Below are 57536 nucleotides of genomic sequence, written 5' to 3'. Positions count from 1 at the left end.
CATCCCCACAACCAAACTCCACAATTGTGTCAGTATCATCACAGTGATTAAAAACGAGTCGCTCTAAACAATGGGAATAGAAATGGGATTCTTCGGGACAGAAGAATACTTCTTTTTCAGAAACCGATTTCTTTGTGGAGTGCGATCGCAACAAAATTCCAGTCAAGGTAATACCCTCACTTTTTATAGAGTGTGTTAAAAAGAAAAATTAAGGGTGGACAAATTGCCCAACCCATTGATTCATTCGGCTATTTGATTGAGATGACGGGTAAAGGTTGAGTATATTCACCTTGGCGAATGACTCGGACAACCGCTTCACTGGCGCGATCGCCCATCAGTTTTTCCTGGTCGTAACCCAAGATCATTTGCCACGCTTCAGCCGCATACATCTCGGTCAAAGGTAGCGTCACGTTCTGCACCATCCACCGCCCATGTCGCTCGTCTTCTTTCACATGCAAATCCCAATAGCCCATCGCCGCATCTGAGAGTTGGAGCCGTTGGGCTGCCGCAAGATAGGTGCGGTAAGCCGCAGGACCCGCGACCTCAAAGTAAGCCAAACCGCCGTTGTAGCGCAGAAAATAGCGCTTACATTCGGTGAGTAAGAAGTTGTGATTGATGCTTGCCAGCACTTCCCAGGGCACCAAGTCGAAGTATGCTTCTGGTTGGGTGCTGAGTCCCAGCTCGCTTAGCATTTGGGCAAAGAATGTAGAGTGCTTGCGAGAAAGACGACCATTACCGTATTCTTCCAGCAACACTTTGGTTAGGGTGGCTTGAACTTCGTTTGCAGCACCGCCCAAAATACGAGAGAGACGACTCGCTTCGATCAACCCATCAAAGGAGGCGATCGCCAGCAAATACCGATAGCCCTCCAAAGACATTTGCTCCCGCATGTAGTGGGCATCCGACGACAGAGGCGGTTCGAGATCAGCCGCGAAGCGATCTAAAAGTGCTTGTTTTACATCCAATCTTTTATAAGCTTCAATGTCAAAATTGTCGAGTTCCCACTGCTGCCAAACTGTTTCGATCTGGTCGCGAATTTTGTGTAGATAGGGCGATCGCTCATTGGCATAATTCCGCAAATCGTCATACCAAAAAAGATTGAGACGATTGATGCGATACAAAATGCGCTGAATAAAGCGGTGGTCTACCTCCGTACCTTCGCCATGAGTGTAAGCGGCTGTTAGAGCAGAAGACAGGGCAGTTTCAAAGGTATTGACTGCTGAGGAATAACTCTGGAGGTTTCTGTCCAAGTCTTCAGCTTCAATCAGTTTGCTAAATGCTTGTTCGGCTTTATAGTAGGAGTCGTTTCTTAGTTGAGCTTCCAGAGGCTCGGGAATGACTCGCTCTGTTTTCAAAAGTGTAACTAAGCTGCCCTGCATGTATTTCTCTACGGTTTTGTATTTTCCCTTACATCTTGATTAATTTCCCCGTCAAAATCCATCTACTCAAGAGGGAGATCGCTCAATCTAAAGAAGTAGTTTGAGGTACTTGCTCCTTACGACATTATAGCGGTTTTCTGTCGGATGAGGTACGGGCAGAATAATAGAGAGCAAGGGTTTGAGCCTTTAGTTTGTACCTCACAGGAGCCGGAAACGCTATAGAGCGCGTTTGATGTGTTCCGCTTTTCATGGGTAAAAAGTCACTAGGGGCAAGTGGCATGTAATCTGCCGCCCTTTGAATCTTGTCTGCAAGACTCAGAAATGAGGGTTTAATATTTTTGTCTCCAAAAATCAATGTGGGTGTTTGCTGCATGACTTCGTTTTCAGCACAATTTCCAGATATTCAAACGCACTGGGCGCGATCGTTTGTGCAAGCGTTGGCGCAGCGGGGAATTGTGCGAGGCTTCCCAGATGGCAGCTTTCGACCAGAGCAAGCGGTCAGTCGGGCAGAGTTCGCGATCGTGTTGCAAACGGCTTTTCCGCGATCGCCGATTCGTCCCTACAGCCCCTTTAAAGATGTGCCAGCAAACTACTGGGCGGCGGGTGCCATTCGTTGGGCCTATGAAACGGGGTTTATGAGTGGATATCCCGGACAACTGTTTCGCCCAACCGAACCCATTGCCCGATCGCAGACTTTAGCGGCGTTGATCGGTGGTTTAAAGCTATCGACAACTATTTCAGTGCCACTGACGGAGTTATATGAAGATGCAGCCCAAATTCCTGGCTATGCTACCAACGCGATCGCTACGGCAACGGTGAATAGCATTGTGGTGAACTATCCGTCTCTGCGGCGGTTGCGCCCGACTCAACCCACCACTCGCGCTGAAATGGCAGCTTTTGTTTATCAATGTTTGGTGGCAATGCAACAGGCTCCCGCGATCGCTTCCAATGCGATTGTGCGCTGGCAGCCTGGTCAAACGGTGCGGGTTAGCCATCCCCGCGAGTTTCGGGCTGCCTGGGTCACTTCCGTCTGGAACAAGGATTTTCCATCTCAGTCGGGGCTGACCCCACAACAGCAGCAAGCCGAATTCATTGCCCTCGTCGATCGCCTCCAGGCAATGAATTTTAACGCCTTAATTCTTCAGATTCGTCCAGAGGGTGATGCCCTCTATCGATCGCCCTTGGAACCTTGGAGCCATTGGTTAACCGGAACCCAAGGCAAAGCGCCAAATCCCATGTATGACCCGTTGGAATTTGCGATCGCCCAGTGCCATCAACGCAACATCGAACTCCATGCTTGGTTCAATCCCTATCGTGCCCGCACCTCTCAGCACGTCAATGCGGCTCCCCATCTTGCCGTGACTAACCCAGAGGTAGTGTATGTTTGGGGCAACCAACTTTGGATGGACCCAGGCGCTAAGGTGGTGCAAGACCGCACCTACAACGTCATTTTAGATGTGGTGAAGCGCTATGACGTGGATGGCATTCACCTGGATGATTATTTTTATCCCTATCCGATTGCAGGGCAAACCTTTCCCGATGACAAAACCTATCAAGCCTATCGTCGAGTAGGGGGCACCTTAGCCCTAGCAGATTGGCGCAGAGACAATGTAAATCGGTTAATCCAGCGATTGGCAACTGGCATTCGGGCCGTCAAGCCTACTGTCAAATTTGGCATTAGTCCCTTTGGCATTTATCGTCCGGGACAACCGCCATCCATTCGGGGATTAGATGCTTACGAACAGCTTTATGCCGATGCGCTCAAGTGGTTGCAGCAGGGCTGGATTGATTATTTATCGCCTCAGCTCTATTGGCGAATTGATGCGCCCAATCAAAGCTACCCGGTGCTGTTGAACTGGTGGGCAGAGAACAACCCCAAGCAGCGGCACCTCTACCCCGGCAATAATTTGGCACAACTGGATGGCAAAGCCTGGGAACTGGCAGAAATTGAACGCCAAATTGAACTCACTCGGCAGCTAACGCCAAAACTTGTATTAGGTAATATCTTTTTCAGCATGGATGCCATTACCCGAAATCGCCAAGGCGTGGGCGATCGCTTCCGCACAGCCACCTACCGAACTCCCGCCCTTGTCCCCACCATACCTTGGCTGACCGCCGCATCTCCTGCCTTACCCACCGGACTCAAAGCTGCTGCTGGCAAACTCACCTGGAATCCTGCGACCTCAGACGTGCGATCGTGGACGCTCTATCAAAAAACTGGCGACCAATGGATACTCAAACAGATTTTGCCTGCCGCAGTGAAAGAAGCGATCGCCCCACCCGGAACTTATGCTCTCAGTGCCGTTAACAGGCTTGCAGTAGAGAGTGCCGCCGTAGTTATTGCAATGACCTAAGAGTGCGAAGTGCAGAGTACGGAGAAGTTTTGAGTTTTGAGTTGTGGTTTTTGAACTGTGAACTCCGAACCCCGAACCCCCGAACCCCAAAACCCCAAAACCTAAAACCTGCTAAGGAATTGCTACAGAGTTCAGCAGGCGATCGACGATCGCCCTCGCTCTGCGTCCTCCCGCTGGAATCATCCGATGCGCCAGCACATGAGGAGCCAGATATTTGACATCATCGGGAATGGCATATTCGCGATCGTCCAAAAAAGCGAATGCCTGAGCCGCTCGTTGTAGAGTAATCGTGCCTCTTGGACTAACCCCTAAAGTAATCTCCTCATCTTCACGGGTTGCCCGTACCAAGTTCAAAATGTATTGCTGCAAAGAAGCTTCCACCTTCACTTGGGCACTCAATCGTTGCAGTTCTTTCACCTCATCCAGTGAAATGCAGGGCTGTAAATCTTTTGAAGCAGTTCCTAGCTGAAGCCGCTCTAGCATTTGCAGTTCTTCTGTCTCCGAGGGATAGCCCAACGACAACGACAGGGCGAACCGATCCATTTGCGCTTCAGGTAACGGAAAAGTGCCCTGATATTCCACCGGGTTTTGGGTCGCAATGACAAAGAATGGGGCGGGAACCAAGCGCGAGTTACCATCCACAGTAACCTGTTGCTCTTCCATCACCTCCAATAACGCCGACTGGGTGCGAGGAGTGGCTCGGTTGATTTCATCGGCAAGCACCACATTGGCAAATACCGGACCCGGCAAAAACTCAAACTCGCCTGTCCGAGGATTCCAAATGTTAGTTCCAGTGATGTCTGTAGGTAGCAAGTCAGGAGTACATTGAATGCGCTGAAACTTCCCATCAATCGAGCGGGCAAGGGATTTTGCTAACAGCGTTTTACCCACTCCAGGAACGTCTTCTAGCAATGTATGACCGCCAGACAGCAGCGCGACTAGCACTAACCGAATTGCATCGGATTTTCCAACAATCGCTTGACCCAGGTTTTCGGTTAATCGCTCGATCCGATCTCTCATGCCATCTCCGCTCATTACAGGAAGTAAATCTCTTTTCTAGTGTGCCCTTCGTTGCGACGAAATGGCTGAATTTGCATGAGCTAACTGAGCTGTGCAAAAGCGGAATGGATGCCGGGTTAACAAAGATGCTCAGTGCATTCTTAAAAAACTTGCGAATTGACACAAGGATACGAGAAGAATGCGTCCTAATGAAATAGGGCTAAACGATGAAATCTGGCGTGGTTGGGAAGCCACCTGAGCCTCAAGCAGTCTTGAGTCTGGTTCGGCAGCCTTTGCAATCAGTGATGTCCAGCCCGGAAGTAAACACCTGTCAATGTTGGGAGAAGTAGAAACGGTCAGTTGCCCCTTCTAATTCTTCCAAAGGGTTACAGTAGGAAAGAAATTTCTCCACATCATCCTGCTGGCTTGCATAATGACTGCTCCAATTCAACCTAAGGATTCTACCTATCGCGCGAAACGGGAAACTGATTGGCGACTTTTGAAGAGCCTGATTCCTTACGGCTTACAAAATAGCCGCACGCTCGTGTTTTCGCTGGTGCTGCTTGTGCCTGCATCTATTGCCGGAGCGATTCAGCCGATTTTAGTAGGAGATGCCATTTCACTGGTTCGGCAGGAGCCGACCTGGCTGAAGTTTTTGCAAACAGTGCCGCTGACAACGGGCATCAATATTTTGACAGGGTTACTGTTAGCGACGTTGGTGGCACGCGCGATTTTGGATGCGTGGCAGGGCTATTTAGTGCAACAGGTTGGGCAAGGCATTACAGCAAATATTCGGACTGATTTGTTTCTGCATGTCACGTCGCTGGCAATGCGCTTTTTTGACCGCACTCCTGTCGGGCGGCTGATTACCCGATTGACGAGTGATGTGGAGTCATTGGGGGATGTGTTTTCTACAGGGGCGATCGGCATTATTGGCGATCTGTTTTCTATTCTGGTGATTGCTGTTCTGATGTTTTTGTTGCAGTGGCAATTAGCATTTCTGTTAGTAGTAATGCTGATTCCAGTAACGGCATTGATTATTTATTTTCAGCAGCAGTTTCGCAAAGCCAACTATCGCGCCCGTGAAGAAATCTCTGCGCTTAACTCCATGCTGCAAGAAAATATTGTGGGTATTGGAGTGGTGCAGCTATTTCGCCGCGAAGGATTCAACGCCCAACTCTTTCGCCAGATAAACCTGCGGTATATCAAAGAAGTTGATAAGACAATTTTTCACGATTCGGCGATTTCGGCAACGCTGGAATGGATTTCGCTGGTGGCGATCGCTGCGGTGCTTTGGGTCGGCAGTTTGCTGATTATGGATGACCAATTGAAGTTGGGCACTCTGTCGGCATTTGTTTTGTATGCCCAACGGTTGTTTGATCCATTGCGTCAGTTTGCTGAAAAATTCACGGCGATTCAAGCAGGGCTAACGGCGATCGAACGGGTCAATGACATCATGAGCGAACCGATCGAGATTCGTGACGTTACCAACCCTAAAACGTTATATGCCCATCCCGATAGCGAAACAGGCAAGATTCAGTTTGATCATGTGTGGTTTGGCTACAAGCCAGAGGACCCTGTTCTAAAAGACCTCGATTTCACGATTCATCCCGGTGAGAAAGTGGCATTAGTGGGTCCTACAGGTGCCGGGAAAAGCTCCATTATTCGCTTGCTGACCCGCCTTTATGAAGCAACTGAAGGCAAGATTTTGATTGATGGAATTGATGTGCGTGAGTTGCCTCAAACAGAGCTACGTCGTCATATGGGCGTAATTTTGCAAGATGGATTTATCTTTGCTGGTGATGTGAAAAGCAACATTACACTGGGTGAAACCTACTCTTTTCAAGCTATTCAGGAAGCGGCGCAAAATACCAATGTCGATCGCTTGATCGAACAGCTTCCCCAGGGATACGATACGCCACTGCGGGAACGGGGTACAAACCTATCCGCAGGGCAAAAACAACTGCTGGCATTTGCCCGGGCTGCCATTCGCGATCCCAAAATTTTGGTGCTAGACGAAGCGACCGCCAGCCTAGATGTGGGCACAGAGTCTTTGGTGCAAGAAGCATTAGAAAGATTGTTAAAAGGGCGAACGGCAATTATCATCGCTCACCGCCTCAGTACCATTCGCAAGTGCGATCGCATTCTGGTTCTCAAACGTGGGCAACTCGTTGAGGTGGGTAGCCACGACGAACTCCTCGCCCAAAACGGACTCTACGCCAGCCTTTACCACCTACAAATGCTAGAAACGTAAGCCAGTTCGGGGTTCGGTTTTTGGGGTTCAGAGTTCGGGGTTCGCAAGTCAAAACTCAAAACTTCTCCGCACTTCGCACTCTGTACCCCGCACTCCCCTTCCTCAATCATGCACTGTTCCATCGGGTAAAATCGCTTCTCTCAAACACGCTCCAGTCAAATTAGCACTCTCTAACTTCGCTCCCTTTAAATTAGCGCGGTGCAGGTTTGCCTCTGACAAATTGGCTAAGCTTAAATTAGCGCCTTGCAAATTAATATCTCGGAGGTTTGCCCGACTGAGATTTGCCGAATGGAGATTTGCATCAGTCAAATTTGCCAAACTTAACGTGGCTTCTCGGAGATCGGCTTTCCGGAGATTTGCCTCCACTAAACTGGCTTTGTAGAGGTTCGCTCCAATCAGGGTGGCGCTGACTAACGTTGCCCGATGCAAACTTGCCCCCAAAAGATTAGCCATACAGAGGTTTGCCAAATTTAGGTTGGCTCCGCACAAATTAGCAGCATACAGGGCGGCTCCGACCAAGTTCGCCATGCAAAGATTTGCCATACCCAGGTTAGCCAAACTAAGATTCGCCTCGCGCAAATTTGACATGCTGAAGTCTGCTTCGCGTAGGTCAGCTTTATAGAGACTGGCTTCCCATAAATTAGCTTTGTGCAAAATTGCGGTGTAAAGCGTTGCCCCTTCTAGTAAGGCTGTACATAGATTTGCCTCCCGTAGATTTGCCATGCTGAGATCCACTTGGCTGAGATCGGCTTCTCTGAGATCGGCTTTGTAGAGATTGGCTTCCCGCAGGTTGGCTTTATACAAAACGGCTGTATAAAGTGTTGCTCTTTCCAACACGGCAATCCCCAGATTGGCTCCCTCTAGGTTTGCCATGCTGAGATCGCCCTGACTAAAACTGACCTCGCGCAGATCGGCTTTGTAGAGGTTGATTTCTCTCAAATTCGTTGATTTAAGATTGGCTCCTTCAAGATTAGGGGTGATTTTTGGATTGTCTTGCGACCACTCGTTCCACGCTTCCACTCCCTGTTTAACTATTGCAAGGTGCCCCTCGTTTGCCATCTGGTTCACCCCTCATTGCTGTGTGGAACAGTCATAGTTCTTGCAGAAGCTACTTAGATTCAGTGTTCCCAGTGGTTATAAAATCTAAACCAGTCATTTTGCTTATTCGTGACTTCTCTTCGGATGGCACGCCACTAAATGGGGGCTATCGTGATAAGTCTGTAATGGGCGTTTTTAGAGTGACAATCAGTCATGTATGTATTATAGCGTTTCCGGCTCCTGTGAGGTACAAACTAAAGGCTCAAACCCTTGCTCTCTATTATTCTGCCCGTACCTCATCCGACAGAAAACCGCTATAATTGGTGGAGCCGGAATGCTGGGACTGGGATTAACACAGCAGTTATTAAACCTGGGTCATACGATCGCCATTATTGACGCAGATCCGCTCGCCTGTCGCTTTGCGCGTGAAAAAATTGGCGTGATGGCATTTGAGGGCAGCGCAGTCAGCACAACGGTTCTGCTGGAAGCGGGAATTAAACAGGCCAATGCAGTGATTGCTGCACTGAGGGATGATGCATTGAATTTGGCATTGATTACCCTGTCTAGAAGCTATGGCATTTCCCATCTTGTGGTGAGGATGCGCGATCGCGAATTCCTAGAAGCTTATCGTCTTGCTGGAGCCAGCCACATCATTAGCACGATTGATTTGGCCGTCACCACCATGGCGAATGCGATCGAATATCCTCAAGTCGAATCGATGATGCATTTTGAGCAAGGACAAGTGGAAGTCTTAAAGCTACCTGTTCCAGGCGATTGTTATGTGGCAGGTCGTACGGTTGCCCACATTGCTCAAGACCCGCGCTTTCCAACAGGTTCGCTGATCATTGGGTATCAATGCCATGCCTGCGCCAATTTAGAGATTCCCAACGGCAATACTGTTCTTGAAGCAGGCTCTACGATCTTGGTTGTTACTCGTCCTGAGCTAGTTCACTCCATGATTGATTACCTCGGCATTGACGCTAGTCATCTTCCAACGTTAGAAGTTTCTCATTCAAGTCCTTGATGTAAGGCTGAACTTGGTCTTCTGGAACGATGCGTTTGCGGAGTGCATCACTAACGGCGACCTTTTCGGCTAAAAGCAATCGCCGCCGAATCGCATCTAGCCCACTGCGATCGCCCTCCAAGTGACCTGCCCGATGTTGATTGTAACGATCTCGCAGTACTCGCTCAGACTGGGCAACTCGCGCTTGATAAGATGCCCACAACTCCTCATAAACCGCCTTCGGCAACACACCTGATTTCAGCAAACTATCCAGTTCATCTTGAGCCGCTTTAGACCCAATTAACTGAATCTGTAACTGCCCAACTTCCTGCATGACATCAGAAACACGGCTGATTTTTAGCCGCTTGACCAGCCAAGGTAGGCTTAATCCTTGTCCAACCAGAGAAAACAGAACGGCACCGAAAACCAGCGCAATGATGTTATCCCGTCCTGGCATTGTCAGCGGAATACTAAGCGCCAGCGCCATTGAGAGAGAGCCTTTAATGTTTCCCAAAAACAGAACATGCTGCCAGCGCAGAGGAATCGGACGATCCAACCAGCGTAGTCCTGCTAACAACGGATAGACCGAGAGAATCCGTCCCAGTTGATACGCCAAAATGACGAATAGAATGGATGGCAGAATACTCCATAGGGTCGCTGGGTTAATTTCGATGCCAATCAGCAGGAAATAAAGGTGTTGACGCTAAACCCAGCATATTCCCAAAAGCTGAGTGAGGTGATTTGATCGGAGGCAGACGAACTGCGAGATAGCCCAAAATTGCCAAAAATGAGCCCCGCGATCACAACAGCTACCGCACCCGATACTCCAAAAAATTGCCCAAACTGGAACGTTCCTAACGCTAAGGCGACGGTCAGCAAGAGACTACTCAACGGATCATTTAATCGAGCAAATATTGGCAGGCTCAAGTAGCCTAGGATGATACCCACGAGTCCTCCACCCAAAGCAACCACGAGCAGTTCCTTTACGCCTTCAAAAACGGTGAGAGACCCTGTAGCATAAACGACTAAAACTAAATTGAACAAAACGAGGGCAGCCGCATCATTGAATAGGGTTTCTCCCTCAACAATGGTGGTCAAACGGGAAGGCACTCGGATCTCCTTAAAAACCGCGATCATTGAGACAGTATCTGTATTTGCCAAAATGACGCCGATCAGCAAATCAGGAATCCACGGTAGCCCCAGCCCAAATTTAACCAGAACTGCGATAATTGCTGAGGAAAAGATAGAGCCTGGACCCGCCAAAAGCGCGATCGGCTTAACGGTGCTGCGGAGGCGGCTGATATCCGTATTGATCGCGGCTTCAAAAATCAGAATAGGTAGGAAAAGATTTAAAACTAAGGATGGGTCTAACCCAATTCGACGCGACAAAACATCCGTAATGGGTAGCCCTGCCAGAACCAATCCTGTGACATAGGGAATTTGCAGTCTTTGCGTGATCAGTGCGGCCGCTGTGGCAATTAGCAGCAGAATGATCAATATGATGACCAGTTCAGGAATGTTTCCTGCCGCTGGGCTTTCTGTAGCAGGATTGCTACCTAAAGGGGGCTGTTGCGCTATGATCCAGTCCATTTCCGATCGCCTTTCATACAAACGCTTTTCTTCTTTTGAGGCGATACAAGCCATTCGATATTTTCTGTCATCGCCAGCATGATGCCCAGTTTTTTTACAGGTTTTGATGAAGATATTGCAATGATTTAGAAGACTGCATGATTACGGGTGAAGAAGCAACTGTGACTGCGCTCCCACTCTTTCATTTTTGCGTTGAGCAGCTTAAAGGCATGTTGTTTATATTAAAACTTGTATGAAAGAATCAACTCAGACTTTGGCGCTTATTGGGCTAGCGATCGCGGCGCAAGCTGCCATCATTGGTGCAGTTGTGTATGTCAAATTCACTAGCCGTACGGCAATGGCAAGCCAAACAGCAATGGAAAACCAGACAGGTTTTGTAAAGGCAGCGATGCCGGATGGCGCGATCGCAAACGAAGTATTAATTGTGGGTCCCGACTGCGATCGTCCTGAAGGAATTCGGAAGAAAGCACTCGCTGCTGGCTTGGCTAAGCTGAACGTTCCCCATCACCAAACTAGCTCAATTTCGATGAATTCTGAGTCAACCGATGACATTTTTACAGCGATGACTCAGATGGATAGCTTGATGAAAGCAGATTCTCCAGTTGTGTTTGTTAACGCTAAAGGCAAGGCAAACCCAACCCTTGATGAAGTGGTTGCAGAATATCGTTTAGCAGTTCCTCAGTAAGGCTCAACTCAAATCACTACCTGTGAACTAAAAGACCAAGATCCGGCGCAAACCTCCAACCTTTTAGAACCTTGTCGGTTCCTCTAAATATGAAATGCTATGCTTTAAGCCATCAACGCTAGGGGTGCCTGAGATTTCAGGCTGAGAATACACCCTGAGAACCTGAGACCGGATTATACCGGCGGAGGGAAGCTGTTATTTAGAGGAATTAAACTATGCGGACAGAGTGGATCGCTAAACGTCGCGGACACAGCAATGTGTCTCAAATGCACTATGCGCGTCAGGGCGTGATTACAGAAGAAATGAACTACGTGGCACAGCGGGAAAAATTGCCTGCTGAATTGATTCGGGCAGAAGTCGCACGGGGACGGATGATTATTCCCGCCAACATCAATCATCCCAATTTGGAACCGATGGCGATCGGCATTGCGTCCAAATGTAAGGTGAATGCCAACTTGGGCGCGTCTCCCAACTCTTCAAATATGGATGAAGAAGTGGCAAAACTGCATCTTGCCATCAAGTATGGTGCCGACACGGTGATGGATTTGTCTACGGGCGGCGGCAACCTGGATGAAATTCGCACAACGATTATCAAGGCCTCTTCGGTGCCCATTGGCACGGTGCCCATTTATCAGGCATTGGAAAGCGTTCATGGCAATATTGAAACCCTGACCGCTGATGACTTTCTGCACATCATCGAAAAACATGCCCAGCAAGGCGTGGATTATCAGACGATTCATGCTGGGATTTTGATTGAGCATTTGCCCTTAGTCCGCAGCCGGATTACGGGGATTGTCTCTCGTGGTGGAGGCATTCTGGCGCGTTGGATGCTGCATCACCATAAGCAAAACCCGCTATATACCCACTTTAATGACATTATCGAAATCTTCAAGAAGTATGATGTCTCGTTCAGCTTGGGCGATTCGCTACGTCCTGGCTGTCAGCATGATGCTTCAGATGAGGCGCAGCTTGCGGAACTAAAAACCTTGGGGCAGTTGACTCGCAAAGCCTGGGAGCAGGATGTGCAGGTGATGGTAGAAGGTCCGGGGCATGTGCCAATGGATCAAATTGAGTTCAATGTGCGGAAGCAGATGGAGGAATGCTCGGAAGCACCGTTCTATGTGCTGGGTCCTTTGGTGACGGACATTGCGCCGGGATACGACCACATCACCAGCGCGATCGGGGCAGCGATGGCGGGTTGGTATGGTACGGCGATGCTGTGCTATGTCACCCCTAAAGAGCATTTAGGTCTGCCGAACGCGGAAGATGTGCGGAATGGGTTGATTGCTTACAAAATTGCGGCTCATGCGGCAGATATTGCGCGTCATCGACCAGGCGCACGCGATCGCGATGATCAACTGTCTGCGGCTCGATACAATTTCGACTGGAATCGCCAGTTTGAGCTATCCCTTGACCCAGAACGGGCAAAGGAATATCACGATGAAACGCTGCCAGCCGATATTTACAAGACTGCGGAGTTTTGTTCGATGTGTGGACCAAAGTTCTGCCCAATGCAGACTAAAGTCGATGCAGATGCGTTGACGGAGTTGGAGAAGTTCTTAGCAAAAGAGCCTGTAACTCAGGTTTAAGGTAAACCGTGGCGATCGCTTTTTGATGGGGGCGATCGCCGTGCCATCAACGCTATTTGTTGAATTACTTTGCAAGTATTGCCTGAGAACCAGGTGGGCAGGGAATGGGTTCAGAAATATTTTGAGGTGCACTAGGCATCGCCGGAGGCGTGGGAGATGGCTGCTCTGTTTCGCATATCTGCCCAACAGAAGTAGCTGCTTCACCAGTCCCATTTACAAACACAACTCCGGTATAACTTTTTAGTCCAGGTTTCTTGGGTACGGCAGTAATCATCACTGGCTGAGGACTACCATCTTGCAGCATTAAGGCATACCGATAGTTGGTTGATTCTGACCCATAGTTGGTTGATTCTGACGGAATATCAACTTGTAACTCATTCAGGGAAAGGGTAAATTTTCCATACTCAAGAAAATACGCCTGCTCTAACCGCACCATCGCTCCAACATACACCTTAGCTTCTGCATGTTTATTTTTTTCGCTTGACCCCGAAAACTGGGAAGGACGATCGCAGCAATGATCATTAGCGCTCCAGTGGCGATTAGTATCCGAACAATTACGGGTAGCCCTTTTTTTCTATTAGATGATGGGATCATTTTTCCATGTCTTTTAGTTTTGCTGGTTATTGATCTCTTCAGAACTTGAACCAAAATTACGCAAGATACAGGAGTACGATACAGTGGAAAAAACGCTTGAATTGCCTATGGACAGCACGGTTGCCCTACGTTGCATTTCTGTTCAAGATTATCACCGGATGACAGAAGCCGGGATTTTCACCCTGAAGAGCGCGTTGAATAACTAGAGGGAAGCATAATCAAAATGGCAATCAAAGGAACCGCTCGCTGCAATACGAGCAGCGTTGTTGCAGGTGTGAAATGTTTAAGAGGAAGTCGAATATGTTAGTACAATGCAACTTATGTGTTATTTTTTATCAGCTAATTTGCTGGATAGGAGATAATTCACTCAAATTAAGCAATGGTGCGCTGTTACTACGGTTCTTGTCACAGTCCAATCCTGGATTTTACCCGTGCGGGTGAGTGTGTTGGATAGGGGTTGTAGTGCAAACTCTATAACGAGGGTAACTTAGAGCCGAAGGACAGCAACGTTATGATGTTAGCTGACGAAATGACACTCGCTGAAGAAATTCTAGATACATGGCGATCGCGATTAGAGACAGAGTTGCCAGAACAAAACTCTACCAATCGTGACAGCATTGCCTACTGGTTAATTGGAGAAAACCCCTCTCGCCTAAATGACTTTACTCCAACCCAACGGCACATCTTAGAGCAAGCCATGGACTACCGCTATCGCATTTTACGGCAGCGGTATCTAGAGGTTTCACCGGTGAGAGCGTACAAAGGACTGATTCAACGCCTCAGCAACCTCTTTTTGGTTCGCAACAAAATTCGTACCTGGATTGCCCTTTCTCGCGATCGCCAGCGTAGCGTGGTAGACGTGTTAGAGGAAGTCATCCAAGAACTGCTGCAAGGCGATCGCTACATGCAGCAGCAAGCCACTTGGATTGCCCAATGTACCCAAGACTCTCGGCTTAGAAATGCCTTACTGCTAGCAAGTGTAGAAGAATACTGTCTTCGCCCCATTCGCAATCAACCGTTACTTTGCTACCGCTTTGTTAACTATCTGCGACGCACCCAAAAAGGTGGGATGACTCAAGTTCCAGCGAATGATTTTATTCGGCTGGTTTCTCACGAGATTGCTCCAGATGAAGCAGAAGGGTCGGTGAGTCTGCTTGATTCTCGTGCCGTTGCAGAATATCAAGAAGCTCAAGCCCTGCAAGAGCAACAAGAAATCCGTAATGCTGTTCAATGCCGATTTGAGGCTTATTTGTTAGAGAAGCAGGTAGACTCCAACGCGATCGCGTGGCTACGGCTTTATTTACAAGGACAATCTCAAGAAGCGATCGCGAAAGCCCTAGACCTGAATGTGAAACAAATCTATCGCCTACGGGAAAAAATTAGTTATCACGCCACTAAAGTCTTTGCTGTAAAGACCCAGTCTGATCTGGTGTCGTCTTGGCTTGGTAATCAAGAGATCCCATAAAGACCGCCTTTAAAGGTTATTCAACGCCAAGATATTCAGTTCACTTACCTTCCTAGCTAAGCGCTGTTCAATAAATCCATAACTTTTAATGAAGATTTTGCTGTAGATAGTACGAAATTTTGATTTTATATTTCGCTAAAATTCATCAGCAGATTAGGATAGTGTCATTAGATTCACCCGATGCATTGATTTCCTATGGTGTCCTCAAGTGGTGATCCATCGGAGCCTCAAAACTCCTTAGCCGGCAAGCAAAGCGATGCCGCTAGGTTTAAAACTGATTGGATGGCTCAGATCGATACTGAGCAAGCCTTTCGCCTGGTCGATAGTATTTTGCCTTTTGAAGCTTGCCTGTATCATCAGATTTTGCCGCTTTCTCTTGAAGGAAGTCGGCTCAAGCTTGGCATGGTGGATATTGATGATACGACCGCTCTCGATTACGTTCGTCGGATTTTGGCGTACATGAATTGCTCGTTAGTGCCCCAACCGATCGCTTCCGATATTCACTACGCAGCGCTATCTGCTTATCTCCAGTATGCAGATGCTCAAAAAAAGGCGGCCAGTACAGTTCCTCAGCCTTTTGCCAGACGCATAGCCAAGAAACTGGCTGAGCAATCTGTCAAACGATTTGCGGAAGGTAAAACTTTGGGGGAGACAGAGGAAAATACGTCTCAAGAATCCTCCAAATCTGCTTATGAATATTCCACGCTGGTGGTAGACAGCCCATCGATGTTACCGCCATTGGCGATCGCAGATAGTTTGCCAACGCAAACAACCATGGATGCGACCCAGGTGGTCAATGAATTTACTGAAACTATGGTTCAGAAGGCTGTTTCTGCTCCAATATCTACTCAAACCCTGACCCGGCTAGAGATTTATCCCAATCATCTGTCTGAGCCACCAGAAGTATTAGCAACGCTTTCTCCAAAGGAATTGCTCCAGGAATTGCTGGCTCGAATTTTAGATTGGGGAATTGGACGGCTCTATTTAGAACGTCAATCTCAACAGGGAAGAATTTTGTGGAGCCAGAATGGGGCTGTGCAAGCAGTAATCAATGGGCTGGAATTAAGCAAGTTCGATGGTGTAATTTATGAATTAAAGACTTTAACTAAATCACCGATGGATCCTGTTCAAAAAACTAGACAGGTAGAAGTAGAACGTCTTTATCAAAACCAGAGACTGTTGTTACGCTTGCGGCTGACCCCTGGAAAGCATGGGGAAGAGGCAACTCTACAAGTATTGCGGGGGGCAGCACTCCGGTTTTATAAACAGCAACAGTTGGTGAGTATGGGGCAAGAAGCAATGGGATTTGCTCAACAGTTGCAGAGCAAAATTAATGAGCTATATGTTCACAGCCATTCTCAATCGATTTTATTGCCTGAAAATCTAAACACACTGCCAGAACTAATGCGATCGCTCAAGCGGATGGAATATCAATTGCATGAATTACAATCGCTTAAGTTTGATGAGCTAACAGAAGAGGAGTAAGAAAAAATTCAGAAAAAGTCCCAGCAGAAGGGAGGAGTTGCCTGCCATGCTGCATCTAGCTTTGGTAACAAAGTAGAGTCACCCTCAATTTCTATTGCTCCTAACCATTGCAATTCTGAGGCTGATCGCATTCCACAAAATAGCTGAGTTAAATGTTCTACAGAAATCGTGATGCTGGTAGCGGCAGGCTGTTGCGTGGGGCACATTTTTTGTTCAACAAAGTCCACAGAAATCTGCTGCTCGCCAAACACTGGGTCGATAATATTGAAGGCGATCGCAAACGGCACTCCAGGATTAATTGGACGCAGTTCCAATGCTTTCATCACGTCCACCAACCGCCACATAAATCCGCCTCCAGTGGCTCCAAATCGGTGGGTTAAACCAAATTCAAACGGTAAAGTGGGTATCGCTGGGTCACACCGTTGCTCACTTATCAAATGGGGGAAAGGATCTTTCGGGTCAGTATTCCAAACAATCGTGGTGACTTGATCTCGTAATGATGCTAAAAAACCAATCAGTCCGCGATAAGCAGCGGCGGTTAAAGCAACCCACTCTTGCACTACAATCGCCCATTGAGTTTTGGTCGGCTCTAAATGGGTAAACTCAATCACCATATAGCCCAGCAAGGTTCCAGCTTCAGCGTAGACGTAGATTTCTTGTCCGGCTTCAGGTTCAAAGTATCCTTTCCAGCGGTTAGGTTCGCGCTGCAACCAGCCGTTGTGTTGCTGTGCGGCTTCCTGATACACCGCTTTGATGGATGCTTGCAAGTCATCCCGATAGGTCATGACATTTACTCGTTCAGAGTAGAGCGGGATGTGTCGGGCAGACACTCGATACTGGCGCGTATCTCCGACCCAAGCCCAGCCCAACTTGCGATAAAAGCCGTGCTGAAATGGATACAGCATCGATAAGGGGATTTGCTGCTCGTGAAACCGTTGCAAAGTGTGTTCGATCAGTCCTTGAGCAATTTTTTGTCCTCGCCGCTCTGGGGCAACTGCGACTCCTGCAACTCCCGCCATTGAAAACTGCACTCCTTGGAAAAACAAGGCTAGCTCTAGGTGGCGATAGCGCCCTGCTAAATTGCCTGCCTGATCTGCCAATACCCATCCTTGCCCTCCGGGTGGATTGAGCGGCTCGGCTTGCATCTCTTTTTCTACATCAGCCTGCGATCGCGTTGGCATAAACGCAAGCCGAGCCAAGTTGATGAATTGGGCGCGATCGCTCTCTTCAGCGGCACGAATTGTGAATCCCGGCAGAGCAGTCATGCTAAATCTCGCCTTAGTCATAGGATTAAAGAATTTTATGACATAAATTATTTACTCACAAAAATAGGGGCATTTCACGAAATGCCCCTACTACAAATATCACCGTTTTTTGGTTTACTGCCTAAACTGCCGCCAATACAGGCTGCTCAATCCAACGACCCATCGCTTTACCCACAACCGAAAGCTCTTGCATTAACTGGTCAAACCGCTCTGGAGTCAGAGATTGCGGACCATCAGACATGGCTTTTTTGGGATTGGGGTGAACTTCAATCATCAAAGAATCAGTACCCGCGGCAATGGAAGCCGCCGCCATAGAAGGTACATACTCCCACTTGCCTGTGCCATGACTAGGATCAATCATGATCGGCAAATGAGTCAGCGATCGCAAAACTGGAATACAAGATAAATCCAATGTATTGCGGGTGTACTTACTGTCGAAAGTGCGAATCCCCCGCTCACAGAGAATTACATTAGGATTGCCTGCTGCCAGAATGTATTCTGCCGCCATCAACCAATCTTCAATAGTTGCCGCCATGCCACGCTTTAACAGAATGGGTTTTTCTTGCGCGCCCACCTTTTTCAACAGAGAAAAGTTTTGCATATTACGGGCACCAATCTGGATGATGTCTGCCACCTCTGCTAGCGGCTCTAAGTCTGCTGCATCCATTAGTTCGGTAATAATGCCTAGTCCAGTCTCTTCACGAGCCTGTGCCAACAGTCCTAAGGCACTTTCTCCATGTCCTTGAAACGCATACGGAGACGTGCGTGGCTTGTAGGCTCCGCCTCGAAGAAACTGTGCGCCAGCCGCTTTCACGCGCCGTGCCGTTTCCACAATCATTTCTTCATTTTCAACAGAGCAAGGACCTGCTACCACTACTAGGGGGTAACGCTCGCCAAACGTGACGGCTCCATTGGGTGTCGAAACAGTGATTTGACTAGGGTCTCCTTGCCGATACTCTCGACTGGCACGCTTGTAAGGTTTTTCTACTCGCAATACCTCTTCAATCCAAGGGCTTGACTCTTGAATCTGCCGGGGGTCCATATCTACCGTTTCGCCTACTAACCCAATTACAACCTTATGGGTGCCAATAATTTTTTCGGGGCTGAGTCCCCAGGTTATAAATTCCTCAGTAAGGCGGGTAACTTCAGCTTCTGGAGAGCCAGTTTTCATGATCACGATCATGGGTTTCTATCCTTGGTACGTTGTGAATGGTATGCAAAATGGCGAGCCAAAGCTCAAGTTATGAGAGGTTATGACTCTTTTTGTCGGGCTTCTCGCCACGATGCGATCATTCGTCCAAAATTGGTTTTAAATTCACTCCAGCCAAACCAATTTCCAATCCGATCTTCATCCCAAGACGCAGAAAGGGCACCATAGCTAAGACCTAAAACGCCCAATCCAAAGAAGCCAAGACTAATCAAAAAAACTACTACTGGTGGAAGCTTAAAATAGTGTTGGCTAACGACTATATAACTAATTATAAATGTCAACATTCCAAGGCTAGATGGAATGCCAGAAAAAAACAGAATCCGCCTAACCATGCGTTTACTAACTGCTTCCGGCACAGCAGCAGAACGGTTAGGAACCGAAGCTATATTTTGATTAGCCTGTTTTTTCACTTGCTCTGTCTTCTCCAGAGATACCCCCTTAGAAGGTATGTCCAGTTTGGACTTAGAGGCTTGAGCGCCACCTCTTAGAGCTTTTTTACTGCTCTGTGGCTCAAACGGTAAACGCGAAGAGCCAGCCAGGTCACTATCCTGGGATGCTCCTGTAGTCTCTTCACGTTTATCTTTGTTTTTCGATGGCTTCCAAGACTTTGATGACATGACCGCTTTTCCTTGGATTAGCCGCGAATGCCCAGCTTAGTGATTAATGCACGGTAGCGAGCATTGTCTCCAGTCTGAATATAAGCCAACAGACTTTTTCTTTGACCAATCATTTTTAGCAAACCTCTGCGGGAGGAGTGGTCTTTCTTATTGGTTTTCAAGTGTCCACTCAAGCGATTGATCCGTTCAGTTAGCATTGCTACTTGAACATCCGCAGAACCCGTGTCGGTTTCGTGAACTTGATAGGAGGAAATAATTTCTTGTTTTTGCTGTTGCAGCAGAGCCATGGGTCGTCCGAATTCCTATTTACACAAAGTCAGCAGTTCTCAATAATAGCATGGGGTTTAAGGATAGCTAAAGAGAAAGAAAGTAACAATCAACAAAATTGCCAATAGTCATTCTTTAAAGAAGAGTAAAAATACTCATGGAGAAATAGAGGATGTAACAAGGGGACAGGCTGTTCCTACATCGCCCGGTGGCGGGATCAAGCCAACTACGTGGGGGACAGCACGGGGTTCATACCCTACTAAGGACTTGCCTTTATAAGCCAAAGAGGTGCTGGCACCTGAATCTAACATGACCGCATCTCGAAATCCTGCTTTGGCAAGAGCTATGCCTAAATCCACAGAGCCAATTGGTTCAGTAGAAACTCCGATTTGAGGTTGACCCTGCTGGTTAATGCCCCAAAATGCGCGATGTCTCAATTCATTGACGCTATACAGGCGACCAAATCGCTCTAAAGGCTGAGGTTTGCCATTGTCAACGAGCCAACCAGCGGCAACAAAAGCGTCGGTCACAGTGGGAAGTTCTGCTTGGATGGCTGCTAAGGTGTTGTGCTTTTTGAAGTTAAAAGGAACAAATTTGACTGCTTCAGTTCCGATCAAAACAAGAGGACGGTTTTCTAAAAATGGAATTTCTCCCCGCTTACCAGGGATAAACCTGCCATGGCTTTGGCTATAAATTGGTCCTAACATTTCGTTGGAATCCAACATTTCTAATGAGAAGAAGGTGCCATCTACGGCTGCTATCACAGGAGTATTCGCAACAATCTGAGGGATTTGCCCACGCGTGTTGTAGTGGATGGTAACGGGTTTGCCGCCAGCAATAAAAATAAATGGAGTTTGATTAATCGTCGCATCCAGCCGACGTACAGGGGCGGTAAAGTTGAATCCCATGCTAATGGATGTCATTGGGGAGCCACCCCAAGCAATATCCACCATTTCTTGAATCCGGGATTGTCCAATTCGCCCGATCGCTAGTAAACTCTGTGACTGACCTGCCAGCTGCTCGTCAGCATCATTCATCGTCAGTGCTGCTGAGTATCCTGCTGCTTGCACAGATTCTAGAGCAGCTTTGTCAAACTTACCTTCTGGATAAGTGAAGTAGCGCATGGGGATGCCTAGCTCTGTCTCTAGAATCCGCTTAGACTCTTGAGTTTCGATCAGCAGTTGAGCTGGGGGTAGCCCATCCATTACCTTGTGGTTGACGCTGTGAGAGGCGATCGTCACGAGCGGGTCTTTTGCCATTTCTCGCAGTTGTTCCCAGTTGAGGCTGGAGCGTCCCATTTGTTTACCGACTTTAGCGGTATAGATTGAGAAGAGCGCTGGATATCTATATTTCTTTAGCAGGGGATATATATAGTCGTAATGACCTTTATAGCCATCGTCGAAGGTGAGCAAAATCGGTTTGGTTGGCAGTGAAACTCCTGTGCGGAGGTGTGTCACAAGCTGATCCATGCTGATGGGCGTTAGCCCTTTTTGCTTGATTAGCTGTAGGTGCTGCTCAAACTCTTGCGGTGTGACATCAAAGAACACGAGTTTCTCCGGCAGAATGTCGTGGTACATCATGACGGGTACCTTGGCTTGGCGTGCCAAAGAGTTAATTTCAGGGAAAGGGCTGGGATTAAGATACGCCATCACTTGCGGGGCGATCTGACCGACGATCGCTCCCATGCCAAAGGCAGGCTGCTCAACCCAGTTGGCAGTTTGAGAAATATTGCTCACAAGTTGAGTGATGCCATTGGTGGCTTGAGTCGCTTGGGCAGGCGAGCAGTCGGGATTTGTGGTAGGAGCGGATGGCTCTAAAATATTTGGCTGCTCAGGTGTTGGCTGTTCGAGGGTGTCACTGGAATCAAATGATTGGGCGATAGTGATGGTTGCTGATAGGGCAGGATGCGATCGCCCCATTCCGCAAAACAGTAGTGGTGTAATCACTGCGATCGCCAATCGCGATCTTTGTTTAAAGAAACTCAAATTAAAAGGACTCAAAGGACTCATTTGATTCAATTTGATAAAAAACTTACCCACGCTGCCCATAGTTCACCAAGCTTCATAAGTTCCCTAGACATATCTACTCTATAACGGTATCTTTGTCAGTCTTTTTGACGTTTTTTCGTGGATAGATCACGCTTTTTTTGTCTAAGTCTTTATCAGCAGTGATTGTGTTGAATCTAAACTGCCAAAAAAATCACTGGAACGGATTTTACAGAGTGTCATTTGAAGCTTTTTTATACGTCGGCAAGGCGATTACCCATTAGTAAGAGAAAATGGCAGGTCGTCTAACGCTTAGCAGCTACGTAGTTCATATAGATGTCAAACTTTTAGCCTTCGAAAAAGAGAATAATTTTTGTATAAAAGATTACAGAATAACCGGGTCGAAAAAGATGGAATTCATTAAGGGTTATTTTTGTTCTTTTCTTTAGACATCCCTGAAAGGTGGGATGACATCCAGCAATCTATGCGTTAGGCATCTGAGTGTTTGCTTCAAAAAGCTTGAGGCCTTGCGATCGCTCAGGGTTGCGCTGATTTCTGAGGTTTCTCATACTCCTATCAATTAGGATGCTGTTCGTCAAAGTGCCACTCATTAACTCCAGTGAGGAATTCCTACTAATGATCACAAAACTTCCGTCTAAGCCTTCTGCCCGGAGGAGGCAGCGTTTAGCGCCAACCCAAACAAACCAATGGCGATCGCTAGATTGGTACTCTAGAAAGCTATCCCCCAGCGCTCAGGCATGCATTCCCCTTGCCTTGATCATTGTATTAATTTGGGGATATGAAGCCTTTGCCCAAGCTGCGCCGACGCTGGCAGATGTCGCAAAAACCACTGAAACCCTAAAAGTGGGTCTCGATACCATGTGGGTGCTGGTGGCTGGCATGTTGGTCTTCTTTATGAACGCTGGTTTTTGCATGTTGGAAACTGGCTTCTGCCGTCAGAAGAATGCTGTGAATGTGCTATCCAAAAATCTAATTGTGTTTGCGCTCTCCACGATCGCATTTTGGGCGATCGGCTTTGGGCTGATGTTTAGCACTACTGGCGGTGGTTTCATTGGTGGCGGCGGCGGCTTTTTCTTGGCAGGCGCAGATAATAGCCCAGCCACAGGAGACGCTTATCAAGGAATCTTTAGCGCTCTTAATTGGGCAGGTGTTCCCCTACTGGCAAAATTTTTCTTTCAGCTTGTCTTTGCCGGAACAGCCGCCACAATCGTATCTGGAGCGGTGGCAGAACGCATCAAGTTTATGAGCTTTTTAATATTTAGCTTTTTGCTCGTAGGGATTGCTTATCCCATCACCGGGCACTGGATTTGGGGCGGCGGCTGGCTACAAACGTTGGGCTTCTGGGATTTTGCAGGTACAACTGTGGTTCACTCGGTAGGCGGTTGGGCTGCCCTAATGGGTGCCGCAATTCTTGGTCCTCGGCTAGGCAAATATGGGGCAGATGGTCACTCAAACGCACTGCCTGCACACAACATGAGCATTGCCACCTTAGGCACTCTAATTCTGTGGTTAGGCTGGTTTGGCTTTAACCCTGGTTCTACCATGGCAGTAGGCGATGGTTCCCTCATTTCTCATATTGCAATTACTACCAACACCGCTGGGGCATTTGGTGGACTTGCCGCAACTATCACTGCATGGCTGTATTTAGGCAAACCTGACCTTTCCATGATTATCAACGGCATTCTGGCAGGTTTGGTATCAGTTACCGCCGCTTGCGCCTTTGTTACAGTTCCAGCCGCTGCCGTCATTGGTACGATTGGGGGAGTTTTGGTGGTATTCGCAGTCGGGTTCTTCGACAAAATTAAGGTTGACGATCCGGTTGGGGCTACATCGGTTCACTTGGTTTGTGGAGTCTGGGGAACTTTAGCAGTAGGCTTGTTTGCAGTGGGACCCAGCGACGTAGCGGGTGCGTTGTATTCAGCAGGTCCTAAGGCTGGCTTGTTTTTGGGTGGCGGAATTGAGCAGCTTTGGCATCAATTCGTAGGCGTTATGACAGTTGGCGGCTTTACCGTGCTTGTTTCTACTATCTTTTGGTTCATCCTAAAGTCAACTTTAGGTATCCGAGTGACTGAAGAAGAAGAGTTTATTGGGCTGGATATTGGCGAACATGGCATGGAAGCCTATGCAGGGTTCGTTAAAGACAGCACCAGTTCTAATTCTGACCTATCCGGTGGGATGGGTAACCCTGGAGTTGCAAGTCAGAATTATTAAGCAAACGATAAAACTAAGTAGCTACGTGCTTAGAAAAATTAGATTGACTTAATAGAGGCTTGTATTTAGGTCAGTTATTAAAGTAAGTGGAATCTTAATTCATTCAGAATTTTAAGATTCCACTTTTTTATGCAATGCAAAGTTTTGATGCAATCTGAAAAGATATCAAACGTTTTTCTTTCAATCTTAATCTCAAAAATTTAAGTGCTAATGGGTTTGATGGGCTTTCTATCCCCGCCATCCCCAACTGCTTTTGTTACTTACAATACAACTCACGTTAACTGATGGAATCACAATCAACTCCATTAGATTCTATCCATAGAAAGATTGCTATTTTCGCATAGTGTGCATGCTGAAGGCAGCTTTCCTTATTGGTAGAGATATTGGAGCCGGTCCTTCTGCAACCGTCGCGTTTGTGGCAACCACTGTGGCTGCATCAGCCGGTGGGCTGGCTTGGGCACTGGCAGAGTGGTTTGGTAAAGGCAAACCCACAGCCGTGGGAATTGGTAGCGGCTTTGTGTCTGGATTGGTCGGCATTACGCCAGCAGCAGGCTTTGTCACTCCAGTTTCGTCAATTATTATTGGTGCGATCGTTTCCCTATGCTGCTTTTTTGCGGTCAGCTTGAAAGCGAGAATCCAATTTGACGATGCCCTTGATACGTTTCCAATCCATGGCGTTGGTGGAACCGTTGGCGCAATCTTAACAGGGATTTTTGCAACCAAAGCGGTGAATGGATTGGGTGCAGATGGGTTGCTGTATGGCAACTTTAATCAGTTGGTGATTCAGATTGTGGCCGTGTTAATTGCTTATGTCATTGCGGGTATTGGCACCTTTGTCATCTTTAAGGTGATTGCAGTATTTATGCCACTGCGAGTTAAACCTGAAGTGGAAGACGAAGGGCTAGATATACACGAGCATGGTGAAGAAGCCTATGGCGAAAGCATTGCTGCTGAACTCAGTTTTGCTACTAGAACTTCTGACACAACCAGGACATCTGAGATTTAATAGGTGCTTCATTGAGTTCTTACTTCACTGTTAAAGTCTAGAAATAAGGGCTATCTTGGTGGCTGCAAACAGTTTTTGAGCTGATTTGTAACCGTTTCCAAGATAGCCTTTACAATCTGATCCAACGTGTCTGATTTGAGTAAGTGTTTAGACGTTTTAGCGCTTTACCAACCTGGGCTGTATCCTTGAGTTTAGTCAGTGGGATGTTACTCCCAATTGCACTGTTTAGCTTTCATCGAGATAGCTTGCGGAGTTCTTCTCAGGTGCGTGCGTCTACGGTTGACCAACCCTCTCCTTACCCATCGCCACCCAGTTCTACGACTCTCAACACCAAAGTTGGAGTGCGGCGGCAGTTGAATTACGAGCAATGGGTGCAAATGCTTAGTCGAGAGGCATCGGCGATCGCGGATCAGTCGCCTAGCCAGTTAAAAGTCTTAGCGGGTGATTCCTTGAGTTTATGGTTTCCTAGCAATCTGCTGCCCGCAGAAGCCACTTGGCTCAATCAAGGCATTTCGGGTGAAACATCCTATGGGCTGCTCAAGCGAGTTAAGTTTTTTGATCAAACCAAGCCCCAAACTATTTTTGTCATGGTGGGCATTAATGACTTAATTAAAGGGGTAAGAGGCGAAACAGTGGTTGCCAATCAGCGAGAGATTGTGCGCCATCTCAAAGCCGCACACCCGCAAGCCACCATTGTGATTCAATCGATTTTGCCCCACGGTGGCGATCGCGCAAGTCGGCGATATCTTGACTCTATCAAAGGAGATCCTGCTCCGAAAGAGCGTCAGCAGCCCTTATGGGTTGATCGACTGCCAACCATTTCAAGCCGCTGGATTCGCACAATTAACAAAAAACTAGAGCGTATTGCCCAAGATGAAGGCGTAGAGTATTTGGATTTGTACAGCGATTTTGCGGATACACAGGGTTACATCAGAGAAGAATTGACAACCGATGGCTTACATTTAAGCGTTGCCGGGTATGCCCTTTGGAGATCGAAATTGCAGCAAGTCAACAAGGCGGTTTCAAAGCCCTCTGCTTCGCGTTCAGTGACTTCTCCCTAAAGAGTGGCGCTTTTCTCGACGAGAGTGGCAAGATTGGTTTAGGAGATAAGCAAACGCCGAATTCCTCTATGCCCGAACCGACTGCCTCAATCGCTCAGCACTATCACGAACGAACCAAATACGATCCCAGAACGATTAACGCCAAAAGTAAATCGCCTGATTGGAATCAGCAACCGATCCCGTTTAAAGAATACAAAATTGGCAGTTCGTTTGAACTGAAGCCATTTCTAACGGAGAATCCCGAAGAATTTGCGGATAACCCCACAGGCAAGTGGTGGCAACGAATTTCACAGCTTTTATTTTGCAGCTATGGTTTAACGGGCATGGTCCCCACCATTGGCGAACCTCATTATCTGCGAGCGGCTCCCTCTGCGGGCGGGCTTTATCCTGCCGAACTCTATCTGGTTTCGCGAGGCACTCCTTTATTACCCGCAGGACTGTTTAACTATCAGGCTCGTACCCATTCATTAATGCATTTTTGGGAGAATGACCTGTGGACCAAGCTACAGGCGGCTTGTTTTTGGCATCCTGTCTTAGAAAACACCCAATTGGCATTGATTGTCACCACAGTGTTTTTGCGATCGCAATGGCGGTATCAAGATCGCGCCTATCGCCGAATGTGTCTGGATACTGGGCATTTGCTAGGCAACATCGATTTAACCTGTGCCATGAATGATTATCGCCCTCATCTAATTGGTAGTTTTATGGATGAAGGGGTAAACCAGGTACTGTATTTGGATTCTGCGCAAGAAGGCGCGATCGCGGTGATTCCACTTGCTGATCTATTAGAAGTTCGCCAAAATCTTCCCCTTGCCAAGACAATCATTCCAACCCGAGCGCAGGTAGAATATCCCCTTCTTGCGGATGGTGAGCTGCTGTCTTACTTTCATCAGGCAACCCAAATTGACCTAAATGAAACCATGAAGGTCAATTGGAAACTGTCTCCCACAGAAAAGCAACGCACGGATAAATACAACTTTCCGTTTTGTACGAAAGTGCCAACCGCAACCAATGCGATTAGCTGGGGAAAAGACCTGGAGAGCCTAGAAACTACCCTTCTCAAACGTCGCTCAACTCGTGCCTACACCGGAGAGGCGCTCACCATTGACGAACTGAAGCAACTACTAGACTTCACCTACCAACCCCAACACTATGTTGAGCAAGGACTAGATGGGACTCCTGACTGTTTTGATCTCAGTTTGGTAGAAACCTTTATGGTGGTGTCTTCTGTAGATGGCTTGGAAGAAGGTTGCTACTATTACGCTCCCAACTCTCAGGAACTCCGCCAAATTCGCTTCAAAAATTTTCGCCAGGAGCTCCATTTTTTGTGTTTAGGGCAAGATTTAGGTCGGGATGCAGCGGTCGTGCTCTTTCACACTGCTGATTTAAAAGCCGCTGTTGCGACCTACGGCGATCGCGTCTATCGCTATTTGCATATGGATGCCGGACGGCTAGGTCAACGCCTCAATCTGGCGTCCATTCATCTGGGTTTAGGAGTGAGTGGGATTGCTGGCTTCTTTGACGATCAGGTCAACGAAGTGTTAGGCATTCCGATTGACGAAGCCGTCCTGTACATCACAACCTTCGGTCGTCCTCAACCCTTTTTCTAAAGGCACGTCTCGCAATTAAGCCTTGCATATATTCACGGCGTGTTTTTGCAAAACTTGAATTCGTTGCCAGACTTGCTCCACTAAATCAGGGGCATCCGCATCGAACCATTCAATTTCAGGGTAGGCGCGAAACCAAGTACGCTGACGTTTAGCAAATTGGCGCGTGTGAAGAATGGTGGCTGAGATCGCATCCGTTTGAGACATCTGACCTGCGAGAAATTGCTTGAACTCGGCGTAGCCCAACGTATTCAGCAATGGTAGGTCGACCCCGTACTTTTGACATAAGTCTTCTACTTCTGCCACAAAGCCATGGGCGACCATCTGTTTCGTGCGCTGGGTAATCCGATGGTGCAGCTGAGCGAGATCACCGCAATCTAGTCCAATATGCAAGATTGGGTAGGCGGGCGGCTGTTCTCCCTGTTGGGCTGAAATCGGTTGCCCAGTCACATAGAACACTTCCAGCGATCGCAGGGTTCGCACTTGGTCATTAGAATGAATTTTGGTCGCCGCGTCCGGATCGACCTGTTGCAGCATGGCATAACATTGGGGTTGCCCTAAGTTTTGTAACTGCGATCGCAGGTCTGGTTGGGGTGACACCCTAGGAATTTTAAGTCCTCGTGTAATTGAACGGATGTAAAGCCCTGTTCCACCCACCAGCAAAGGCGTGATGGGTTGCGTCGCTGAGGGTGGCAGATGCACAGACTCAATCAAACTCTGCGCCTGCATTTGATATTCTGCCAAGGTCAGCGTTTCCGTTGGTTCACAAATATCAATTAAATAATGAGGAACGATTTGCTGCTCGGTGAGCGTGGGTTTCGCCGTACCAATGTTAAATTCTCGATACACTTGGCGCGAATCGGCGCTAAGAATGACACAATTCATACGCTTTGCAAGCGCGATCGCCAAGCGCGATTTACCCGTTGCCGTTGCGCCACAAATTACAATCACTACTGGCACAAAAGTACTATTATCTGCCGGATTTTTCATTGAAACTACTGTTGAATACTATGTGATGGTTTAACCCCACCGCAAACGGTTCAGGAAACCTATCTAAAAGCGGTTATAAGCCTTTTGTGCTAAAATTTTAGATAGTTTTGGTCTTCTTAAGCTTAAGTGCAGTTTTAGACCACGTTATTTCGGCTGGAGCGCTAATTGCATGTCAGATAACTACGGTGCGGAGCAAATTCAAGTCCTTGAGGGAATTGAACATGTTCGTAAACGTCCGGGGATGTATATCGGTAGTACGGGTCCCCGTGGGCTGCACCATATAGTGTACGAGGTTGTTGATAACTCTGTAGATGAAGCACTCGCAGGGCATTGCAAAAATATTGAAGTAACGCTAAATGCGGATGGCTCAGCGACTATCACGGATGATGGTCGCGGCATCCCCACTGATATCGTGGCTCGTACTGGGAAATCCGCAGTGGAAACGGTGCTAACCGTATTGGGGGCAGGCGGTAAATTTGGTGGCGGTGGTTATAAAGTCAGCGGCGGTCTCCATGGGGTAGGAGTATCGGTCGTGAACGCTCTATCTGAATGGTTAGAAATCACCGTTTGGCGTAATCAAAACACTCACACCCAGCGATTTGAAAAAGGTGTTCCCATTGGCTCATTAGCGGCTCAACCGGGAGCAGGCGATCGCACGGGCACTTCCGTAACCTTTCTGCCCGACAACACAATTTTCACCACTGAGACGGCGTTTGATTATGTGACCGTGGCAGGTCGCCTGCGAGAGTTAGCGTTCCTTAATGGTGGAGTTCGCATCACCTTCACCGATGATCGATTGGAACTGCTAAAAGCCTCAGAGCCTCACGTCGAAGTGTATTTTTATGAGGGCGGCATTCGAGAGTATGTCACCTATATGAATCGCGAGAAGCAGCCGCTTCACGATGAGGTGGTTTATGTGCAAGGTGAGCGCAACAACGTCCAGGTAGAAGTGGCGCTCCAATGGTGCGCGGATGCTTACAGTGACAACTTGCTGGGCTTTGCCAACAACATCCGTACGGTAGATGGCGGCACCCATTTAGAAGGATTGAAAACGGTTTTAACCCGCACGCTGAATTCTCTTGCCCGCAAACGCAACAAGATTAAGGAAAATGAGTCTAATCTAGCGGGAGAAAATATTCGTGAGGGCTTAACGGGTGTCATTTCTGTGAAAGTGCCCGAACCCGAATTTGAGGGTCAAACCAAAACGAAGCTGGGCAACACTGAAGTGCGCGGCATTGTGGATTCGTTGGTCGGCGAAGTGCTGATCGAATATCTAGAGTTTCGCCCCGGTGTAGCAGATGCCATTATCGAAAAGGCTGTGGAAGCCTTTAAGGCAGCGGAAGCGGCTCGGAAAGCCCGTGAACTGGTACGGCGAAAGTCGGTATTGGAATCTTCTACTCTACCCGGCAAACTGGCGGATTGCAGCAGTCGCGATCCTTCGGAATCAGAAATTTTTATTGTGGAAGGAGATTCTGCTGGCGGTAGTGCTAAGCAAGGGCGCGATCGCCGCTTTCAAGCTATCTTGCCACTGCGGGGCAAAATCTTAAATATTGAGAAAACTGATGACGCAAAGATCTATAAGAACACCGAGATTCAGGCTCTCATTACTGCCTTAGGTTTGGGAATTAAGGGCGAAGATTTTGACGCAGCGCAGTTACGCTATCACCGCATTGTGATCATGACTGATGCCGACGTGGATGGTGCCCACATTCGTACTCTGATCTTGACCTTTTTCTACCGTTACCAAAAAGCAATGGTCGAACAGGGTTTCATCTACATTGCTTGCCCGCCCTTATATAAGGTGGAACGAGGGCGCAGCCACAACTACTGCTACAGTGAACGCGATCGCGATCGGGTGATAGCCACTTTCCCCGACAACGCGAAATATGACATTCAACGCTTTAAAGGGCTGGGCGAAATGATGCCGACCCAACTGTGGGATACAACGATGAACCCGGATACGCGCACCTTAAAGCGAATTGAGATTGAAGATGCAGTCGAAGCCGATCGCGTGTTTACGGTGCTGATGGGCGATCGCGTAGCGCCCCGCCGCGAATTTATTGAAACCTACGGCTCTAAACTGAATCTCGCTGATCTAGATATTTAAATCCGAAGTTGGATTAGGAATTGAACGGGAACGAGGCGCTGTCAGGAGATTGTACAAGAATAGTTGAGAATGGCTATATTGCTACGACGAAACCGGACAGCGCTATTCAACATTTGAAGAGTGGGCTGACCAGCCAGAAGCGCAACTGACAGATTTGCTGATGCGGTTGCGCGATCGCGGGATTGCTCGTGATGCGCCATAACCTCTGCTCAGCGGTATGTATTTCTAAATGTCATCACGACGATACGCACCTTGATAGATTGGATCAGGAAAATTTGAAACCTTTTGAGTTATTCACAGTCTAAAAAGACATGCTTTTTGCTTAGCTGTAGACGGTTTAACTTTTATCCTGGTTGCTGCACTCATGAATACATTCATCTATCGGGTTTTGACCGCGATCGCCGTGTCTAGTGCGATCAGTAATGCCACTTCTGCTGAAGCCGTATCGCTGGCAATCGGTGGGTTGCGCTTTAGTGAAATTTCAGGCAACTTCAGCATCGTTAATGGCAGAGTTGACTCAGATGGGTTTTATACCATTGAACAGGATGTGTATGGTCCCGATACGACCCTGTACATGAGCATTGACGGTTTTCCAAGGCTGTGCCCAAGGTGTTCTTATGTGGGAATCGGCTTTCAGTCAGTGTTGAGGAATCTGACGGGCACTCCCTGGATTTTCGTAGACCACGAGGTGCAAGAAGTGTATGGTTTTCCCAGCCCAGAGGCCGATGGTTTGTCCTTCGGTCAATTTTTACCCCAGTTTAGACCGTTTACCTCGACCCGTTTTGGCTTAGCAGAAGAAGAGATTGACGTGCGAGATTACGTCAATTTTTCGGGTGGCATTGTAGCTCCGGGTGACACTGCTGTATTCCGCTACATTTTTACAGATACCAGTCCAATAGATCGCTTTTTCTTGTTGCAGCGTCCAAACTTTCAGCCGCGAGTTGGCTTTATTGATCCTACGCCTCGTCCTCCGGTAGAAGTAGTGGTGACAAATCCAACTCCGATTGAACCCACTCCCGTGCAACCCACTCCGATTGAACCAACTCCAATTGAACCCACTCCCGTGCAACCCACTCCGATTGAACCAACTCCGATTGAACCAACTCCCGTGCAATCAGTTCCTGTAATTGAAGTGCCTATGAGTACAGAAGGTGAGGTAGCCCCAGAGGAAAATAGTGCGGCAGCGGTTCCAGAGCCTACCACTGTTTTAGGAGCGCTGATGTTTGGGGCGATCGCGATTCATAAGAGACTTCAGCGGAAAGATTGAGTCAAGCGCAATCAAACGCTAGCATGGAAAAAATTGTTGAACCCCACGCGCCCATGCCTTTGACCATCGGGAATACGCTTCATCATGGGAAATATCTGATTAACCACGTTTTAGGGCAGACTGCAATCGGTATGACCTTTCAAGGCGCGCAGATTCAGCAAAACCGACCCGTCATTCTTAAGGTTCTGCAGCCAAACCCTGATTTAAGCAGCGATCGCGATCAGTTAAAGCAGCGATTTTTTGACCAGGTTCAGCAATTAGCTCAGTGTAAGCATCCTGGATTGGTGCGGTTGATTGACTCTTTTGAGGAAGAGAACGCGCCAATCGCCGTCTTCGACTACACCGCAGGGCAAACTCTACTGGAAGTGGTGCATACCAAAGGCGCATTGGCAGAATCTCAAGCAGTTCAATATATTCAGCAAGTAGGTTCAGCCTTGACGGAACTGCATAACAGAGGTCTGATTCACCGTAGTGTTACACCCAAAAATATAATCCGTCCGATTGGGTCTGATATTGTTGTGCTAGTCAATGTTGGGCTGCTAGATTCAACCGTGTTGGGTGTTGCGACTGATAGTATTCAATTGCCCATGGGAGAGTATGCGGCGATCGAACAGCACCAAACTCAATTGGCTCACACGTCTGCAACAGATATCTATGCCTTAGCAGGCACACTCTATTTTTTGCTGACCGGATATGCTCCTTTAGCAGCGCCTTTGCGCCATCGATCGCCCCTACCATCGCCTCGTCAGCTATGTCCTAATCTCACTGCTACGGTAGAATCTGCTATCTTGCGGGGATTGGAGCTAAATGCAAATTCTCGCCCTCAAACGATCGCGGAGTGGCTGGCATTATTACCTTTATCTATTAATCCTAGCGATGCTCGAAAGTCTAATTCTGTCTTAAACGTTTCAACCGTGCCCCAAGTCGCTACTGCACCTCAAGTTGTCAATGAGATCGCTTCGGAACACTCCCCTCTACTTGCAAAATCTGCTTCCCTGCCAACCCAACGATTTAGTTCTCAACCTAATCAAAGCATGACTCCTTCTTCGCTGACGCTGAAAAGCACATTTCCTAAAACGTTACTGGCAACTGCGGCGATCGCTGCAGCCATTGGCTTAGGAGCTGGATTAATTTTGCGAATTACGGCAACCTCCACAGGGCCAGGCACCTCCATTTTTCACACAGAGCAAGCCTTTCCTCCATTTGAGAATTGGCCTGGTGCTGCCCCCCTCGTGGTTCCTTCTAGTTCCTATTCATCCCCCCCGGTCGAAGCTCCTAATCAACAGGAAGAGACAGATAGCCGCAATCAATCTGAAAGCCCTGTGATTACTCAACCTCCTGTTGAATATGAAGAAAGAACTAAGCCAGCAGTTGAAGAGCCAGCACCCTCAGATTTGAGGCCTCAAGATCCTGTAACGAATCCTACTCCCCCCGAGATCGTGCCTACACCCAGTTCACCTACTGCTTCAGAGTCAGAAGTGCCTCCTGCGGTCATTCCGCCTCCGGCTCCTGTTGAGATGAAACCAGAACCTGAACCACCTGCCCCTCCCTTAACTAGCACACCTAGCTCTGGCGATGTTCAACGGCAATAGATTAACCACGCTATAATTCAGGCGGAGCGTATAGGAATTTTCTGATGAGTAACCCCATTGTTCATGCCTTTTTTGTTGGCAGAGCGTTAGCAGACACCTTGTATGATCACGCAGAGCTTGCGTTTACTGATGCGCTAAGTGAGTTGGGTAAGCTCGATGCAGAACTACGAGAGAACTTACGCACCTTCAGTGATCGCGTAGTGGAACGAGCCGCTCAAGAAGAAGCGGCAGCAACACAGGGAAGGACGAGTCAGTCAACCTCTGCATCACCGTTTCAAACAGATGATTTGCAAACAGTAATCGACGAATTGCGGGCAGAAGTTGCTCGGCTACGCTCCGAACTGAAGCAGTATCGCAGCCGTACTTCATAACCACATTTGCTTATCGTTTGATAGCATCAAAGGTATTAGCCTAGGGATAAAAATCGAGTGTCTGTTTTTCCTCACGACTCCAACCTACCTAAACAGTCAATGGAGTCAGATCCTGAAGTTGATAAGTCTCTTGTTTATTCGGATACTCTATTTACGGCAAATGCTCACAATGGGAAAGAGCCTAACCTGACTTCGGGTTTAGAGGAGGATAGTTCTACGTCCTTAAAAAAGGTTAACTCTCACGAGAGTAATGGTGTTGAAATACCGATTACTGCGTGGGATACGTTTCCCAAAGGGGAACACTTATCTCAGGAAATAGCGACATTCATTGAGCCGCCGCCAAATAAACCTGTGAAAGAAAAACCCTATAGTGCCAAAGCTTATCGCTGGAACCGAACTAATTACTCTCGGCAACGACGCTTTATAGATATTTGGAGTTTTGTCCTGACGCTATTGTATTCTCAATGGCTGTATGGCAAGCCCTGGAGCTATACCGGTGGCATGACGGAGGTCAAGCAAGAGCAGCGCAGGCGATCGCAAGCGATTTGGATGCGAGATACCCTGCTCGATTTAGGGCCTACCTTTATCAAGGTGGGTCAGCTTTTCTCTACCCGCGCCGATTTGTTCCCAACTGAGTATGTTGAAGAGCTGTCTAAACTGCAAGATCGAGTGCCTGCCTTTAGCTTTGAACAGGCAAAAAACCTGATTGAGCAAGATTTGGGTAAATCTCTGCAAGAGCTTTATCTCAGCTTTGATCCAATCCCGCTTGCTGCCGCAAGTTTGGGGCAAGTGCATCGAGCAACTCTGCATTCTGGTGAAGATGTGGTTGTCAAGGTGCAGCGTCCTGGTTTAATCAAGCTGTTTCAAATTGATCTGGCTATTCTTAAAGGCATTGCTCGGTACTTTCAGAGGCACCCAAAATGGGGACCAGGGAGGGACTGGCTCGGCATTTATGATGAATGCTGCAAGATTTTGTATGAAGAAATTGATTACCTGAATGAAGGACGAAATGCCGACACCTTCCGCCGTAATTTTCGTGGCGAAGATTGGGTCATGGTGCCGCGTGTCTATTGGCGATATGCCTCTCCGCGCGTATTAACGCTTGAATATTTGCCGGGTATTAAAATTAGCCATTACGAAGCCCTAGAAGCTGCTGGACTCGATCGCAGTCGGCTAGCTCACCTCGGTGCAAAAGCTTACTTGATTCAGCTTCTGAACGATGGCTTTTTTCATGCTGACCCTCACCCCGGCAACCTTGCAGTTAATCCAAATGGATCGCTGATTTTTTATGACTTTGGCATGATGGGGAAAGTGCAGCTTGTCACCCGCGAAAAGCTGCTAAATACTTTCTTTGGTGTTGCTCAAAAAGATGCTGATCGCGTCGTGGCTTCGCTGGTTGAGCTAGGGGCTTTGACCGCAACGGATGACATGGGTCCCGTGCGCCGCTCGATTCAGTTCATGCTAGATAACTTCATGGATAAGCCTTTTGAAAATCAATCCGTGGGAGCCATCAGTGATGATTTGTATGAAATCGCCTACGGTCAGCCGTTTCGCTTTCCAGCGACGTTCACCTTTGTTATGCGTGCCTTTTCTACCTTAGAAGGGGTTGGCAAGGGATTAGACCCTCAATTTAACTTTATGGAGGTTGCAAAGCCTTTTGCATTAAAGATTATGGCAGATGGAAATCCTACAACTGATGCGAGCAATATTTTAGGTGAATTGAGCCGTCAGGCTTCCCAAATAAGTAATACTGCTTTGGGATTGCCCCGGCGAATTGAAGAGACGCTAGAGAAATTAGAGCGTGGCGATATTCGAGTTCGGACTCGATCGCTTGAGACAGAGCGCATTTTACGCCGATTGAGTGGTGTAAATATGGGCACAAATTACACGCTATTGGTTTGTACGTTTACATTGTCGGCTACGATTCTATTGGTAAGTGGTCAGGGCTGGCTGGCACTTGCGGCAGCTGGAGCTGCTTCCTTTGCAGGGTTTACTCTTATCCGCTTGATGATTCGTCTTGATCGCAGCGATCGTATGCCATGATCCATTTAATGTTTGTTGACAATCTAACAATCTATTTATGAAGCGTCTGTCTACAGGCTTAACAGATGTCGGCGTTGTCCGCAAAGTCAATCAGGATAATTATTACATCGATCCTGAGGGACGCTTTTTTATTGTGGCGGATGGCATGGGAGGACATGCAGGCGGTGAAGAAGCGAGCCATCTTGCCACTCAAACTATTCAGGCGTATTTAGAAAAATCCTGGCATACGGCCGAATCGTCTAAGATTATTCTGGAACAAGCGCTATTGGAGGCAAACCAGGCAATCATCAACGATCAACGACAGCATCCAGCGCGGAGTGATATGGGCACTACCGTTGTCGTGTTGCTCTTTCGAGATGAACAGCCTTTATGCGCCCACATCGGTGATTCGCGGCTATATCGTTTACGCGGTGCTAAGCTCGATCAAATTACTGAAGACCATACCTGGGTTGCCCTCGCCATACGAATGGGTGAAATTTCACCCGATCAAGCAAGAGTTCATCCGTGGCGGCATGTGTTAGCCCAGTGCCTAGGGCGGGAAGATTTGCGCCAAATTGATGTTCAGCCTGTGCAGATACAGCCCAGCGATCGCCTGTTGCTGTGCAGTGATGGACTCACGGAAGAGCTATCTGATCAAGTGATTGCATCGCAGCTAAAATCCATTCGGGTCTGTGAGAAAGCTGCCGCTGCCCTGATTAATGCAGCAAAAGAGCATGGTGGACGCGATAATATCACGGTCATCGTGTTGTCCATTGACGGGTCAGGATAAACTGGTGCCTTTAAAGGCAATCAAAATAATCAAAGCTACCCAAGCATTTTTATGCTACTGCTATGATTAAATCAAATTCAGTTGGGGTTGTAGCTCAGCAGGATAGAGCGGTCGCCTCCTAAGCGACAGGTCGCGCGTTCGAATCGCGCCAGTCCCGTTAAACTTAAAGTCCTTGCAAGTTTGACCCGAACTTCAAAGGCATTGATTGATGTCGCCCTGATTCGGATTATGCTTAAGCGTTTAGCGTAGTCCGGGTATTAGGCAAGCACATCCTACAGACCATTACCCTAATCCCTTAAGACTCCACCTTTTGCTCGACCCCAAATCCAACTAGCACAACTTCTTGTAGAGGATCATTGGCATCGGGGCGACGGTAGCTAAGAATTTTGCGAATCCGCAGTTTGGGGTTAATCAAGGTAATCGAATCCACAGATACGACTCGTGTGTAAGTGGTCGTCATCAACAGCTCTCGATTGGCGAGGTTGAACTGGAAGTGAGAGACGATCGGGCGAGATTCTTCATAGGCGCGATCGCGCAAATAATCTCCTATCACCAGCGCCCCATCTTGCTGCTGTGGCACAAACAGCATGTTCAGGGATTGATTGACCCGATCGCCTTTATCTGAAACAGTGGCAAACTCCAGATGGTATCCCGGCAAACTATCTAAATCTGGCTGGTCGGAATATTGATTATCGGCAAGGACTTGAGCCTTGCGATCGCGGTTCACAGGCTGAATAACAAATTCAGTATGCGATCGCTCTACTTCCTGCTGAGTCAGGTAATGGTAGGTGCGTTCAGTCACCCAATTGCCAACACAATCGTCAAAAAACTGTTGAAAAGGGGAAGGGGAAGTCATGAGAGTAGAGGGTGAAAGGGAAAGAGGGAGTTAGGGTAATTGGTAGTAGTGTGATTCCATTGTCTCTGGCTCAGTCTATTCCTACTCTAATTTATAGTTGCTGTAAATCGCTTTAGAGTAAGCGTGTCGCAGCAACTGTGATAGGGCTTCTACCTGCAATAATTTGGTCGGTGTGGTACTTAATCTTGTCGCTCATATATGCGCTTTTTATCTTGCGTGACTTAGTTTTAGGCAACCTCGAAAAAGAGGAAATTGCTGAGGGATGGGCTTTTTTTCCTCTGGCTACGTTTGGCTGATCGAATTCTCCATTGACAGCGATATTGATGAAAATTTTGCTGGTAGAAGATGACGAGATATTAACCAAAGCTCTGACCAAAACTCTGACAACGCATCACCATATTGTTGATGTTGTCAAAGATGGGGAGATGGGTTGGACCTATGGTTCTACGTTTGAATATGACCTGATGGTGTTGGATATTGTGCTGCCTAAATTGGATGGCATCAGTTTGTGTCAGCGCTTTCGGGCAAATGGCTATGCCACACCAATTATGCTGCTCACGGCTCAGGATTCCAAAACGGTGAACGTGCAGGGGTTGGATGCTGGAGCCGATGATTATGTCGTAAAACCGTTCGATCCCGTAGAACTGATGGCTCGGATTCGGGCGTTGCAGAGACGGAGTGGTAGCAATCCTTTTCCTTTGTTAGCCTGGGGAGCTTTGTTTTTAGACCCACGCACCTGTGAGGTGACCTATAACAGTCAACCCCTTTCTCTAACAACCAAGGAGTATGAGTTTCTAGAACTCCTGTTGCGCGATAGCCAATATGTTTTTAGTAGCGAAGAGCTAATCGATCGCCTTTGGTCTTCAGAAGATTTTCCATCCGAGGCGACGGTGCGATCGCACCTGCGGCGAATACGGCAAAAACTTACGGCTGCGGGTGCGCCACCCGATTTCATTGCCACTCTGCACGGTCGCGGCTACTACTTGAAAGCGATCGCAGCGGAGGTCACTACACAAGACTCTTTCCCCTATCCCAAAACTGATTCTGTCGATTTGGATCAAACACCCAGTGAAACTGGCTTAGCCAATCGCCTTGAACCTGTTTCTGGAGAAGATGGCTCACTGGACTCACAGCAACAATACCTAGATTTTCTCAACGAAACTTGGGTGACCACCCAACCCAAAAGCCTAGATCAACTCGCAGTTGTGTTTCAAACGGTCACCGACTTGCAGCGCGATCGCCTCACCTCCCAGCAGCAAGCCGCGGCCCAACAGGCGACACGCACCCTCGTAGGAACGCTAGGCATTTTTGGCTTAAGCAAAATTACTCACTTAGTACGGCAACTGGATTATTGGATTGGAGGGCGTGAGCCGTTGCAGCCTAAACAGGCACCGCTGATGCAAGCTCTGGTGACAGCCCTTCAGCAGGAAGTTCAGAACACGACGCAGATTCAGCGCTACCAAATTCCAGATCAGCAACGACCCCAGTTACTGTTGGTCAGTTCAAACGTAACTTTTAACCAGTCACTTCAGATGGCAGCAACTCGCTGTGGAATTCAGCTTGAAGTTGTGCAGACGCTGGAACTAGCTGAGTGGGAAGAATTACAGACAAACATAGTCTTATTGAAGTTGCCCGCTGAGTCAGACCAAGCAAATTCTCAGCAACCGACTGCTAACTCGCTGCTAGAAACTTTACAAACAGTCACTCAGCGATATCCGGCGTTGCCCGTATTAGTCATGAGCGATCGCGGCGACTTAAGCGATCGACTCGAAGTGCTACGCTGCGGCGGCAGACTATTTCTAACCGCCCAAACACCCATTGAGCAGGTAATTGCTGAGATTGTGCAGTTGTTAGAAAAACCGAATTTGCCGACTAGAGTAATGATTGTGGATGGCGATCGCACCTGGCTCAGCACCCTGCCAACGTTGCTCAAACCTTGGGGATTCAAAGTCACGACCCTGGCTGATCCACAGCAGTTTTGGACTGTTTTACAGGCTGTGGTTCCGGATGTGTTGATTTTAGATGTGAACCTACCTGAAATTAATGGCTTTGAACTGTGCCAGATGCTCCGCAGCGACCCCCACTGGCAGCGGTTACCAGTGTTATTCCTGAGTGAGTTGAGCGATTCTGCCAGTCAACAGCAAGCCTTCATCATTGGGGCAGACGATTATTTGTGTAAGCCAGTAATGGGAGTTGTGCTTGCCAATCGAATTCTGAGCCGATTACACCGAATGCGTGACTGCGCTAAATAAAACGTGCTGGATAATGGCACAGATTTCGCATCATCATTTGACTTGCAATTGTAACGATAAATGAAGTATCAAAAACCACAAAAAAGTTGCTAGGACTCTTTCAGCCCAATCATTTGAGCGTTTTCTTAACGTTTTTTAATAGCCTCTTTGCTAACGCCTGCTAAATTTGCACAAAATTTGCACAAGCAGGTTGCTTTAATCAAGGACAGGTTCAAAAACTAATAAACGCCTAGATTTTTAAGTCGAGGGTTTAATTTTTTAGCTTGACTGTAGTTCAGTTAATGCCCTGAGCTTGTGAAGCTACAGGTAATGGATTTCAAGATATTCGCTCGGTGAATGGATGCTCCTGCTGGTTCACCTAAACGGCAAACAGTGTTCGGGCAAGACTCTCTTTAATGTCTTACTCGGCAAGCGAATGCTTTCGCTAACGACTGTTTTTTGTTTAATTAATCAGATGGTTATTCAATCCATCAAGCACTGCATTTATCTCAATCCAGAAACCAAATAAAAAACCAAGTTTTGAATCGTATTTTATTCACATCAAAATCCCTAGGAGATACTAGAATGCTTGATGCTTTTACTAAAGTTGTTTCCCAAGCCGATACTCGTGGCGAGTACATTAGCAATGATCAAATCGATGCCCTAAAAAAGCTGGTGACAGATGGAACGAAGCGGATGGATGTGGTCAATCGCATTACCTCGAACGCTTCTACGATTGTTGCTGATGCAGCCCGCTCGTTGTTTGCAGAACAACCTCAGTTGATTGCACCAGGGGGCAATGCCTATACGAATCGTCGGATGGCTGCTTGCTTGCGCGATATGGAAATTATTCTCCGCTACGTGACTTATGCGGTGTTTGCAGGCGACGGCAGTGTTCTAGACGATCGCTGCTTGAATGGCTTGCGCGAAACCTATTTGGCGTTGGGCGTACCCGGTGCTTCTGTTGCAGCAGGTGTCAACAAGATGAAAGAGTCGGCGATCGCGCTTGCTAACAACCCTGATGGTGTAACTCGTGGAGATTGCAGCAACCTCATGTCTGAAGTGAGCAGCTACTTCGATCGCGCTGCCGCCGCTGTAGGCTAAAGCCAACCCGTTTATTGGCTTAAACTTCATGTCATTTCTGAAATTATTTTGCACATTTGTTGAAAGGAATTATTTTCGATGAAAACACCATTAACAGAAGCAGTTGCAACAGCAGATTCCCAAGGACGTTTTCTAAGTTCGACTGAGATTCAGGTTGCCTTTGGTCGGATGCGTCAAGCCGCCGCTAGCTTAGATGCTGCTAAAGCATTAAGCAGCCAAGCTCAGAGCCTGGCTGATGGAGCCGCGAATGCTGTATACAAGAAGTTTCCTTACACCACTCAAATGGAAGGCAATAACTTTGCCTCCACTCCAGTAGGGAAAGCCAAGTGTGCGCGTGACATCGGATACTACATCCGCATCGTCACCTACTGTTTAGTGGCAGGCAGCACCGGTCCTTTGGATGACTATTTGATCAGCGGTTTGGCTGAAATCAACCGTACCTTTGATTTGTCTCCTAGCTGGTATGTGGAAGCGCTGAAGCATATCAAAGCAAACCACGGTCTGAGTGGAGATCCAGCGGTGGAAGCGAATTCCTACCTTGACTATGCCATCAACTCTCTGAGCTAAGGTTGACCTTTGCCCAGACCCATAAAAGACTGCGAAGCGATCGCAAAGCGGTTTTTTGAGGGTCTGGGCATGATTTTTAATTAATAAAGGAGACCCATCATGACGAGTTCTTTGGCTGCAAGACAGCTAGGGTTTGAGCCGTTCGTAGAAAGTTCTCCCACCGAACTGAGAGCGAATGGAACGGAAGGTGACGTGCAGGCTGTGATTCGGGCTGCCTATCGCCAGGTTTTTGGCAACGACTATTTGATGAAGAGTGAGCGGTTGATCAGTGCCGAATCTCTCTTGCATCAGGGAGATATTACGGTACGGGATTTTGTGCGAATGCTGGCACAGTCTGAGCTGTATCGCACGAAATTCTTTTACTCAACTCCACAAGTTCGCTTTATTGAGTTGACCTACAAACATTTGCTGGGTCGGGCACCTTACGATGAATCAGAAATTACCTTCCACGTTGATTTATACACGCAGGAAGGGTATGAAGCTGAGATCAATTCCTATATAGATTCCCTAGAATATCAAGAAAATTTTGGCGAAGCGATCGTGCCCTACTACCGAGGGTTTGCAACGCAACGCGGACAAAAAACGGCTGGCTTTAGTCGGATGTTCCAACTGTATCGAGGCTATGCCAATAGCGATCGCGCTCAGGGTAAGAATAAATCTGCCTGGTTAACCAATGAGCTAGGGCGGAATCTAGTTACCCCAGTTCAAACTGCTAACTTTGGGCGATCGCTGTCCGGAGTAGTGGGTGGCGATCGCGGTCAGGTGTACCGGGTTCGTGTGATGCAACCCAACCGAGGAAGAACTCCCCAGGTTCGGCAAGCCGTCCGCGATTACCTCGTTACCTACGACCAACTTTCACCGACTCTACAACGGCTCAATCAGCGTGGTAGTAAGGTGACAAGCATTACTACTGCATAAGCACTTTTAGCTGTGCGTTTTTAGTGTTTGGGGTTAGTCTGCGGTAAAGTATCACTTTAATAATCTCTTTGGGGTGCCTATTTCTGGCATCCCAAAGGGCTTTAGGGCTAACAGCTCATCCCTTTCCAAGCACCATTTACTCAATTTTAAGGAGAGTCATTCGTGGCAATTACAACTGCAGCTTCCCGTTTGGGAACCACTGCTCTGGGTGATTCTAACCCAATCGAACTCCGCCAAAACTGGACATCTGAAGATGCCCAAGGTGTGATTCAAGCGGTTTACCGTCAAGTGTTGGGCAATGACTACATCATGCAGTCAGAGCGCCTGACCAGCCTGGAGTCGCTTTTGGCTAATGGTCAATTGACGGTGAGAGATTTCGTCCGGGCGGTCGCCAAATCAGAATTGTACAAAACTAAGTTCCTTTATCCTCATTTTCAAACCCGCGTCATTGAGTTGAACTTCAAACATCTGCTGGGTCGCGCACCTTATGCAGAATCCGAAGTGGTTGAACATCTTGATCGCTACCAGAATGAAGGGTTTGAGGCAGATATTGATTCATACATCGATTCCGATGAATATGATGCCAAATTTGGCGATGCGATCGTGCCCTCCTATCAAGACTTTGTGACCACAGGGGTCGGTCAACGCACGGTTGGTTTCACGCGCATGTTCCGCCTCTATCGCGGCTATGCTAACAGCGATAGCGCTCAACTCGCTGGGGCAAGCTCTCGGTTAGCTGCTGATCTAGCTAAAAACAGCGCCTCTGCGATCGTCGCTCCTTCAGGTGGCTCTGACGGATGGGCATATCAGCCATCGAAACAAGGAGTTACTCCCAATCGCGCCTTTGGACGCTCGTCGATCAATTCGTCTGATCGCCTCTATCGGATTGAAGTTGCAGGCATCAGCCTACCGCGCTATCCTAAGGTTCGCCGCAGCAACAAAGAGTTCATTGTTCCTTACGAACAACTATCCAATACTCTCCAACAAATCAACAAGTTGGGTGGCAAAGTAGCCAGCATTACCCTCGCACAATAGGACACATATCATGTTGGGACAACTCGCTCTCACCGGAGCCGCTAGCTCATCCGCCAGTAATCGAATCTTTGTCTATGAAGTAGAAGGATTACAGCAAAATGAGCAAACAGACAACAATCGTTATCCTGTACGGAACAGCAGCACAATTTTGATGCAAGTTCCATACAGCCGGATGAACAAAGAAATGCAACGCATTAACCGCTTAGGCGGCAGAATTGTGAACATTCGTCCATTGACTGAACCCACATCAGGGTCTTAAGGTTAAGCGCCCTATCTTGCCAAATTGTGGCAGGTGTGAAATCGGGGCAACGATAAGAAAGGGCGATCGCAAAGCATTTGTGCTTCCGCGATCGCCCTTTCTTATTGCATCCTATTGCTGCTCAATCCGAATCATTTTTAAGAACATTGCAACAGAAATAACGTGCAGGATTAAAGCAGGCACAAGCATTGAATCGACTATCCACCACGCTGGAGGAGTATTCTGAAGAGTAGCCAATTTAGTTGTGGTTAGGTGAGTTTGGATGAAGGAATAACAGGCTTTACCTTGACTCCATCCATAACAACTTGTAGGACTTGTGAGAATAATTAGGAGTTGAAAAATAACGCTTAGAAATAACGGCAAGCGTTTATATCTAAGTGACTTTTGATAATGTCTCAAATTTAAATCCATCAAATAAACAATACAAATTAAATAAAACGGCAAAAGAAAGAAGAAATAAATTAGCCAAGCCGGAATTGTGAAAGAAGCTGTGAAGTAAACCGCCAAACTGACAAATGCATACAAAACAAAAAATGTAGTGAAATTCCCAACAGAAATTGCTTGTGACATTGCTGTAATTAGTATTTCTTAAGGACTACGATACTCACATTTAACGCCGACCGTTCCGCCCAAACACAAAATACGATCTGCGGCTCCCATACAAAAAATTAACAGTAACATCACTCATTCTGATGAAGAGCATTTCTGATATTGCCGAGTTGATTAAGTTTCAATTCTTGTCAGAAGCTCTACCTATAGTAGGTAACAACTCTATACTCAGATATTCAGACAAAAGTATTCATTGAAGTTTATGCAAGCAATGTTGAGAAGTCGCCAGCACCCGTTGATCCATCGGCTAGCCGATACGATTGAAACCACTTGGAAGACTTATCTAGAGCTATCTCCATTCACTATTCCAGAAGGTCTAGGGTATGTTGAGGGGGCTTTGGAAGGCGAAAAGCTGGTGATTGAAAATCATTGCTATCAAGCTCCTCAATTTCGCAAACTGCATCTTGAACTGGCGCAGGTCGGCACCGGGCTAGATATTCTGCACTGTGTCATGTTCCCAAATCCCGAATATGCCCTACCTATCTTTGGCGCAGATTTGGTGGGTGGACGGGGCGCAATTAGTGCCGCGATCGCCGATTTATCGCCTGTGAACCCTGAGCGATCGCTGCCAGAGCGCTATCAGCAAGCACTAGCAGAATTGCCTAATTTAACCTTTTCGCAGCCTCGCGCCTTACCTGACTGGGGCGATATTTTTTCTGAATTTTGCCTGTTTGTGCGTCCGATGGGAGAGCCAGAAGAAGAAGTCTTTTTGCAGCGTGTTCAGGATTTTTTGACGGTTCATTGCCAACTTGCCAGCGCTGAATCCCCGATTACTTCAGAGCTTGCGATCGCCCAAATCATTGCAGGGCAACGATATTACTGCACAAAGCAACAGCAGAATGATAAAACCCGTCGCGTCCTAGAGAAATCCTTTGGCGCTGCGTGGGCTGAACGGTATATGACCACTATGCTGTTTGATTACGCAACCTGATCCAAATTTCGATTGGAGGAAAAGGATTGATAGAGCAATACCTCCATCGTTTGATGGAGACAAGAGTACTCCTGTGGGGGACAACTTCCTATACGTAAAATCTTATACTGTGTTTACAAACGCACGACTTGGCATAAATGTCTACAGAAAAGTAGCAGTATTTACAGAAGTTAACGTTTAAGCTGGCAAAATTGAGAACAGTTAATTGCGGTTCAGGATTTTTTCAAACACGAGGAGGAAGCCATGGCTGAAACATTTAAGAACGGTCAAATGCTTTGGAAACTGGAAGGCAGCGATCGTGCCTTGCATTTGCGGCACCATGATTCAGAACCATGGAAGCCATATGAAGAGTTTCCACAGTATGCTTTGCCTGATCCTGACGGCTTTTCTAAAGGAATTACTACCTTTCTAGCGCTGCTGAAAAACGATTGGACGGCGACTAAATCTTAAAGAAGCTTCAAATTCTTTTCTTTACTAGCGAATCACCCCACCCTAAAGCCCTTTCTCGCCTTTGAGAGAGGGCTTTAAAGTATTACTAAATCAGAAAGTTGAATTCAGATTGGGCTGGCATATTAGTGAGCATGTCAATTGCACTCATGACGTCTTATTTAATTTGTAACGAAAATCGGTGGTGATTTCCTTTAATGACGCTTCCCTACAGTGAAAAGCAAGTTATAAAAAATCAGATTCGCAACATTTGTTCATACTCAAAGCTCGATTTCTCATTTATCGACTAAGGTTGTCCTATTTGTGGCTTTAAGTCTCTATGATAAATGGGTGGGTTTATGGTCTTTCATCAAAATCAATCTCTTACCAGCGAACTAACCTGCTGGCAATAGCTTAGGACTTGATTTAGACCATTTATAATTCGTAATAAACAACGATCCAACGACATAGTATAAACAAAGAAGATGGAAAACTGGCAAAGCAGATACAGATTATTTAGCTGTCTGGTGCGTTAAGACTCCACAATATTTAAGAAATGTAAAACCCTCTAAGTTTCTTCATTAGAAGAGCAAGAGGCATTTCGAGGTTCTCCATGGACGGGTTTTGTCTCTCTCAAACTGTTTAGGCAGGTTGATTCTGAGATTAACCAAGAGTCAGTTGTGACCGAATCCCTACTTTACTTCAACACATTAGGAGATTGAGTTTATGTTGGACGCATTTGCAAAGGTGGTCTCTCAGGCTGACGCGCGGGGTGAATACCTCAGCTCTTCCCAACTGGATGCCTTGAGCGCTATGGTCGCCGATGGCAACAAGCGTATGGATACTGTGAACCGCATCACCGGTAATTCGTCTGCGATCGTAGCGAATGCGGCTCGTTCGTTGTTTGCAGAGCAACCTGGGCTGATTGCACCCGGTGGAAATGCTTACACCAACCGTCGTATGGCTGCTTGTTTGCGTGACATGGAAATCATCTTGCGCTATATCACCTACGCTATTTTTGCTGGAGATTCGAGCATTTTAGATGATCGCTGTCTCAATGGTCTGCGTGAAACCTATTTGGCTCTAGGTACTCCTGGCGCTTCTGTTGCAGTGGGTGTTCAGAAGATGAAAGAAGCTGCACTTGCGCTCGCCAATGATACCAACGGAGTCACCAGAGGTGATTGCTCCAGCTTGATGTCTGAAGTGAGCAGCTATTTTGACAAGGCTGCTGCTGCTGTTGGCTAAAGTTATCTAATAACTAGAAACCGCTTAAGTTGTTTTTCCTTACCTTTTAGGTAGCTAAAGCAACTGCAACACTTATTTCGCAAAGCAAAATTACTGGAGCAAGTTTAATCATGAAAACCCCTTTAACCGAAGCCGTTTCGGCTGCTGATTCTCAAGGACGCTTCCTTAGCTCCACTGAACTTCAAACCGCTTTTGGTCGCTTCCGTCAAGCGTCTGCTAGCTTGGAAGCTGCTAAGGCATTGTCCTCCAAAGCTGACAGCTTGGCTTCTGGTGCTGCTAACGCAGTTTACCAAAAGTTCCCATACACCACCACAATGCAAGGTCCTAACTACGCATCGACTCAAGTGGGCAAAGACAAGTGCGTCCGTGACATTGGTTACTATCTACGCATGGTCACCTACTGCCTCGTTGTGGGTGGAACAGGTCCTATCGATGATTACCTAATCAGCGGTCTAGCTGAAATCAACAGCACCTTTGAGTTATCTCCTAGCTGGTATGTTGAAGCTTTGAAAAATATCAAAGCAAGCCATGGTTTGAGTGGAGATCCTGCTGTTGAAGCGAACTCCTACATTGACTATGCAATCAACGCATTGAGCTAATCGTGCTTGTGCCCGGAGGGTTAGGCAACTACCGACAGATGTTGGTTGCAGCATAATTCTCCGGGCATTGTTTTTTAAAGTAAATCTCTAAAAGTGATTTTTTGCTGTTGCCATGAGTCACGAACCAGATACTCAGAGCGACCACTCCCTCACCGTGGAACAGGCGATCGCCAATCTTCAGGGAGAAGATTTGGGTTTACGGGTCTATGCTGCATGGTGGTTGGGGCGGTTTCGGGTTGATGCCCCTGAAGCAATCGATGTTTTGATGGCAGCATTAACAGATGAGGATGATCGCACTGATGCAGGTGGCTATCCTCTGCGACGCAATGCAGCGCGGGCATTGGGTAAACTGGGCGATCATCGAGTCGTGCCAGCCCTAATTCAGTCCTTGGAATGTACTGATTTTTATGTGAGAGAGGCTGCGGCGCAATCGCTGGAGAAGCTAGGAGAGCCTAACTGTATTCCTAGGCTGGTTGAGTTACTCAATAATCAAGTGGCTGGAACTCTACCTGCATTGGAGCCGCCGCATTTGACTCAGCCGTTTGATGCGATTTTGGAAGCTTTAGGAACATTGGGCGCGATGGATGCTGTTCCAAACATTTTGCCGTTTTTAGATCATCCTGTTCCTCGGATTTGCTATGCTGCCAATCGAGCGATGTATCAGCTTACCCCAAATCCTGAAATCGCTAGTCAGTATGGCGATCACTTGATGCAAGCACTCTCAAACACTGATTTGCAATTGCGGCGAACAGTCTTAGCCGACGTAGGCGCGATTGGATATCTTCCGGCTGCCGATGCGATCGCCCAAACCCTGGCAGAAAATAGCCTCAAGCTGATTGCTCTCAAAGGGCTACTGGAAAAGCAACTACAGCACACCACACCGCCAAATCTCTCTCAAGGGGCGATTAAGGTGATGACTTTGATGGATGAGTTGTTGTAGCACAAGTCACAATAGAGAATAGGAATTAGGGAAAGAGAATCAGGGAGCAGGATTGAACTTCCTACTCCTTAATTCCTAAGCTTCCATCTTTCAAATCCCTAAACTTCAATCCCCATGACTGATTCCCTTTCCTCTTTGATTCAAGCTGTAGATGCCGCTGATTCTTCCAAGGGTTTGCTAGAAGCAGTGCAAAACCTTGCAGACGCACATCTAGAAGGTTCTATTCCGACACTAATCGCGGCTTTAAGCTATAACAATCCAGGAGCAGCAGTAGCAGCCGTAGACGGGTTAATTCAACTGGGAGAAGCCGCCGTCCCCCCCTTGCTGGAGCAACTGGATCGGCACAACTACACGGCTAGAGCCTGGGCAATTCGGGCACTGGCTGGGATTGGCGACCCTAGAGGACTCATTACTTTATTGGGAGTGGCTACGGCTGACTTTGCCCTCAGTGTTCGTCGAGCCGCTGCTAGGGGCTTAGGAATGATGAAATGGCACTGGTTTCCAGATAATCTTCTAGAAATCGCTCAGGCAGAAGTCTTGGAAGCCCTGCTGTTTGTGGCACAGCAGGATGATGAGTGGATAGTGCGTTATTCGGCTGTCTCAGGCTTACAGTCGCTTGCAGACGAGATCGCGTTGACCTATCCAGAGTGGCGATCGCAAATTGAATCTCAATTCGAGCAAATGGCGATCAACGATAGCAATGAAGCAGTGCGTGCTAGGGTTTGGATGGCACAGCAGCATCTTCGGGCAGAAACATTGGCGCAGCCCCCAACCGTTGAGGCACAGCCATCACCTCTTTCAGACACAGACTGGCAGATGATTTTAGAGAAGCTGTACGATCGCAAAGGACAAGAGCGTGTGGTATTCGCAGAGGGTGACCCGCGCCGCTATAAAGAACTCGCCGGATCTATCGCTCAAACGCCTGATTCTGTGTAAATCATTAAATCACTGATTCTGAAATACTGATGTCGAGATCCGAGAGGCTTGGACAACAGTGAATAAAAAGAGTAGGAGATCATCTACATTTCGGCAAAGCTGGCGATCTCCCAAGCTCAGCGCCACTCTAAAGCAGATTGGTAGCGCTATGACTTTGGCGTTAAAAGAATGAGTTGTTGATGTTGCAGCGATCGCACATCCGCCAAGCTTGATTCAACTGTCTGCAACATCTGCTCAATTGTCTTCTGCTGCGTTTGGTTGCCATCACAGGCAAGTAGGAACTGCCACTCTGCCTCAGTTAGATTCACCACTTGATAATCCTGGTTAAAAAATTGCCGACTGTCGCGCCAGCCCTGAATGCAAGGACTGGGTTCTGGCATTGCTGCCAGCAAATCCGCATCGACTAACCAGTCTTGTCGAGGCAACGGAGTCCTCGCCAAAAAGAATTCGTAGTGAGTAATTGCCTGCGGATCAAGCAATTCAATTAGGCGATATCGTTGGCGATCCGTTAGAGGCTGCGATCGCTCAATTAACTCCGGTGCTTGTCCAATTAATCGTTCCAAATCCCAGACCTGTGGATTAGAGAATCCAACAAACTCCAACCCAGATGCATCAATCAACTCAAATACGGTGTTGATGTTGTAATCGATCTCTTGCGGGTGTACATACATATCCGCAAAGTAACCATCCCTTTGATTTTCCCAAGACCACCGTTCCGTTTCCCGTTTTCGTAACCGATTATCTTCGGGTAACGCTGCAAACAGTTGCCGTCCGACCTTCACCCCATCTGTGTAATCACCGCGCTGGTCACCTTGCAGTAGAGCGATCGCCTCCTGCATCAGCATAATTTCCCACCGTCCCAACTCACCATAAACAAAAATATGCAGTATCCCACCCGGTGCCAGCTTTTTCGCGAGTGCCTGAATACCACGAATCGGATCAGATGTATGGTGCAGCACTCCCACACAGTTAATCAAATCAAATTCACCCGGCAGTTGATCGACATCAAACAAACTCAGGTGATGAAACTCTACTCCCGTTGCTCCAGATTTCTGACAGCGTTCCTTTGCCACTGCCAGTGCTCCAGCACTCAGGTCAATACCCACGATCTCCGCATCCGGATTTAGATGCACCAAATATTCCGTTCCCACACCCGTCCCACATCCGGCATCGAGAATTCGTGCATCTTGCCGAGTCGGCTTTTGTCCGGTGCAAAAGTTATAGGCGGTCAGCCAGTTCCAACGCCAGTTATACCCTGGTGGCGGTTCATCCAACAACGGTTCGGGCGGAAAGGGATAGGTATTATAGAGCTTGGCAACAGCTGCACTAATCGCTTGAGAATCGGGCATGGTTGGTGTTGATGATGGATGAATATGTATCCAGTTGTCATTATCCCAAACTCCATCCCGATAACAGCAATGATGCCGAAAAATAGGTAAAAGCGATCGCCCTTACCTAAACAGCGATCGACTGTGCCAAAACAAACGATGCTAACTTGGAGCTTAAATTTTCAAACCACAACTTCCCCACTCCAAGAAAATCTGGAATGAAGCACAAAGATTTTACATGTCTGCTACATGGAGTCGTTTTGAACCATCTGTAGACTGAATTTTTTCGCCTATTGTGATCGCTACTGATGTGATCGCTACTGAAATTTTGTTGTCATGAGTGGTTTTTATCTAGGCGTAAAGACCGCTCTTGTAGTTTTATGATGTAAAGAGTAGCGCTACCAAACCTGTAGATTGTCTTTCTGGAGCGGTAGAAAGCATACAAGCGGAACATCAGAGATATCGTTGTTTAGGGTTTAGATTGCAATGGATGTAATGGAGTTTTTTCAACTGAGCACGGGGACATGGCGATCGCAGCGAACCACCCATCACCTTGCATTCAAACGCGCTGAAGCAGGCGCATCGGCAATTCAGGTTGAGGCTTTTGCCGCTGACCATCCGAAAGTAATTGAGATCTGCCAACTCCACGAGGTTGATCCTGCTCTTGCGATCGGTGGGGCATTTGTCTCTTGGCATGGAGCCATGAGTTGGGATCGGAACGACGATGAGAATCATGAAGGGTCCACTGTGTTTGCCCTGATTCCCGATGCCGATCAACCCCGTCAAGGAATTTTGCTGCGAGAGCGGGGTTATGCCGAAATTGTGCCTGTTGCGGGGCAATATCACATGGATGAAGAAGATGCATTAGTGCTGACGACCGAGTATGAAACGATGAGTTCGATCGAGCGCTTCTGGTTTGCTAGCCCAAGCCTCCGGATGCGAACCAGTACGGTCAAGCGATTTGGTGGTTTCAGTACAGCTACTTTTTGCACTGAATTTCGGGTTGCCGATGTTGAGGGTGATGCCCTCAGTTTAGAAGCTGATTCCTCAAGTCTTTCTCCTGAATCGGCTCAAGCTACCGTTGAACCGACAGAATACTTCTCTCTTTTGGGCTGCTAGATTTTGGTTCAGCAATTAATTGTCACCACCAGTTCCGATCCATTCATTCGTGGGCTGGATTATCTGTATGGGGTTCGTAGTCTAGCTCTAGTGCCAGAGATGGTGGGTGTGGTTGATGACCTAGCGCATCGGGGTTCGATTTGCACCTGGATTGGTGATCACATTGATAGGGTGAATAGCCAATTGAATGCGTATCTTCAGATGTGCCACGATTGCTTTCACCTCCAGGAGCAGCGCTCCATCCAAATTTTTGCGGCTCCGCTGGTTCGGTCATTTGAAATAGATGGGTTTTGCAACCTTCAAACCAACCCTATAACCATCTTGATTGATGTGGGGCAAGTGGTGCCCGAAGACTGGCTGCGGTTAGTTGTTCATGAATATGCCCATGCTCATGCGGGTTTTCCTGGGCATCACTCACAGTTTGGGCGATCGCTGGCTCATCTTTGCTTAGGATTAGAGATTCCCTTCCCGCTCGATCAGCCTGACCATGGCGACTGGTTGCGGTTTTATCCCGATTGTGTCGCAACTCAAGATTCATTAGCATTTTGGCGTGGTGAAGAGGTCAGCAGGCGATCGCTAAATTAAGTTATGTAATGTTCATCAGACTAAATCGAATAATGCAGCACCCGTACCTATATGATCAGGACTAACTTTGTAAGATTTCATTAGAAAAGGGAGATTTATTAGGCGTGGCACTTCCTCTTTTAGAATATTCCCCAAATAGTCAAAATCAACGGGTCGAGAGCTATGAAGTTCCTGGAGACGAGCAACCCAGGATCTATTCTACAGATAACCTGCTTTCTTCTTCAGATATGGACAATCTGATTGAAGCAGCTTATCGGCAGATGTTCTTCCATGCTTTTGCTGCTGATCGCGAGAAAGCTCTGGAGTCCCAACTTCGCAGCGGTCAAATCACAGTCCGAGACTTTATTCGTGGTTTGGTGCTTTCCGATACTTACAAGCGCAGTTTCTACGACCTCAATAGCAACTACCGCTTTGTGGAGCAGACTGTGCAACGGGTATTGGGTCGTGATGTCTACAGCGAGCGCGAAAAGATTGCTTGGTCGATCGTCGTTGCTACCAAAGGCATTGTGGGTTTTATAGACAAGCTACTCAACAGTGACGAATACTTGGAAGCGTTTGGGTACGATATCCTTCCCTATCAGCGTCGTCGCGTACTGCCGGGTCGGGCAGAGGGCGAACGTCCTTTCAACATCACATCTCCCCGCTACGACGAATACTATCGCCGTAAGCTTGGCTTTCCACAGTTTATTTGGCAAACCACTGTTCGCAGTTATGTTCCACAAGAACAGAAGGCTGTTGCAGGTAGCCCGTCTCAATTCCTAAATATGGCGCGGGGCATTAATCCTCAGGGTAATTTGCCTCAAAGGATCTCAGCACTTAACATTGATATCGAAAAATCCGTTCCTTATCGCAAAAGATAAAGTGCTCTCAGCAATTTGCTAGCAGGAGTTGTCTGTTCATTCAGACAGCTCCTTTTTTATTAACCAGCTTCAGATATGGTGGTATCGTCCGAACTGAAACCCAGTGTTAGCAGGGCTTTACGGATTTTCGCTTTAGAAGGACGGGCTTTTGGAACGGCTAAGCCCAGTTCCCTCGCTGTCTCAAACAACTCTCGCATCAAAAGATCTAGCGAAATATCATCGGCATCTTCTGGAAGCTGCTCTATTCTTCCTTCATAGGCTAAGGTATACAGCTCTAGATGGTGCTTTCCCATTACTCTAGCTAGCTTTCTCAAGGTTTCAGGAGTAGGACAAGTTCCTTTAAAACAGGCACCCCTTAACCGGGGTTGCGGTACCCCTGCTAACTCCGCGAGATGGTTCATACTGATACTCTGCTTTTCCAGGTATTGCAAAACGAACTGCCCTAAAGGAGAGCAATCTTCGGCTTTGATTTGTAACCTGGCTGGCATTGGTTTGGTACCAGAAAAATTCCAACATTGATAAGACAGCTGACTGAAAGCGATCGCGCTCAATACAATGTTGCCATTTCAAGCGGTGCGATCGTCGTCTATTTTACACTCTACCCCTTCAAATTCCTTGTTTATCTTCCATGCTTATCGAACTGATGGTCAGGATGGCTGAGAAGTAAATCGACCAGCAAGATCGACCAGGGTAAGGATAACGGGTAGAAAATTCCTTTGATGTCTAAAGTAGAGGCAGCAAACAGTCCAGTAAAACCATCGCTTAAAATTCCTAGTTATTCGTTGAGAAAGTGATCTGGCTGCTTTTGCGTTCTCTTTCATCCCCAAGGAAACACGGTTTAACTGCTAACAAAAAGACAATCATCGCAAGTTGTAATTTACCGCATAGGGATTGGAACCCACTTTTGGAAAGTCTCTAGATGCCCCCAGTAAGCAAGATACCCGGTAAGCGCCCAGATTAGAGCCGCCGCTACAAGCACTGCTGCACCGAGCAGCCGCCAAGCTCGGTTAGTTTTTAGGTAGAGAGTTGGTGCCGCAAAGATACCTCCTAGCCCCGTAAGAATAAAACCAATGCCTGATAGCAACGGTTGCTTTGTCAAACCGAGGTTCATGATGCGGAATCCAATCACGACAGCAGCAATGCCAACAAAAAAGGCATAAATTGCAACTGTTAGAAGATCCCAACCCTGGGATAAAGCAATAGCCGCTGTGAGGAGTATAATCCCAAACAAAACGGTGGTTTCACCAAAAGCGATGTTAAAGCTACCCACGATCGGCCAAGTCCATATCATGTGTAAACCAGTTGCTAAGGCGATGCCGCCCGTCATCCCGAAGCCAGGAATCCATCGTTTCTGATTTGGGCTATCAAGTCCCTGATATACGTAGTAAGCCAGTAGAAACAATCCGGCTACCATATTAATCAGCATCAGCGTAATGTAATCAATAAACATGATTGACCTCTTGATGTTGCAGTGGAACGGCAATCTCCTAATCAAGGTAATCTAAAATTTGAACACTCGCTTCAAGATGATGTTGATGCAATCTTAAGCACTGGTGTCAAGTGTACAGTGCCAAATTGAATACCATTGAGACAAATTCATGTCATCAAGTGAACCAGGTTGCTGTACGCCTCAAGCGATCGAAGGTTGATGCAGTTTGCCATTCTCTGTACGTGCTCGAAGCGAATCGCTGGCAAAGACAGGCACTACAGCCTCACATGATACAAATTTATGACTACGAAAAATTAAAAAGCCACTGTACAACAAGCTTGGTTTAAATAGGGTATATTCTAAGCGGGAAACGCCCCTAGACAAAGATCCTGGTTCACTCAGGGTTCAGGCGACCTAAGGTGAATTTTTATCCCACTTACTTAAGCCATGTGCCTAAAAGGCTAACGATGACAAAAACTATCTCAGCAGTTAAGGCATTTATTGATACCTACGATAGTGAGCCTTTGACCTACCAAGATCTGGACGATGCGATTGAAGCCATTTGTTGTAGCGTAGAGTTCAGAAGTTTGCTGTTGGCGCTAATTGAAAGCAACGCTTTTTCTGAAGAGTTTGGCAAGGAATTTGCTTCAGTCGAGGCGATTTCAGGTTTGTCAGCCTGCCGCAGACTGCGGAGCAGTTTGAGTCTCTCGTTAGGCAGCTTTTTTGGACTGCTGACCGAACTCACAACGGCCTTTGACGCAGCTATCGGAACTGAGTGGTCTTTATTCTCAAATCGACTGTATCAGTCTGACCTGGGCAAAACCAAGCTCTTGGCGCGTCTCTTAAGTAGCCGGGATGCAGATTTTTATCAGGAGCTAGCGGCTCATTTGGTTAAGGCTAACCCCCATGCCTTATATCCAACCTCTAGCTATCGCGAAAGTCGCGGACATGTCGTCAGCACGCTAGATGGTCTAAGCATTGAGGCGGTGATGAGCGCAAGTACCTTCACTTCAATCAAGGTGCTAGAGAACTCGCTAGACCCACAGCAGCACCTCCTGAGGGATATGTATATCGCCTTCAAGCGCTGTGTTTGTTTAATCGATCAGAACGTAGAGCGCTACTACGGTCAGAAGATTGAGGATTATTTTCATCATCACCAGATTCGTCTCGATAAGCTTGTCTACCGAGCTATGGAAGTTGATAAAGGCATTCATACGGTGGAACGAATGCTGGGCGACTTTAAGCGGCTAGGTGTTTCTAGAAATGAACCTGTGTTGATTGTGGGTGGCGGTGTGTTGAGCGATACAGGTGGTCTTGCCTGCGCTTTGTATCATCGCAATACGCCCTATGTGATGCTCTCGACGTCGATCGTGTCTGGGATTGATGCGGGTCCATCTCCACGCACCTGCTGCGATGGCTTTGGCTACAAAAATCTGTTTGGGGCTTACCATGCGCCCATTCTTTCGATTACTGATCGCTCTTTCTTTAAGACCCTGCACCCCGGATGGCTGCGGCACGGCATTGCAGAAATTATCAAGATGGCGGTTGTGAAAAACGTAGAGCTTTTTGAGGCTCTGGAGGAGGCAGGTTCACAGCTTATTCTTTCTCGATTTGGTACAGTTCACTGTCAACCCGACGATGAGATTAGCCGTCGATCGCAGCGTATTCTGGGGCTAGCAATGCAAAGCTATGTGGAGGCTGAATACGACAACCTCTACGAAACGCATCAGTGTCGACCTCATGCCTATGGTCATACCTGGTCTCCAGGCTTTGAAATTGAGTCTGGATTGCTGCATGGTCATGCCGTTGCCATTGGCATGGGGTTTGGAGCCTACCTGAGTTATCGCCTCAACTGGATCAGTGCTGAGGAGCTTCATCGGATTCTGCGTCTGATCAGCAGCTTTGAGCTAAGCCTCTGGCACGATATTTTGCTCAACCAGGAAACGCTTTGGGCGGCACAGGAAAAAATGGTTCAGAAGCGGGGTGGAAACTTGGCTGCACCTCTGCCTAAGGGTGAAATTGGTCACTGTGGTTATCTCAATTCTCTCACCCGTGAACAGCTCCATGAGGCGATTTTAGGCTACCAAACGATCTGTGCAGATTACCCCAGACAAGGTATCGGTATTGAGCCGCTCTGCCGGGATGTGGGACTAGAAGACCCCTCAACCACATTTCATTCGTCAGTGGAGCTAATCGCTCACCCAGAAAACGGGGCACAAATGCTGTCAGAAGTCTAGAGAGGGATGTTCTAAGAATATGTCGCCAGAAATATTCGACTTTGTGATCCCGCTCTATCAGTTGCGTTGGAACACTAGGGCTGTCTTAGAGGGAATCACCGCCCACTACGCACCGCGTTCGATCCATGTCATTGCACCAGAGCAACAAGCGCAATCCCTTAAAACGCTAGTCAAAGGGTGGAAAGTCGCACCAGTTTATGCTCACGCGGAAGAATTCTTCTTTCACAGGAGCGGTCTGACCAAGCAGGCAATCTGTGCCGAGCTTGAGCTAGGAGCATCGCTTTACACCCCCGGCTGGTTCTATCAACAGTTGCTTAAGCTTGGTGCGGCTGAGGGGATTAAAGACTTGAGCGAATGGTTCATGGTCTGGGATAGTGATCTGCTGCCTATAAAAGCATGGTCGATCGTCCAGCAGGCGCAGTATTCATTCGCATTGCTTCAGCATAATCAATGGGGCAATGCTGCGATCGTGACTGCTTGGGCAGAATGGATCCGTTC

The 57536-nt window shown here is 47.6% G+C and carries 54 protein-coding genes, 1 tRNA gene and 1 riboswitch (2 of these 56 only partly in view); of the genes, 35 read left to right on the top strand and 20 right to left on the bottom strand.

From position 1 onward, the window contains the following. The 3 genes from JOY44_RS03695 to JOY44_RS03685 all read right to left on the bottom strand — a co-directional run. Positions 1-166: the start of a N5-glutamine methyltransferase family protein gene (locus JOY44_RS03695; protein ID WP_171572373.1), read on the bottom strand. It extends 578 nt beyond the left edge of the window; the window shows 166 of its 744 coding nt (coding positions 1-166); the start codon lies at positions 164-166; the stop codon falls past the left edge of the window. Between the two features lie 82 nt (positions 167-248). Beyond that, complete coding sequence (locus JOY44_RS03690) at positions 249-1355, bottom strand: iron-containing redox enzyme family protein (protein ID WP_242541710.1); 1107 nt, start codon at positions 1353-1355, stop codon at positions 249-251. A gap of 148 nt (positions 1356-1503) precedes the next feature. Beyond that, positions 1504-1752 carry a hypothetical protein gene (locus JOY44_RS03685; RefSeq protein WP_171572371.1) on the bottom strand — a complete coding sequence of 83 codons (249 nt, stop codon included), beginning with the start codon at positions 1750-1752 and terminating at the stop codon, positions 1504-1506. Between JOY44_RS03685 and JOY44_RS03680 the strand changes: the two genes are divergently transcribed. Further along, positions 1751-3733, top strand: coding sequence for a glycoside hydrolase family 10 protein (locus tag JOY44_RS03680; RefSeq protein WP_171572370.1), 1983 nt, complete (start codon positions 1751-1753; stop codon positions 3731-3733). The two genes, JOY44_RS03685 and JOY44_RS03680, sit on opposite strands and share 2 nt — an antisense overlap. A gap of 111 nt (positions 3734-3844) precedes the next feature. Here JOY44_RS03680 and JOY44_RS03675 read toward each other — a convergent pair whose 3' ends face one another. Further along, a complete protein-coding gene (locus JOY44_RS03675; protein WP_171572369.1) occupies positions 3845-4753 on the bottom strand; it encodes an AAA family ATPase in 909 nt (302 codons plus the stop codon). A 412-nt stretch (positions 4754-5165) separates the two neighbouring features. On the opposite strand from JOY44_RS03675, the gene JOY44_RS03670 reads away from it, so the two are divergent. After that, the gene (locus tag JOY44_RS03670) at positions 5166-6986 is read left to right on the top strand and encodes an ABC transporter ATP-binding protein (protein ID WP_171572368.1); all 1821 of its coding nucleotides are present in this window, start codon (positions 5166-5168) and stop codon (positions 6984-6986) included. A 102-nt stretch (positions 6987-7088) separates the two neighbouring features. Here the strand turns inward: JOY44_RS03670 and JOY44_RS03665 are convergent, their stop codons facing one another. Then, a complete protein-coding gene (locus JOY44_RS03665; RefSeq protein WP_171572367.1) occupies positions 7089-8045 on the bottom strand; it encodes a pentapeptide repeat-containing protein in 957 nt (318 codons plus the stop codon). Between the two features lie 277 nt (positions 8046-8322). Between JOY44_RS03665 and JOY44_RS03660 the strand changes: the two genes are divergently transcribed. Next, a complete protein-coding gene (locus tag JOY44_RS03660) occupies positions 8323-9048 on the top strand; it encodes a TrkA family potassium uptake protein (RefSeq protein WP_307821911.1) in 726 nt (241 codons plus the stop codon). Here the strand turns inward: JOY44_RS03660 and JOY44_RS32290 are convergent. Both JOY44_RS32290 and JOY44_RS32285 read right to left on the bottom strand, forming a co-directional pair. Next, positions 9005-9667 (bottom strand): cation:proton antiporter, encoded by a 663-nt coding sequence (locus JOY44_RS32290; protein WP_281063295.1) that lies wholly within the window; start codon positions 9665-9667, stop codon positions 9005-9007. The two genes, JOY44_RS03660 and JOY44_RS32290, sit on opposite strands and share 44 nt — an antisense overlap. Positions 9668-9705: 38 nt before the next feature. After that, positions 9706-10617: a cation:proton antiporter gene (locus JOY44_RS32285; RefSeq protein ID WP_281063276.1), complete on the bottom strand. Its 912-nt coding sequence runs from the start codon at positions 10615-10617 to the stop codon at positions 9706-9708. Positions 10618-10849: 232 nt separating this feature from the next. On the opposite strand from JOY44_RS32285, the gene JOY44_RS03650 reads away from it, so the two are divergent. Together JOY44_RS03650 and thiC are read left to right on the top strand one after the other, a co-directional pair. Then, positions 10850-11302 carry a hypothetical protein gene (locus tag JOY44_RS03650; protein WP_171572365.1) on the top strand — a complete coding sequence of 151 codons (453 nt, stop codon included), beginning with the start codon at positions 10850-10852 and terminating at the stop codon, positions 11300-11302. A gap of 110 nt (positions 11303-11412) precedes the next feature. Next, positions 11413-11509: riboswitch (TPP riboswitch) on the top strand. A gap of 8 nt (positions 11510-11517) precedes the next feature. Then, the gene (thiC, locus tag JOY44_RS03645) at positions 11518-12891 is read left to right on the top strand and encodes a phosphomethylpyrimidine synthase (protein WP_171572364.1); all 1374 of its coding nucleotides are present in this window, start codon (positions 11518-11520) and stop codon (positions 12889-12891) included. A gap of 64 nt (positions 12892-12955) precedes the next feature. On the opposite strand, the gene JOY44_RS03640 is transcribed toward thiC, so the two are convergent. After that, on the bottom strand, positions 12956-13342 hold the full coding sequence (locus JOY44_RS03640) for a type IV pilin-like G/H family protein (protein WP_203031927.1): 387 nt from the start codon (positions 13340-13342) through the stop codon (positions 12956-12958). Positions 13343-13996: 654 nt separating this feature from the next. Here JOY44_RS03640 and JOY44_RS03635 point away from each other — a divergent pair. Both JOY44_RS03635 and JOY44_RS03630 read left to right on the top strand, forming a co-directional pair. Further along, positions 13997-14950 carry a HetZ-related protein 2 gene (locus tag JOY44_RS03635; protein WP_197984931.1) on the top strand — a complete coding sequence of 318 codons (954 nt, stop codon included), beginning with the start codon at positions 13997-13999 and terminating at the stop codon, positions 14948-14950. A 195-nt stretch (positions 14951-15145) separates the two neighbouring features. Further along, positions 15146-16435: a hypothetical protein gene (locus tag JOY44_RS03630; RefSeq protein WP_171572362.1), complete on the top strand. Its 1290-nt coding sequence runs from the start codon at positions 15146-15148 to the stop codon at positions 16433-16435. An 8-nt stretch (positions 16436-16443) separates the two neighbouring features. On the opposite strand, the gene eis is transcribed toward JOY44_RS03630, so the two are convergent. The 5 genes from eis to JOY44_RS03605 form a co-directional block, all read right to left on the bottom strand. Beyond that, the gene (eis, locus tag JOY44_RS03625) at positions 16444-17700 is read right to left on the bottom strand and encodes an enhanced intracellular survival protein Eis (protein ID WP_207211155.1); all 1257 of its coding nucleotides are present in this window, start codon (positions 17698-17700) and stop codon (positions 16444-16446) included. 121 nt (positions 17701-17821) lie between these two features. Further along, positions 17822-18883, bottom strand: coding sequence for a 3-deoxy-7-phosphoheptulonate synthase (gene aroF, locus JOY44_RS03620; protein ID WP_171572360.1), 1062 nt, complete (start codon positions 18881-18883; stop codon positions 17822-17824). A gap of 68 nt (positions 18884-18951) precedes the next feature. Beyond that, positions 18952-19527: a PAM68 family protein gene (locus tag JOY44_RS03615; RefSeq protein WP_171572359.1), complete on the bottom strand. Its 576-nt coding sequence runs from the start codon at positions 19525-19527 to the stop codon at positions 18952-18954. A 17-nt stretch (positions 19528-19544) separates the two neighbouring features. Beyond that, positions 19545-19814, bottom strand: a complete 270-nt coding sequence (gene rpsO / locus JOY44_RS03610) for a 30S ribosomal protein S15 (protein WP_171572358.1) — start codon at positions 19812-19814, stop codon at positions 19545-19547. A 135-nt stretch (positions 19815-19949) separates the two neighbouring features. Continuing rightward, positions 19950-21779: a polysaccharide deacetylase family protein gene (locus tag JOY44_RS03605; RefSeq protein ID WP_242541708.1), complete on the bottom strand. Its 1830-nt coding sequence runs from the start codon at positions 21777-21779 to the stop codon at positions 19950-19952. Positions 21780-22415: 636 nt separating this feature from the next. Between JOY44_RS03605 and JOY44_RS03600 the strand changes: the two genes are divergently transcribed. From JOY44_RS03600 to JOY44_RS03585, 4 genes are all read left to right on the top strand, one after another. Continuing rightward, positions 22416-24011, top strand: a complete 1596-nt coding sequence (locus tag JOY44_RS03600) for an ammonium transporter (protein ID WP_171572356.1) — start codon at positions 22416-22418, stop codon at positions 24009-24011. A 349-nt stretch (positions 24012-24360) separates the two neighbouring features. Continuing rightward, a complete protein-coding gene (locus JOY44_RS03595; protein ID WP_171572355.1) occupies positions 24361-25017 on the top strand; it encodes an ammonium transporter in 657 nt (218 codons plus the stop codon). A 203-nt stretch (positions 25018-25220) separates the two neighbouring features. Then, on the top strand, positions 25221-26078 hold the full coding sequence (locus JOY44_RS03590) for a GDSL-type esterase/lipase family protein (protein WP_171572354.1): 858 nt from the start codon (positions 25221-25223) through the stop codon (positions 26076-26078). After that, positions 26003-27688: a SagB/ThcOx family dehydrogenase gene (locus JOY44_RS03585; protein WP_197984930.1), complete on the top strand. Its 1686-nt coding sequence runs from the start codon at positions 26003-26005 to the stop codon at positions 27686-27688. Before JOY44_RS03590 ends, JOY44_RS03585 begins: the two co-directional genes overlap by 76 nt. Positions 27689-27703: 15 nt before the next feature. Here the strand turns inward: JOY44_RS03585 and miaA are convergent, their stop codons facing one another. Further along, positions 27704-28675: a tRNA (adenosine(37)-N6)-dimethylallyltransferase MiaA gene (miaA, locus tag JOY44_RS03580; RefSeq protein ID WP_197984929.1), complete on the bottom strand. Its 972-nt coding sequence runs from the start codon at positions 28673-28675 to the stop codon at positions 27704-27706. A gap of 169 nt (positions 28676-28844) precedes the next feature. On the opposite strand from miaA, the gene gyrB reads away from it, so the two are divergent. Further along, positions 28845-30782, top strand: a complete 1938-nt coding sequence (gyrB, locus tag JOY44_RS03575; RefSeq protein WP_171572353.1) for a DNA topoisomerase (ATP-hydrolyzing) subunit B — start codon at positions 28845-28847, stop codon at positions 30780-30782. A gap of 41 nt (positions 30783-30823) precedes the next feature. On the opposite strand, the gene JOY44_RS03570 is transcribed toward gyrB, so the two are convergent. Further along, positions 30824-30982, bottom strand: a complete 159-nt coding sequence (locus tag JOY44_RS03570) for a hypothetical protein (protein WP_171572352.1) — start codon at positions 30980-30982, stop codon at positions 30824-30826. A 164-nt stretch (positions 30983-31146) separates the two neighbouring features. On the opposite strand from JOY44_RS03570, the gene JOY44_RS31250 reads away from it, so the two are divergent. From JOY44_RS31250 to JOY44_RS03540, 6 genes are all read left to right on the top strand, one after another. Further along, positions 31147-32049: a hypothetical protein gene (locus JOY44_RS31250; protein ID WP_197984928.1), complete on the top strand. Its 903-nt coding sequence runs from the start codon at positions 31147-31149 to the stop codon at positions 32047-32049. Between the two features lie 23 nt (positions 32050-32072). Continuing rightward, positions 32073-33641: a serine/threonine protein kinase gene (locus JOY44_RS03560; protein WP_171572351.1), complete on the top strand. Its 1569-nt coding sequence runs from the start codon at positions 32073-32075 to the stop codon at positions 33639-33641. 44 nt (positions 33642-33685) lie between these two features. Continuing rightward, positions 33686-34012, top strand: a complete 327-nt coding sequence (locus JOY44_RS03555; RefSeq protein WP_171572350.1) for a DUF6825 family protein — start codon at positions 33686-33688, stop codon at positions 34010-34012. Positions 34013-34069: 57 nt separating this feature from the next. Then, a complete protein-coding gene (locus JOY44_RS03550) occupies positions 34070-36055 on the top strand; it encodes an ABC1 kinase family protein (RefSeq protein WP_242541707.1) in 1986 nt (661 codons plus the stop codon). A 37-nt stretch (positions 36056-36092) separates the two neighbouring features. After that, positions 36093-36824: a Stp1/IreP family PP2C-type Ser/Thr phosphatase gene (locus JOY44_RS03545; RefSeq protein ID WP_171572349.1), complete on the top strand. Its 732-nt coding sequence runs from the start codon at positions 36093-36095 to the stop codon at positions 36822-36824. Positions 36825-36907: 83 nt separating this feature from the next. Continuing rightward, a tRNA-Arg gene (locus tag JOY44_RS03540) sits at positions 36908-36981 on the top strand. Between the two features lie 138 nt (positions 36982-37119). On the opposite strand, the gene JOY44_RS03535 is transcribed toward JOY44_RS03540, so the two are convergent. Then, on the bottom strand, positions 37120-37680 hold the full coding sequence (locus JOY44_RS03535) for a phycobiliprotein lyase (RefSeq protein WP_171572348.1): 561 nt from the start codon (positions 37678-37680) through the stop codon (positions 37120-37122). 323 nt (positions 37681-38003) lie between these two features. Here JOY44_RS03535 and JOY44_RS03530 point away from each other — a divergent pair, with 323 nt between their 5' ends. From JOY44_RS03530 to JOY44_RS03505, 6 genes are all read left to right on the top strand, one after another. Continuing rightward, complete coding sequence (locus JOY44_RS03530; protein ID WP_171572347.1) at positions 38004-39932, top strand: response regulator; 1929 nt, start codon at positions 38004-38006, stop codon at positions 39930-39932. Positions 39933-40496: 564 nt separating this feature from the next. Beyond that, entirely contained in the window at positions 40497-41015 is a 519-nt protein-coding gene (locus JOY44_RS03525) for a phycocyanin subunit beta (RefSeq protein ID WP_171572346.1), read from the top strand. A gap of 78 nt (positions 41016-41093) precedes the next feature. Next, complete coding sequence (cpcA, locus tag JOY44_RS03520) at positions 41094-41582, top strand: phycocyanin subunit alpha (protein WP_171572345.1); 489 nt, start codon at positions 41094-41096, stop codon at positions 41580-41582. Positions 41583-41681: 99 nt separating this feature from the next. After that, positions 41682-42500 carry a phycobilisome linker polypeptide gene (locus JOY44_RS03515; protein WP_171572344.1) on the top strand — a complete coding sequence of 273 codons (819 nt, stop codon included), beginning with the start codon at positions 41682-41684 and terminating at the stop codon, positions 42498-42500. Positions 42501-42662: 162 nt separating this feature from the next. Then, positions 42663-43535, top strand: coding sequence for a phycobilisome linker polypeptide (locus JOY44_RS03510; RefSeq protein WP_171572343.1), 873 nt, complete (start codon positions 42663-42665; stop codon positions 43533-43535). 10 nt (positions 43536-43545) lie between these two features. Continuing rightward, positions 43546-43794, top strand: a complete 249-nt coding sequence (locus JOY44_RS03505; protein ID WP_171572342.1) for a phycobilisome linker polypeptide — start codon at positions 43546-43548, stop codon at positions 43792-43794. A gap of 111 nt (positions 43795-43905) precedes the next feature. On the opposite strand, the gene JOY44_RS03500 is transcribed toward JOY44_RS03505, so the two are convergent. Beyond that, positions 43906-44364: a hypothetical protein gene (locus JOY44_RS03500; protein WP_171572341.1), complete on the bottom strand. Its 459-nt coding sequence runs from the start codon at positions 44362-44364 to the stop codon at positions 43906-43908. A gap of 250 nt (positions 44365-44614) precedes the next feature. Here JOY44_RS03500 and JOY44_RS03495 point away from each other — a divergent pair, with 250 nt between their 5' ends. The 6 genes from JOY44_RS03495 to JOY44_RS03470 all read left to right on the top strand — a co-directional run bounded on the left by JOY44_RS03495 (position 44615) and on the right by JOY44_RS03470 (position 49480). After that, positions 44615-45334 (top strand): phycocyanobilin:ferredoxin oxidoreductase, encoded by a 720-nt coding sequence (locus JOY44_RS03495; RefSeq protein WP_197984926.1) that lies wholly within the window; start codon positions 44615-44617, stop codon positions 45332-45334. 243 nt (positions 45335-45577) lie between these two features. After that, positions 45578-45784, top strand: coding sequence for a hypothetical protein (locus JOY44_RS03490; protein ID WP_171572339.1), 207 nt, complete (start codon positions 45578-45580; stop codon positions 45782-45784). A 702-nt stretch (positions 45785-46486) separates the two neighbouring features. Further along, positions 46487-47005 carry a phycocyanin subunit beta gene (locus tag JOY44_RS03485; RefSeq protein ID WP_171572338.1) on the top strand — a complete coding sequence of 173 codons (519 nt, stop codon included), beginning with the start codon at positions 46487-46489 and terminating at the stop codon, positions 47003-47005. 110 nt (positions 47006-47115) lie between these two features. Then, positions 47116-47604, top strand: coding sequence for a phycocyanin subunit alpha (gene cpcA, locus JOY44_RS03480; protein WP_171572337.1), 489 nt, complete (start codon positions 47116-47118; stop codon positions 47602-47604). A 112-nt stretch (positions 47605-47716) separates the two neighbouring features. Beyond that, positions 47717-48544, top strand: coding sequence for a HEAT repeat domain-containing protein (locus JOY44_RS03475; protein WP_171572336.1), 828 nt, complete (start codon positions 47717-47719; stop codon positions 48542-48544). Positions 48545-48658: 114 nt separating this feature from the next. Then, positions 48659-49480, top strand: coding sequence for a HEAT repeat domain-containing protein (locus JOY44_RS03470; protein WP_171572335.1), 822 nt, complete (start codon positions 48659-48661; stop codon positions 49478-49480). A gap of 146 nt (positions 49481-49626) precedes the next feature. Here the strand turns inward: JOY44_RS03470 and JOY44_RS03465 are convergent, their stop codons facing one another. Next, positions 49627-50829 (bottom strand): class I SAM-dependent methyltransferase, encoded by a 1203-nt coding sequence (locus tag JOY44_RS03465; protein WP_171572334.1) that lies wholly within the window; start codon positions 50827-50829, stop codon positions 49627-49629. Positions 50830-51294: 465 nt separating this feature from the next. Here JOY44_RS03465 and JOY44_RS03460 point away from each other — a divergent pair, with 465 nt between their 5' ends. From JOY44_RS03460 to JOY44_RS03450, 3 genes are all read left to right on the top strand, one after another. Then, the gene (locus tag JOY44_RS03460) at positions 51295-51927 is read left to right on the top strand and encodes a phycobiliprotein lyase (RefSeq protein ID WP_171572333.1); all 633 of its coding nucleotides are present in this window, start codon (positions 51295-51297) and stop codon (positions 51925-51927) included. A 3-nt stretch (positions 51928-51930) separates the two neighbouring features. Further along, on the top strand, positions 51931-52512 hold the full coding sequence (locus JOY44_RS03455) for a hypothetical protein (protein WP_171572332.1): 582 nt from the start codon (positions 51931-51933) through the stop codon (positions 52510-52512). 104 nt (positions 52513-52616) lie between these two features. After that, positions 52617-53372, top strand: a complete 756-nt coding sequence (locus tag JOY44_RS03450) for a phycobilisome rod-core linker polypeptide (protein ID WP_171572331.1) — start codon at positions 52617-52619, stop codon at positions 53370-53372. A 59-nt stretch (positions 53373-53431) separates the two neighbouring features. Here the strand turns inward: JOY44_RS03450 and JOY44_RS03445 are convergent, their stop codons facing one another. Then, positions 53432-53860, bottom strand: coding sequence for a helix-turn-helix domain-containing protein (locus tag JOY44_RS03445; RefSeq protein WP_171572330.1), 429 nt, complete (start codon positions 53858-53860; stop codon positions 53432-53434). A gap of 389 nt (positions 53861-54249) precedes the next feature. Then, on the bottom strand, positions 54250-54822 hold the full coding sequence (locus JOY44_RS03440) for a DUF981 family protein (protein ID WP_171572329.1): 573 nt from the start codon (positions 54820-54822) through the stop codon (positions 54250-54252). 446 nt (positions 54823-55268) lie between these two features. On the opposite strand from JOY44_RS03440, the gene JOY44_RS03435 reads away from it, so the two are divergent. Continuing rightward, positions 55269-57038, top strand: a complete 1770-nt coding sequence (locus JOY44_RS03435; protein ID WP_171572328.1) for a sedoheptulose 7-phosphate cyclase — start codon at positions 55269-55271, stop codon at positions 57036-57038. Between the two features lie 19 nt (positions 57039-57057). Further along, positions 57058-57536 carry the beginning of a DUF6492 family protein gene (locus tag JOY44_RS03430; protein WP_171572327.1) on the top strand. It continues 514 nt past the right edge of the window, so 479 of the gene's 993 nt are visible here — the first part of the coding sequence; the start codon lies at positions 57058-57060; its stop codon lies beyond the right edge, outside the window.

It is taken from the genome of Leptolyngbya sp. Cla-17, assembly GCF_016807185.1.
In the GTDB taxonomy this organism is placed as follows: domain Bacteria; phylum Cyanobacteriota; class Cyanobacteriia; order Leptolyngbyales; family Leptolyngbyaceae; genus ULC077BIN1.
This window is presented reverse-complemented; position numbering and strand designations above follow the sequence as displayed.

Excerpts from the sequence above, each read along its gene's own strand:
- JOY44_RS03680 (WP_171572370.1), top strand. The coding sequence starts at position 1,751 with ATGACTTCGTTTTCAGCACAATTTCCAGATATTCAAACGCACTGGGCG.
- JOY44_RS03685 (WP_171572371.1), bottom strand. The coding sequence starts at position 1,752 with ATGCAGCAAACACCCACATTGATTTTTGGAGACAAAAATATTAAACCC.
- JOY44_RS03675 (WP_171572369.1), bottom strand. The coding sequence starts at position 4,753 with ATGAGAGATCGGATCGAGCGATTAACCGAAAACCTGGGTCAAGCGATT.
- JOY44_RS03670 (WP_171572368.1), top strand. The coding sequence starts at position 5,166 with ATGACTGCTCCAATTCAACCTAAGGATTCTACCTATCGCGCGAAACGG.
- JOY44_RS03665 (WP_171572367.1), bottom strand. The coding sequence starts at position 8,045 with ATGGCAAACGAGGGGCACCTTGCAATAGTTAAACAGGGAGTGGAAGCG.
- JOY44_RS32285 (WP_281063276.1), bottom strand. The coding sequence starts at position 10,617 with ATGGACTGGATCATAGCGCAACAGCCCCCTTTAGGTAGCAATCCTGCT.
- JOY44_RS03650 (WP_171572365.1), top strand. The coding sequence starts at position 10,850 with ATGAAAGAATCAACTCAGACTTTGGCGCTTATTGGGCTAGCGATCGCG.
- thiC (WP_171572364.1), top strand. The coding sequence starts at position 11,518 with ATGCGGACAGAGTGGATCGCTAAACGTCGCGGACACAGCAATGTGTCT.
- JOY44_RS03635 (WP_197984931.1), top strand. The coding sequence starts at position 13,997 with ATGATGTTAGCTGACGAAATGACACTCGCTGAAGAAATTCTAGATACA.
- JOY44_RS03630 (WP_171572362.1), top strand. The coding sequence starts at position 15,146 with ATGGTGTCCTCAAGTGGTGATCCATCGGAGCCTCAAAACTCCTTAGCC.
- eis (WP_207211155.1), bottom strand. The coding sequence starts at position 17,700 with ATGACTGCTCTGCCGGGATTCACAATTCGTGCCGCTGAAGAGAGCGAT.
- aroF (WP_171572360.1), bottom strand. The coding sequence starts at position 18,883 with ATGATCGTGATCATGAAAACTGGCTCTCCAGAAGCTGAAGTTACCCGC.
- JOY44_RS03615 (WP_171572359.1), bottom strand. The coding sequence starts at position 19,527 with ATGTCATCAAAGTCTTGGAAGCCATCGAAAAACAAAGATAAACGTGAA.
- rpsO (WP_171572358.1), bottom strand. The coding sequence starts at position 19,814 with ATGGCTCTGCTGCAACAGCAAAAACAAGAAATTATTTCCTCCTATCAA.
- JOY44_RS03600 (WP_171572356.1), top strand. The coding sequence starts at position 22,416 with ATGATCACAAAACTTCCGTCTAAGCCTTCTGCCCGGAGGAGGCAGCGT.
- JOY44_RS03595 (WP_171572355.1), top strand. The coding sequence starts at position 24,361 with ATGCTGAAGGCAGCTTTCCTTATTGGTAGAGATATTGGAGCCGGTCCT.
- JOY44_RS03590 (WP_171572354.1), top strand. The coding sequence starts at position 25,221 with ATGTTACTCCCAATTGCACTGTTTAGCTTTCATCGAGATAGCTTGCGG.
- miaA (WP_197984929.1), bottom strand. The coding sequence starts at position 28,675 with ATGAAAAATCCGGCAGATAATAGTACTTTTGTGCCAGTAGTGATTGTA.
- gyrB (WP_171572353.1), top strand. The coding sequence starts at position 28,845 with ATGTCAGATAACTACGGTGCGGAGCAAATTCAAGTCCTTGAGGGAATT.
- JOY44_RS03570 (WP_171572352.1), bottom strand. The coding sequence starts at position 30,982 with ATGGCGCATCACGAGCAATCCCGCGATCGCGCAACCGCATCAGCAAAT.
- JOY44_RS31250 (WP_197984928.1), top strand. The coding sequence starts at position 31,147 with ATGAATACATTCATCTATCGGGTTTTGACCGCGATCGCCGTGTCTAGT.
- JOY44_RS03560 (WP_171572351.1), top strand. The coding sequence starts at position 32,073 with ATGGAAAAAATTGTTGAACCCCACGCGCCCATGCCTTTGACCATCGGG.
- JOY44_RS03555 (WP_171572350.1), top strand. The coding sequence starts at position 33,686 with ATGAGTAACCCCATTGTTCATGCCTTTTTTGTTGGCAGAGCGTTAGCA.
- JOY44_RS03545 (WP_171572349.1), top strand. The coding sequence starts at position 36,093 with ATGAAGCGTCTGTCTACAGGCTTAACAGATGTCGGCGTTGTCCGCAAA.
- JOY44_RS03535 (WP_171572348.1), bottom strand. The coding sequence starts at position 37,680 with ATGACTTCCCCTTCCCCTTTTCAACAGTTTTTTGACGATTGTGTTGGC.
- JOY44_RS03530 (WP_171572347.1), top strand. The coding sequence starts at position 38,004 with ATGAAAATTTTGCTGGTAGAAGATGACGAGATATTAACCAAAGCTCTG.
- JOY44_RS03525 (WP_171572346.1), top strand. The coding sequence starts at position 40,497 with ATGCTTGATGCTTTTACTAAAGTTGTTTCCCAAGCCGATACTCGTGGC.
- cpcA (WP_171572345.1), top strand. The coding sequence starts at position 41,094 with ATGAAAACACCATTAACAGAAGCAGTTGCAACAGCAGATTCCCAAGGA.
- JOY44_RS03515 (WP_171572344.1), top strand. The coding sequence starts at position 41,682 with ATGACGAGTTCTTTGGCTGCAAGACAGCTAGGGTTTGAGCCGTTCGTA.
- JOY44_RS03505 (WP_171572342.1), top strand. The coding sequence starts at position 43,546 with ATGTTGGGACAACTCGCTCTCACCGGAGCCGCTAGCTCATCCGCCAGT.
- JOY44_RS03500 (WP_171572341.1), bottom strand. The coding sequence starts at position 44,364 with ATGTCACAAGCAATTTCTGTTGGGAATTTCACTACATTTTTTGTTTTG.
- JOY44_RS03495 (WP_197984926.1), top strand. The coding sequence starts at position 44,615 with ATGTTGAGAAGTCGCCAGCACCCGTTGATCCATCGGCTAGCCGATACG.
- JOY44_RS03490 (WP_171572339.1), top strand. The coding sequence starts at position 45,578 with ATGGCTGAAACATTTAAGAACGGTCAAATGCTTTGGAAACTGGAAGGC.
- JOY44_RS03485 (WP_171572338.1), top strand. The coding sequence starts at position 46,487 with ATGTTGGACGCATTTGCAAAGGTGGTCTCTCAGGCTGACGCGCGGGGT.
- cpcA (WP_171572337.1), top strand. The coding sequence starts at position 47,116 with ATGAAAACCCCTTTAACCGAAGCCGTTTCGGCTGCTGATTCTCAAGGA.
- JOY44_RS03475 (WP_171572336.1), top strand. The coding sequence starts at position 47,717 with ATGAGTCACGAACCAGATACTCAGAGCGACCACTCCCTCACCGTGGAA.
- JOY44_RS03470 (WP_171572335.1), top strand. The coding sequence starts at position 48,659 with ATGACTGATTCCCTTTCCTCTTTGATTCAAGCTGTAGATGCCGCTGAT.
- JOY44_RS03465 (WP_171572334.1), bottom strand. The coding sequence starts at position 50,829 with ATGCCCGATTCTCAAGCGATTAGTGCAGCTGTTGCCAAGCTCTATAAT.
- JOY44_RS03460 (WP_171572333.1), top strand. The coding sequence starts at position 51,295 with ATGGATGTAATGGAGTTTTTTCAACTGAGCACGGGGACATGGCGATCG.
- JOY44_RS03445 (WP_171572330.1), bottom strand. The coding sequence starts at position 53,860 with ATGCCAGCCAGGTTACAAATCAAAGCCGAAGATTGCTCTCCTTTAGGG.
- JOY44_RS03440 (WP_171572329.1), bottom strand. The coding sequence starts at position 54,822 with ATGTTTATTGATTACATTACGCTGATGCTGATTAATATGGTAGCCGGA.
- JOY44_RS03435 (WP_171572328.1), top strand. The coding sequence starts at position 55,269 with ATGACAAAAACTATCTCAGCAGTTAAGGCATTTATTGATACCTACGAT.